Source organism: Burkholderia sp. PvR073 (assembly GCF_054055695.1).
This window is the reverse complement of sequence record NZ_JBSRXO010000008.1, coordinates 285,851-342,366: the sequence shown is the minus strand read 5'-3', so window position 1 is coordinate 342,366 and position 56,516 is coordinate 285,851. Positions and strand designations below refer to the sequence as shown.

53 protein-coding genes (1 of these 53 cut by a window edge) are annotated in these 56,516 nt (G+C 67.7%); 37 read left to right on the top strand and 16 right to left on the bottom strand.

What is annotated here, in order from left to right; genetic code table 11:
- Positions 1–61: 61 nt before the first annotated feature.
- Positions 62–337 carry a hypothetical protein gene (locus tag ACVK00_RS24015; RefSeq protein ID WP_105788335.1) on the bottom strand — a complete coding sequence of 92 codons (276 nt, stop codon included), beginning with the start codon at positions 335–337 and terminating at the stop codon, positions 62–64.
- 96 nt (positions 338–433) lie between these two features.
- A complete protein-coding gene (locus ACVK00_RS24010; protein WP_354123298.1) occupies positions 434–1,780 on the bottom strand; it encodes a cytochrome-c peroxidase in 1,347 nt (448 codons plus the stop codon).
- Between the two features lie 22 nt (positions 1,781–1,802).
- Here ACVK00_RS24010 and ACVK00_RS24005 point away from each other — a divergent pair, with 22 nt between their 5' ends.
- Complete coding sequence (locus ACVK00_RS24005) at positions 1,803–2,054, top strand: hypothetical protein (RefSeq protein WP_284893944.1); 252 nt, start codon at positions 1,803–1,805, stop codon at positions 2,052–2,054.
- Here the strand turns inward: ACVK00_RS24005 and ACVK00_RS24000 are convergent.
- Positions 2,044–3,507 carry a metallophosphoesterase family protein gene (locus ACVK00_RS24000; RefSeq protein ID WP_284893945.1) on the bottom strand — a complete coding sequence of 488 codons (1,464 nt, stop codon included), beginning with the start codon at positions 3,505–3,507 and terminating at the stop codon, positions 2,044–2,046. The genes ACVK00_RS24005 and ACVK00_RS24000 overlap by 11 nt on opposite strands.
- 180 nt (positions 3,508–3,687) lie before the next feature.
- Between ACVK00_RS24000 and ACVK00_RS23995 the strand changes: the two genes are divergently transcribed.
- Positions 3,688–4,536, top strand: coding sequence for a class I SAM-dependent methyltransferase (locus tag ACVK00_RS23995; protein ID WP_284893946.1), 849 nt, complete (start codon positions 3,688–3,690; stop codon positions 4,534–4,536).
- Positions 4,537–4,622: 86 nt separating this feature from the next.
- Here the strand turns inward: ACVK00_RS23995 and ACVK00_RS23990 are convergent, their stop codons facing one another.
- The 4 genes from ACVK00_RS23990 to ACVK00_RS23975 all read right to left on the bottom strand — a co-directional run bounded on the left by ACVK00_RS23990 (position 4,623) and on the right by ACVK00_RS23975 (position 10,326).
- Positions 4,623–4,934, bottom strand: a complete 312-nt coding sequence (locus tag ACVK00_RS23990; RefSeq protein ID WP_284893947.1) for a hypothetical protein — start codon at positions 4,932–4,934, stop codon at positions 4,623–4,625.
- 365 nt (positions 4,935–5,299) lie between these two features.
- A complete protein-coding gene (locus ACVK00_RS23985; RefSeq protein ID WP_228909713.1) occupies positions 5,300–6,487 on the bottom strand; it encodes a porin in 1,188 nt (395 codons plus the stop codon).
- Positions 6,488–6,606: 119 nt separating this feature from the next.
- Entirely contained in the window at positions 6,607–9,027 is a 2,421-nt protein-coding gene (locus ACVK00_RS23980; protein ID WP_284893948.1) for a glycoside hydrolase family 31 protein, read from the bottom strand.
- A 27-nt stretch (positions 9,028–9,054) separates the two neighbouring features.
- On the bottom strand, positions 9,055–10,326 hold the full coding sequence (locus ACVK00_RS23975; RefSeq protein WP_165752936.1) for an MFS transporter: 1,272 nt from the start codon (positions 10,324–10,326) through the stop codon (positions 9,055–9,057).
- A 183-nt stretch (positions 10,327–10,509) separates the two neighbouring features.
- Between ACVK00_RS23975 and ACVK00_RS23970 the strand changes: the two genes are divergently transcribed.
- From ACVK00_RS23970 to ACVK00_RS23925, 10 genes are all read left to right on the top strand, one after another.
- Positions 10,510–10,776 (top strand): hypothetical protein, encoded by a 267-nt coding sequence (locus ACVK00_RS23970; protein WP_284893949.1) that lies wholly within the window; start codon positions 10,510–10,512, stop codon positions 10,774–10,776.
- Positions 10,773–11,723, top strand: a complete 951-nt coding sequence (locus tag ACVK00_RS23965) for a MurR/RpiR family transcriptional regulator (protein WP_284893950.1) — start codon at positions 10,773–10,775, stop codon at positions 11,721–11,723. The genes ACVK00_RS23970 and ACVK00_RS23965 overlap by 4 nt, the downstream gene beginning before the upstream one ends.
- Positions 11,720–12,718, top strand: a complete 999-nt coding sequence (locus ACVK00_RS23960) for an isoaspartyl peptidase/L-asparaginase family protein (protein WP_284893951.1) — start codon at positions 11,720–11,722, stop codon at positions 12,716–12,718. The genes ACVK00_RS23965 and ACVK00_RS23960 overlap by 4 nt, the downstream gene beginning before the upstream one ends.
- 27 nt (positions 12,719–12,745) lie before the next feature.
- Complete coding sequence (locus ACVK00_RS23955) at positions 12,746–14,647, top strand: dipeptide ABC transporter ATP-binding protein (protein ID WP_228909718.1); 1,902 nt, start codon at positions 12,746–12,748, stop codon at positions 14,645–14,647.
- A 129-nt stretch (positions 14,648–14,776) separates the two neighbouring features.
- Positions 14,777–16,339, top strand: a complete 1,563-nt coding sequence (gene gsiB / locus ACVK00_RS23950; RefSeq protein ID WP_228909719.1) for a glutathione ABC transporter substrate-binding protein GsiB — start codon at positions 14,777–14,779, stop codon at positions 16,337–16,339.
- 67 nt (positions 16,340–16,406) lie between these two features.
- Positions 16,407–17,327 carry a glutathione ABC transporter permease GsiC gene (gene gsiC / locus ACVK00_RS23945; protein ID WP_006751203.1) on the top strand — a complete coding sequence of 307 codons (921 nt, stop codon included), beginning with the start codon at positions 16,407–16,409 and terminating at the stop codon, positions 17,325–17,327.
- Positions 17,328–17,334: 7 nt separating this feature from the next.
- Positions 17,335–18,228: a glutathione ABC transporter permease GsiD gene (gene gsiD / locus ACVK00_RS23940; RefSeq protein WP_011658594.1), complete on the top strand. Its 894-nt coding sequence runs from the start codon at positions 17,335–17,337 to the stop codon at positions 18,226–18,228.
- On the top strand, positions 18,228–19,310 hold the full coding sequence (locus tag ACVK00_RS23935) for a DmpA family aminopeptidase (RefSeq protein ID WP_284893952.1): 1,083 nt from the start codon (positions 18,228–18,230) through the stop codon (positions 19,308–19,310). Before gsiD ends, ACVK00_RS23935 begins: the two co-directional genes overlap by 1 nt.
- Entirely contained in the window at positions 19,307–20,134 is an 828-nt protein-coding gene (locus ACVK00_RS23930; RefSeq protein WP_284893953.1) for a M55 family metallopeptidase, read from the top strand. The genes ACVK00_RS23935 and ACVK00_RS23930 overlap by 4 nt, the downstream gene beginning before the upstream one ends.
- 279 nt (positions 20,135–20,413) lie before the next feature.
- Positions 20,414–21,193 carry an AraC family transcriptional regulator gene (locus tag ACVK00_RS23925; protein ID WP_284893954.1) on the top strand — a complete coding sequence of 260 codons (780 nt, stop codon included), beginning with the start codon at positions 20,414–20,416 and terminating at the stop codon, positions 21,191–21,193.
- A gap of 442 nt (positions 21,194–21,635) precedes the next feature.
- On the opposite strand, the gene pcaG is transcribed toward ACVK00_RS23925, so the two are convergent.
- The 3 genes from pcaG to ACVK00_RS23910 all read right to left on the bottom strand — a co-directional run bounded on the left by pcaG (position 21,636) and on the right by ACVK00_RS23910 (position 23,818).
- Positions 21,636–22,229: a protocatechuate 3,4-dioxygenase subunit alpha gene (gene pcaG, locus ACVK00_RS23920; RefSeq protein WP_228909722.1), complete on the bottom strand. Its 594-nt coding sequence runs from the start codon at positions 22,227–22,229 to the stop codon at positions 21,636–21,638.
- Between the two features lie 3 nt (positions 22,230–22,232).
- Positions 22,233–22,940 (bottom strand): protocatechuate 3,4-dioxygenase subunit beta, encoded by a 708-nt coding sequence (gene pcaH / locus ACVK00_RS23915; RefSeq protein WP_284893955.1) that lies wholly within the window; start codon positions 22,938–22,940, stop codon positions 22,233–22,235.
- A gap of 314 nt (positions 22,941–23,254) precedes the next feature.
- The gene (locus ACVK00_RS23910) at positions 23,255–23,818 is read right to left on the bottom strand and encodes a YiiX/YebB-like N1pC/P60 family cysteine hydrolase (RefSeq protein ID WP_284893956.1); all 564 of its coding nucleotides are present in this window, start codon (positions 23,816–23,818) and stop codon (positions 23,255–23,257) included.
- Positions 23,819–23,938: 120 nt separating this feature from the next.
- On the opposite strand from ACVK00_RS23910, the gene ACVK00_RS23905 reads away from it, so the two are divergent.
- From ACVK00_RS23905 to ACVK00_RS23890, 4 genes are all read left to right on the top strand, one after another.
- Entirely contained in the window at positions 23,939–24,676 is a 738-nt protein-coding gene (locus ACVK00_RS23905) for a helix-turn-helix domain-containing protein (RefSeq protein WP_124497961.1), read from the top strand.
- A gap of 77 nt (positions 24,677–24,753) precedes the next feature.
- The gene (pcaQ, locus tag ACVK00_RS23900; protein WP_284893957.1) at positions 24,754–25,740 is read left to right on the top strand and encodes a pca operon transcription factor PcaQ; all 987 of its coding nucleotides are present in this window, start codon (positions 24,754–24,756) and stop codon (positions 25,738–25,740) included.
- A gap of 134 nt (positions 25,741–25,874) precedes the next feature.
- Positions 25,875–26,234: a type II toxin-antitoxin system RelE/ParE family toxin gene (locus ACVK00_RS23895; protein WP_006758576.1), complete on the top strand. Its 360-nt coding sequence runs from the start codon at positions 25,875–25,877 to the stop codon at positions 26,232–26,234.
- 69 nt (positions 26,235–26,303) lie between these two features.
- Positions 26,304–26,600, top strand: a complete 297-nt coding sequence (locus ACVK00_RS23890) for an XRE family transcriptional regulator (RefSeq protein WP_006758577.1) — start codon at positions 26,304–26,306, stop codon at positions 26,598–26,600.
- Positions 26,601–26,696: 96 nt separating this feature from the next.
- Here ACVK00_RS23890 and ACVK00_RS23885 read toward each other — a convergent pair whose 3' ends face one another.
- The 3 genes from ACVK00_RS23885 to ACVK00_RS23875 form a co-directional block, all read right to left on the bottom strand.
- Positions 26,697–27,971, bottom strand: coding sequence for an APC family permease (locus ACVK00_RS23885; protein WP_284893958.1), 1,275 nt, complete (start codon positions 27,969–27,971; stop codon positions 26,697–26,699).
- Positions 27,972–28,102: 131 nt separating this feature from the next.
- Positions 28,103–32,617 carry a DEAD/DEAH box helicase gene (locus ACVK00_RS23880; RefSeq protein WP_284893959.1) on the bottom strand — a complete coding sequence of 1,505 codons (4,515 nt, stop codon included), beginning with the start codon at positions 32,615–32,617 and terminating at the stop codon, positions 28,103–28,105.
- Positions 32,618–32,870: 253 nt separating this feature from the next.
- Positions 32,871–33,395, bottom strand: a complete 525-nt coding sequence (locus tag ACVK00_RS23875; protein ID WP_006758580.1) for a metal-dependent hydrolase — start codon at positions 33,393–33,395, stop codon at positions 32,871–32,873.
- 396 nt (positions 33,396–33,791) lie between these two features.
- Between ACVK00_RS23875 and ggt the strand changes: the two genes are divergently transcribed.
- The gene (ggt, locus tag ACVK00_RS23870) at positions 33,792–35,513 is read left to right on the top strand and encodes a gamma-glutamyltransferase (RefSeq protein WP_166722765.1); all 1,722 of its coding nucleotides are present in this window, start codon (positions 33,792–33,794) and stop codon (positions 35,511–35,513) included.
- Between the two features lie 324 nt (positions 35,514–35,837).
- Complete coding sequence (ppk2, locus tag ACVK00_RS23865) at positions 35,838–36,788, top strand: polyphosphate kinase 2 (protein ID WP_228909729.1); 951 nt, start codon at positions 35,838–35,840, stop codon at positions 36,786–36,788.
- Positions 36,789–36,843: 55 nt separating this feature from the next.
- Here the strand turns inward: ppk2 and ACVK00_RS23860 are convergent, their stop codons facing one another.
- On the bottom strand, positions 36,844–37,131 hold the full coding sequence (locus tag ACVK00_RS23860) for an H-NS histone family protein (protein WP_228909730.1): 288 nt from the start codon (positions 37,129–37,131) through the stop codon (positions 36,844–36,846).
- Between the two features lie 205 nt (positions 37,132–37,336).
- The gene (locus tag ACVK00_RS23855) at positions 37,337–37,924 is read right to left on the bottom strand and encodes an IMPACT family protein (RefSeq protein WP_228909731.1); all 588 of its coding nucleotides are present in this window, start codon (positions 37,922–37,924) and stop codon (positions 37,337–37,339) included.
- Between the two features lie 308 nt (positions 37,925–38,232).
- On the opposite strand from ACVK00_RS23855, the gene ACVK00_RS23850 reads away from it, so the two are divergent.
- Genes ACVK00_RS23850 through ACVK00_RS23765 form a run of 18 tightly spaced genes read left to right on the top strand, consistent with a single transcriptional unit; the run spans position 38,233 to position 55,137 of the window.
- Positions 38,233–38,928, top strand: a complete 696-nt coding sequence (locus tag ACVK00_RS23850; RefSeq protein WP_284893961.1) for a beta-ketoacyl synthase chain length factor — start codon at positions 38,233–38,235, stop codon at positions 38,926–38,928.
- Positions 38,912–39,706, top strand: a complete 795-nt coding sequence (locus tag ACVK00_RS23845; RefSeq protein ID WP_284893962.1) for a lysophospholipid acyltransferase family protein — start codon at positions 38,912–38,914, stop codon at positions 39,704–39,706. The genes ACVK00_RS23850 and ACVK00_RS23845 overlap by 17 nt, the downstream gene beginning before the upstream one ends.
- Positions 39,681–39,986, top strand: coding sequence for a phosphopantetheine-binding protein (locus ACVK00_RS23840; RefSeq protein WP_284893963.1), 306 nt, complete (start codon positions 39,681–39,683; stop codon positions 39,984–39,986). The genes ACVK00_RS23845 and ACVK00_RS23840 overlap by 26 nt, the downstream gene beginning before the upstream one ends.
- Positions 39,983–40,231 (top strand): acyl carrier protein, encoded by a 249-nt coding sequence (locus ACVK00_RS23835; RefSeq protein ID WP_228909734.1) that lies wholly within the window; start codon positions 39,983–39,985, stop codon positions 40,229–40,231. Before ACVK00_RS23840 ends, ACVK00_RS23835 begins: the two co-directional genes overlap by 4 nt.
- Complete coding sequence (locus ACVK00_RS23830; RefSeq protein WP_228909735.1) at positions 40,228–40,869, top strand: COG4648 family protein; 642 nt, start codon at positions 40,228–40,230, stop codon at positions 40,867–40,869. The genes ACVK00_RS23835 and ACVK00_RS23830 overlap by 4 nt, the downstream gene beginning before the upstream one ends.
- Positions 40,866–42,557: an AMP-binding protein gene (locus ACVK00_RS23825; protein ID WP_284893964.1), complete on the top strand. Its 1,692-nt coding sequence runs from the start codon at positions 40,866–40,868 to the stop codon at positions 42,555–42,557. Before ACVK00_RS23830 ends, ACVK00_RS23825 begins: the two co-directional genes overlap by 4 nt.
- The gene (locus ACVK00_RS23820; RefSeq protein WP_284893965.1) at positions 42,554–44,260 is read left to right on the top strand and encodes a glycosyltransferase family 2 protein; all 1,707 of its coding nucleotides are present in this window, start codon (positions 42,554–42,556) and stop codon (positions 44,258–44,260) included. Before ACVK00_RS23825 ends, ACVK00_RS23820 begins: the two co-directional genes overlap by 4 nt.
- A complete protein-coding gene (locus ACVK00_RS23815) occupies positions 44,247–45,857 on the top strand; it encodes an HAL/PAL/TAL family ammonia-lyase (RefSeq protein WP_284893966.1) in 1,611 nt (536 codons plus the stop codon). Before ACVK00_RS23820 ends, ACVK00_RS23815 begins: the two co-directional genes overlap by 14 nt.
- Positions 45,854–46,282, top strand: a complete 429-nt coding sequence (locus ACVK00_RS23810; RefSeq protein WP_228909739.1) for an acyl-CoA thioesterase — start codon at positions 45,854–45,856, stop codon at positions 46,280–46,282. Before ACVK00_RS23815 ends, ACVK00_RS23810 begins: the two co-directional genes overlap by 4 nt.
- Positions 46,273–46,950, top strand: a complete 678-nt coding sequence (locus ACVK00_RS23805) for a LolA family protein (RefSeq protein WP_284893967.1) — start codon at positions 46,273–46,275, stop codon at positions 46,948–46,950. Before ACVK00_RS23810 ends, ACVK00_RS23805 begins: the two co-directional genes overlap by 10 nt.
- Complete coding sequence (locus ACVK00_RS23800; protein WP_284893968.1) at positions 46,947–49,358, top strand: MMPL family transporter; 2,412 nt, start codon at positions 46,947–46,949, stop codon at positions 49,356–49,358. The genes ACVK00_RS23805 and ACVK00_RS23800 overlap by 4 nt, the downstream gene beginning before the upstream one ends.
- Complete coding sequence (locus ACVK00_RS23795) at positions 49,355–50,542, top strand: beta-ketoacyl-[acyl-carrier-protein] synthase family protein (RefSeq protein WP_284893969.1); 1,188 nt, start codon at positions 49,355–49,357, stop codon at positions 50,540–50,542. Before ACVK00_RS23800 ends, ACVK00_RS23795 begins: the two co-directional genes overlap by 4 nt.
- A 1-nt stretch (position 50,543) precedes the next feature.
- On the top strand, positions 50,544–51,047 hold the full coding sequence (locus ACVK00_RS23790) for a hotdog family protein (RefSeq protein WP_284893970.1): 504 nt from the start codon (positions 50,544–50,546) through the stop codon (positions 51,045–51,047).
- Entirely contained in the window at positions 51,044–51,769 is a 726-nt protein-coding gene (locus ACVK00_RS23785) for a 3-ketoacyl-ACP reductase FabG2 (RefSeq protein WP_228909744.1), read from the top strand. Before ACVK00_RS23790 ends, ACVK00_RS23785 begins: the two co-directional genes overlap by 4 nt.
- Positions 51,769–52,998, top strand: coding sequence for a beta-ketoacyl-ACP synthase (locus ACVK00_RS23780; RefSeq protein ID WP_284893971.1), 1,230 nt, complete (start codon positions 51,769–51,771; stop codon positions 52,996–52,998). Before ACVK00_RS23785 ends, ACVK00_RS23780 begins: the two co-directional genes overlap by 1 nt.
- Positions 52,995–54,233 (top strand): beta-ketoacyl synthase N-terminal-like domain-containing protein, encoded by a 1,239-nt coding sequence (locus ACVK00_RS23775; protein WP_284893972.1) that lies wholly within the window; start codon positions 52,995–52,997, stop codon positions 54,231–54,233. Before ACVK00_RS23780 ends, ACVK00_RS23775 begins: the two co-directional genes overlap by 4 nt.
- Positions 54,234–54,265: 32 nt before the next feature.
- Complete coding sequence (locus ACVK00_RS23770; RefSeq protein WP_284893973.1) at positions 54,266–54,691, top strand: signal peptidase; 426 nt, start codon at positions 54,266–54,268, stop codon at positions 54,689–54,691.
- A gap of 11 nt (positions 54,692–54,702) precedes the next feature.
- The gene (locus tag ACVK00_RS23765; RefSeq protein WP_284893974.1) at positions 54,703–55,137 is read left to right on the top strand and encodes an excinuclease ABC subunit A; all 435 of its coding nucleotides are present in this window, start codon (positions 54,703–54,705) and stop codon (positions 55,135–55,137) included.
- Between the two features lie 44 nt (positions 55,138–55,181).
- Here ACVK00_RS23765 and ACVK00_RS23760 read toward each other — a convergent pair whose 3' ends face one another.
- On the bottom strand, positions 55,182–55,901 hold the full coding sequence (locus tag ACVK00_RS23760) for a class I SAM-dependent methyltransferase (protein WP_284894056.1): 720 nt from the start codon (positions 55,899–55,901) through the stop codon (positions 55,182–55,184).
- A gap of 110 nt (positions 55,902–56,011) precedes the next feature.
- Here ACVK00_RS23760 and ACVK00_RS23755 point away from each other — a divergent pair, with 110 nt between their 5' ends.
- Positions 56,012–56,516, top strand: partial view of an NAD(P)/FAD-dependent oxidoreductase gene (locus ACVK00_RS23755; protein WP_284893975.1) — the 5' portion only. 743 nt of this gene lie beyond the right edge of the window; only the first 505 of its 1,248 coding nucleotides appear in the window; its start codon is at positions 56,012–56,014; its stop codon lies beyond the right edge, outside the window.

Here is a 56,516-nt window from a genome sequence, read left to right as displayed (position 1 = left end):
GCAGCGCTCACCGCGGCCGGCCGCCGCGCCATCACGCGCCGACGATACGATTTCGGCGATTTCATCGGCCGACCGTATGCGCGGCGAGGTGCTGACGGATCAGCGACAGGTAGCGATCACCGACCGAGAAGTCGCGCGCGGCACGCGGCCGTTCCGCCTGGCGCAGCGTGGCCGGCGCGCTCATGCCGAGGTATCGGCAGACCGCGGACGGAAAGGGCTTGCGCGTTGCCCCAAGCTGGCGCGCCGCGCGCTCGACGCGGGCGTCGCCGACCTGCGCACGCAGCCATGCCAGCACTTGGCGATCGGTGTCGTTGACGATACGGACCAGATGTTCCATCGCGCACCTCACTGTTCATAAATACAGTACTGTAAATATAACCAGTATATGAGGCGGCCGCAAGCGGCGCGCATGCGCCTGGCCGTTCGGCCAGGGTCAGTGCGCCGGCGCGGCGAGGCGGGCGGCCGGGGATCCGGTGGTCCGGGCGGCAGGCGCCGCGGGCGCGGCGGGCGGGACGGCCGGGGCGAGATTCGCGTAGCGCGCGTCGGTCAGCGTGCCGAGGAACGCGACGATCTCGTCGATTTCCGCGTCGGTCAGCGCGGGCGGCGTGCCCGGACGGCGGTTCATCGGCGTCGAATTGACGTTGATGTTGCCGCGATAGGCGGCCGGCACGTCGTCGAACGTTCTGGCGCCGTGATACCAGTAGCCGGGGTCGGTCGAGCGCGTGTTGTAGAACGCAACCGCATCGCGCAGCGTCGTGAACACGCCGTTGTGCATGAACGTCTGCTTGATCGCGACGTTGCGCAGCCCCGGCGTGCGCAGGTAGCCGCACCATTGCGTCGGCTCGGGCCAGCGCAGCCGCGTGGCCGTGTCGCACAGGCCGTTGTCGAAATGGCGCGGATCGCGGTTCGCGGGCAGCGCGCGATTGCGCGGCACGGCGATCGCGTCGTAGCCGAAATCGGTGAAGAGCGAGCGCTCCGGCCGGCTCGACGTCTCCGACAGCGTGTGGCAGCTCATGCAGTTGCCCTTGTCGGGATTGCGGAACAGCGCCAGCCCGCGCATCTCGGCCGGCGCGAGCGGCTTGCGGGTGCGCAGGAATGCGTCGAAGCGCGACGTGAACGGCGCCATGTCGTCGCTCTGCAGATAGGCCTCGACGGCCGACCCCAGCGCGCGCACCAGCTGCTCGGGATCGCGCCGCACCGACGCGCCGAAGCGCGCGGCCAGATCGCCCGCCAGTTCGGTGCCGTCGACCTTGCGCAGCAGCGCGGCCGGCGACCGATTGTTCATCTCGTTCGGATCGAACAGCGGCCCGCGGATCTGTTCGGCGAGCGTGTCGGCGTGGCCGTCGCTGAAGAGCCCGCCGAATGGCGACGGCGCGGGCGCATCGTCGTCCTGGTAGAAGTGTCGGCGCGGCACGTAGCGTACGTAGAGCAGCGACGGCGCATTGCGCTGGCTGAAACGTCCGTGGCGGCTGCCTTCCGGCACGCCGGGCCCCGCGAGCGAAGCGGCCGACAGCGTCGGCGCGAATGCACGCCCCGGATCGTGGCAGCCCGCGCACGACATGCCGCGCGGCTCGGATAGCCGCGGATCGAAGAAGATCCGGCGGCCGAGCGCGACGAGCGTCGGGTCGGGCGCGAAGCGGGCGGTCGCCGCGTCGACCTTGCCGGTCACCTGCGGCGTGCCGTTGCCGATCGTGTCGACGACGCGCGACGGTGGGGCGCCGGGGAGCAGGACCGTTTCGGACGGCGCGGCATGGGCCGCGAGCGCCGCGCCGGCGAGCACGGCGGCAGCAAGTAGGCGTACCGTGCGGCCGCTGCCGGCCACTGACACCGAAGCGCAAACCGAACGCACGGCGCAGGCGGCCGACGAAACCGAAGCGGAAGCCGAACGCCCGGCGCTGCCGGCCACCGACACCGAAGCGCAAACCGAACGCGCGGCACAGGCGGCCGACGAAACCGGCCGCTTCGGCGATCCGGCCATCCGTCGCCGGCGGCCGCCCGAATCTGTCAAACCCGTCAAACCGTCATGCAATAGAACTTCGTCGGTCACGGCGTGATGAACCCCGTCTTGTCGCAGGCGAGCGTCGTGCCCGACTGGTCGCACGACGCGAGCAGCTTGCCCGCCGCCGAATACGCACGGAACACCCAGCCCGTCGCAGGCGCCGCACGCCGCTCCATGATCAGGAAGCCGAAAGTGTTGTTGTGCGACAGCCGCTCGATCACGGCGCCCGGTGCGGGCGTCAGGCCGGCCGGGAACGGGTCGGGCAGCGCGACGTCGAGGTTGTCGCCGCCGTTGCCGGACACGATCGTCGCCGGATGTCCGGACGAGAAGTTGATCGCCTGGAAGTCGTGCACGTGCCCGTGCAGCGCGACGTGGACGCCGGGCGGGTAGTACGCCTGCGCGTTCAGGCTCGACATCACCGACTGCAGCGCGAGGTTGCCCGGCGCCGGCGTGCTGCCGGCGATCGGCGCGAACGCGAGGATCGGATGGTGGTTCGTGAAGATCGTCGTCGTGATGCCGGCCTTCGACGCGAGCGACGCGACCGTCTGGAACTGCTTCTGGTAGATCCGGAATTGCGCGTCGGTCGTCTTCAGCGGATTGCGGCCGACCTTCGCGGTGTCGAACACGATCACCTGCGTCCCGCCGCCGAGCGACACCGCATAGGGATCCGAGTAGTTCGCGTCGTTGTCGTTGGCCGGATCGTCGCACGAACGGGCCGCCGAATACGGGCGCGGATCGAGGAAGCGGTACCAGCCCTGGCCGGCCCGCGCGCATTCCTCGTGGTTGCCGCGCACGACCACCCACGGCGCCTTCGCGAACAGCGGCGCGGCCGGACGGAACAGGTCGGCCTGCCACGTATCCCAGCCATAGCCCCACGGGCTGTCCTTGCAGCCGGCGATGTCGGGCGGGCACGCGTTCTCGCGATAGTGATAGTCGCCAACATGCAGCACGAGATCCGGCGACAGCTTCGCGACGCTCGCCGCGATCGTGTCGAACGGCCAGACCGTCGCGTCGTTGCACGCCTGCCATGCGTTGTCGGCCTTCTTCATCCGGCAGCCGGTGTCGGCGATGATCGCGATGCGCTGCGGCTGCGCTTTCGGCAGCGGCAGCGCGCGGCCCGCGACGCTGGCCGTCTGCGCATCGGCCGGCAGCGTCGTTTCGCAGACCGACACCGGGAAGCTCGACGGTTTCGAGTCGGCCGGGTCGCTGGCGGTCGGCCGCTGCGCGACGGTCGCGGCACCGGCGCGCAGCGTCATGCGCGACAGCTTGCCGTCGACGGACAGTTGCGGACACAGCGGATCGCTCGCGGAAGCCGGGCTGTAGTTCGTGATCACGCGCGCGATCGCCTGGTTCGCATCGCCGATCTCGACCCAGGCGGCCTGCACGTTGATCGCGGCACTGGCCGGGTCGGCGGGCGTATCGATGTGATTCGAACACGCGGACAGCGCCGCGAGGGCAACAAGCGGAGCGCAACGCACGAACAGTGCGCGAGAGAGGAGTCGTCGCATGGGAGGCACCGTAGGAAAGCCGTCAACGATACGCAACGCGAATGTAAGAAATATGAAACGCGGGGTGCCACAAGCGCCCGGCGCGCGAGTGGTGCCGCGGTCGCGGGCTTGACCTCAAGCCGGCTTGAAGCAGCATAGTGTGCATCACGGTCAACGACGCGGACAAAAGGAGAATCGGCGATGGAAGACAACCGGGCAAACGAAGCGCAGTCTGCGCTGTGGAACGGCCCGTCGGGGCTTGCGTGGGTCGACGCGCAGCGCTCGCTCGACCGGATGTTCGAGCCGTTCGAGACACTGCTCGCGGATGCGGCGGTGGCGGCGTCCGCACGCCGCGTGCTCGACGTCGGCTGCGGCACCGGCGCGGTGACGCTCGCGATGGCACGGCGGCTGGGCGCGCATGCGCACTGTACGGGTGTCGACATCTCGGCGCGGATGATCGCCGCCGCACAGGCACGCGCCGAGCGCGATGGCCTGGGCGCCAGCTTCGTGCCTGCGGATGCGCAGACGCATGCGTTCGCGCCGGATCAGTTCGACCTGATCGTGTCGCGCTTCGGCGTGATGTTCTTCGACGATCCGGTGCGCGCCTTCGCGAACCTGCGCCATGCGGCGCGCGCGAACGCGCAACTGCGATTCGTCGCATGGCGCGGCGCCGCCGACAATCCGTTCATGACGACGGCCGAGCGGGTCGCGGCGCCATTGCTGCCGAACCTGCCGGCGCGGCAGCCGGGTGCGCCGGGACAATTCGCGTTCGGCGACCGGCAGCGGATCGCGTCGGTGTTGTCGGACAGCGGCTGGGCCGATATCGCGATCGAGCCGATCGACGTCGCGTGTGCGTTGCCGGCGCCCGCGCTGGACGACTACGTCGCGCGACTGGGGCCGGTCGGGCTCGCGCTTCGGCAGGTGGATGACGCGACGCGTCGACGGGTGATCGATACGGTTCGCGCCGCGTTCGAGCGCTACGTGCAGGGCGCGGACGTGCGCTTCGACGCGGCGTGCTGGCTCGTCACGGCACGGGCGCCGTCCGCATGACGCTTCAGAAGAAGGGCGGCGGGCCGACGTTGGGCACGCGCGTTGCCGTTCACCCGTGACAAAGCCGGGCCGTGCAACGGCAGGTGTCAGCCGCGCCTTGCGCGCAACATCAGCCATGCGCAGCCGGCCGCGACGAGCGCGAGCCCGAGCAGCACCGCCTCGACGCCGAGCGCGAAACCCGGCGGCATCTCGCCGCTGTTCGGTATCGGTGACAGGTTCGCGGTCATCGCGATGGCGCCGCCGGCCAGCAGTACGATGCAGGCGATCCAGTAGAGCTTGCCGCGCGGCGCGGCGGTGCGAATCCGCCACAACGCGAGACCGACGCCGCCAAAGTAAAGCAGCGCGAGCGTCGCGAGTGCGACGAGGTCGCCGGTGCGATCGTGCACGAGGCCGCTCATCGCGCGGCTCCGTCGATCGTCGCGCACGGGCGTGACGGAGCGAGCGCGGCGTGGCCGACCTTTGGCTTGAGCGGGGCAGGTGTCGGGAGGTGGGATTCCGGCATGGCTGGCATCCAGTTGTGGGCGCAACGAAGCGCGACGCCGTCCGGCCGCGCGTGTCGCGCGCCGGACCCTGGTACGGCGTGCGTCGAGTGTAGCGCGGTGTCAGGGCTGCACGAAGGGTCGTGCAGGGATCAATCTGACGGATTGTAAGTGATCGGGGCGAATGCGAAAACCGCACGGGCTGCGCGGCAGGCGAACACCCGGACGACGCACCGGCATGCGCATTGTCCGGGCCACAAGCGGCGATGCACCGCCGCGAGGGTTCAGAACGTCACGGCGATCCCGGCCATGCCGACGAACTGGCCGTGTGTCGTCGACGGCGTGAGCTGTTGCGAATCGCCGACGATCGGCGCCGCGTCGACGATATGGCCGGCGCCTTGCGCGCCGAGCGTCTGCCCGCTCGCATGCGTATATGCCTGCAGCGCATAGAGCGTCGTGCGCTTCGACAGGCTGTACGACTCCTTCAGCGAATACTGCTGGTAGCGGGCCGCGCCAGATACGCCGTTCGCCTTCGACGCGAGCGTGTACGCGAACGCGCCGGCCACCGAGAAGGTCGGCGTGAAGCGGTACGCGGCGAGCGCGCCGTAGGTATTGAACACGGCGGTATCCGTGAACGCGGAGCCGTTGCCGGGCAGGTACTTCACGTTCGAGTAGTTGAGGCCCATCGTCAGGTTGCCGAGCGTGTAGTTGCCGGCCGCTGCGACCTGCTCGACGGCCTTCGCGCTCAGGTAGCCCTGGTTCAGCACGGACACCGCGAAGCTGCCCGACGCCGCGGTTGCCGGATTCAGGAAGCCGGCCGACGAACCCGAGCTGTTGATGCGCAGGTAGCCGGCCGCGATTCCGACCGGCCCGTTCGCATAGCGGAGCGCCGCGCTGAACGTGTTGCCCTTGCCGGTCGCGCCGGCGATGCCGCCGAACGCGTACATCGCGCTCGCGGTCAGCCCGGAAAGGGTCGGCGACGTATAGGTAACCGAGTTGTTCACGCGGATCGTCGTGTCGAGGCCGTCGATATCGCCCGGATGCGCGCCGGTCGCGCCGGTCAGCCAGCTGCTCGACGCGTACGGTCCGACCAGCAGGAAGTACGGCGTGTACTGGCGGCCGGCCGTCACCGTGCCGTAATGGTCGTTGCGCAGCCCGACGTAGGCCTGGCGGTTGAAGATCGTGCCGGCGGCCGCTTGCGCGCCGGTGTTCAGGTTGAAGCCGGATTGCAGATCGAAGATCGCATGCGTGCCGCCGCCGAGATCCTCGTCGCCGCGCAGCCCGAACTTCGACGCATACAGGTTGCCGTCGCGCATGTACACGTTCGAGTGGCCTTGCTGGTTGTTCACGTACGCGATCGAATCGTCGACCACGCCGTACAGCGTCACGCTGCTCTGCGCATGGGCCGCGCCAGCACCGAACGACGCAGCCGACAAAATAAGGATTGCAAAACGGTGATGCGGTGCATTCATCGTCGATCTCCAAGTCTCTTCAACGGGGCGGGAGGCTGGGTGGCCTCCTCTTTGGTGGGTGGCGGGCCGCGGGTACGGCCCGCCCGATCAGGGTTTCGAGTTCGCGCAGCCTTGCGCGATCAGTCGACGAGCGCCACGACGATGCGACGCCACGCGCCGTCGCGCGCATCGTGCTCGACGCGCGCACCGCGCACCGCAAGCGCGCCTTGCAGTGACACCGGCAGCAGGATCTCGACGCGCTCGGCGGGGCGGCGCATGCGGCCTTCCCAGCGGACCGACACGCCGAGTTCACCCGATGCCTCGCGTCCGGTCTCGATGCGCCACAGCCCGTATTCGCCGTCGCGCCACGCTTCCGTTTCGCCGTCGTCCTCGACGCATTCGCCGTACGCAACACCATCCTCGATGCGCGGCGCGACAATGAAGCCACGCGTGTCGGCGCGTGCGCCGAACCGCTGCGCGGCGACGTTCAGCGGCAGCACGCGGCCTTCGCGCAACAGCATCACCGGCGTGTCGAGCGGCGCGGGCAGCGTCACGCTCGCGCCGCCGTCGAACGACTGCGCGCTCGCACAGCACATCCAGCGTGCGCCGGACGGCAGGTAGACCGTGCGCTCCGTGCGGCCCGCGTCGACGACCGGCGCCACCAGCAGCGCGTCGCCGAGCATCATGTCGTCGCATTCGTCGTAGCAGCGCGGGTCGCCGGGGAAATCGCCGAAGGTCGGCCGCAGCACGGGCTCGTAGCGCGTGGTCGACAGCCACAGCAGGTGGTAGAGATAGGGCAGCAGCCGGTAGCGCTGCTTGATCAGCGACGCGATCTGCGCGGTGATCTCGGGATACATCCACGGTTCGTTGACGGTGCCGTCGTCATTCCACGAATGGATGCTGAAGCGCGGCATGAAGATGCCGAACTGCACCCAGCGCAACAGCAACTCGGGCGACGGCGCGGGACCGGAGAAGCCGCCGATGTCGTGACCGATGTTCGACACGCCGGACAACGCGAGCCCGAGGCCCATCTTCAGGTTGTAGCGCAGCGTTTCCCACGACGTGTAGTTGTCGCCGGACCAGGTCTGCACATAGCGCTGCATGCCTGCGCCGCCCGAGCGCGACACGAGGAACGGCCGCTGCGCCGGCGCATGCGCGCGCTGCGCGTCGCGCGACGCACGCATCATCAGCATCGTCTGGAGCACCTTCGCCTCGCGCGCGGGGAACGGCTGGCCGAAGCCGTGCGCGATCGCGTCGGGCGACCAGATCTCGTATTCGTTGTTGTCGTTCCACGTCGACTCGATCCCGTAGTCGAGCAGCGCCGACGTGACCTGCTCGCGCCACCAGCGGTAGGCGTCCGGCTGTGTGAAGTCGATATACGCACCGACTTCGTCCCAGAACTGCACCCACGCCGGTTCGCCGGACGCCGAGCGGATCAGCAGCCCGCGCCGCGCGGCGTCGTCGAACGCGGGATGATCGCGCAGCAGGCACGGCTTGATGTTCGCGCACAGCCGGATGCCGTGATCGCGGTAGTGCTTCACGAAACCCTTCGCGTCGGGAAACTTCTCGCGGTTCCAGTTGAACACGTAGCGCTTCGCGCCGATCGACGTATAGCCCGACGACAGGTGGAACGAGTCGCACAGGATGTCGTGCGCGTCGCACTGCTCGACGAACTGGTTCATCTGCCGCTGCGCGTCCGGCGCATCGGTGTAGCTCATCGTCGAGCCCGAATAGCCGAGCCCCCATTTCGGCGTGCGCGCCGGGCGCCCGGTGAGCCACGTGAAGCGCCGCGCGGCCGTGAGCGGCGTGTCGGGCGACGCGATGAAGTAGTAGTCGAGATCGCCGTGCTCGGCGACGAAGTAGCGGTACAGCCCGTGGTAGTTGTCGAGCTCGCGACCCATGTCGAACGTGCAATCCGACAGCGTGTCGTAGAACAGCCCGAAGCCCTGGCATGCGTCGGGCGACCACGTGACGTAGAACGGGATGTGCTTGTACAGCGGATCCGTGTGCTTCGCGCTGTAGCCCATCGCGTCGATGTTGCGCATCTCGAAGCGTGCGCCGGTGCGGTCGAGCTCGCCCGCGCGTTCGCCGAGACCGAACACCTTGTCGTCGCGCTCGCGTGCGACGTAGTGGTAGGCGCGGTCGTCCCACCAGCCGAAGTTGTACGCCTGCGTCGCGCGGTCGGCGAGCACGACGCGCCACGCGCCGTCCGCGCCGCGCATCGACCACGTGCAATGGCCGCCTTGCCGGCGCACGGCGAGTCGGACCTGCGCGGTCTCGATGCGCACGTCGCTGTCGTCTTCGACGAAGTCGTAGGCCGGCAGCGCGAAGCCGCTCAGGTCGAGACGGTCGCGCCCGTCGAGCGGCACGTCGTCGAGGCCCGGAGCGATCGTCCACGTGCGCGGATTGCGTGCCGTCGCGTCGGGCAGGACGCGCACGCGCACGATGTCGTCCTCGAGCACGAAGATCTCGAGGGTCGCGCCCGCGTCGGACGCGAGCAGCACGCGGTTCGCCTGGCGGTCGGCGACGCGGAACACGGGCGGATGAAGAAGCGAAGTCATGAAGGCGATTCCTGGTGAGAACGGATGTCAGGCATGCTGCGCGAGCAGGCGTTCCTGCTTCGACTGCCCGCGGATCAGCACCGCGAGCAGCGTGACGCCGATGATGTCGAACAGGCCGAGGCACGCGAACAGCGGTGCGTAGCCGATCTTGTCGGCGAGCGCGCCGACCAGCAGCGAGAAGCCGAGCCCGCCGATCCACGCGGCCATTCCCGCGAAGCCGCTGGCGGTGCCGACTTCCTCGGAATCGAACACATCGGCCGACAGCGTGTTGACGAGCGCGGAGATCATCTGGTGCGCGAAGCCGCCGACGCAGAACAGCGCAATGGCCGTGTACGGCGACGACACGAGCCCGATCGTCGCCGGCCCGAGCATCAGCACCGCGCCGAGCGCTACGCCCGCGACCCGCGACCACACGAGCGGCAGACTGAACCGTTTCGCGAGGTAGGGCGACAGGTAGCCGCCGGCGATGCCGCCGAGGTCTGCGGCGAGGAACGGCATCCACGCGAAGATGGCGATCTCCGTGAGCGCCATGTGGCGTTCGGTCGCGAGATACAGCGGAATCCAGAAGCTGAAGGTCTGCCACGCGGGTTCCGCGAAGAAGCGCGGCAGCGCGATCGCCCAGAAGCGGCGCGCGGTGACGACGTCGCGAATCCGGCGCTTCGACACGGCCGGCATCGTGGCCTGGCCGTCGCGGATCAGCGTGCGCTCCTGCGACGTGAGGCGCGGATGATCGGCCGGCGACCGGTACTGCGTGTACCAGAGCACGGCCCACGCGAAGCCGAGCGCGCCGGTGACCATGAACGCGGATTGCCAGCCGAACCGCATCGACAGGAACACGACGAGGGGCGGCGCGATCGCGGCGCCGAGCGACGTGCCCGCGTTGAAGTAGCCGACCGCGACGGATTTCTCGCGATCGGGAAACCATTCGGCGACGGCCTTCATCCCCGACGGAATCGCCGCGGCCTCGAACAGCCCGAGCAGGCCGCGCAGGATGCCGAGCGACAGCCAGCCCGACGCGAAGCCGTGCGCGACGCCGACCACCGACCACAGCATCGCGAACAGCGCGAACCCGAGCCGCAGCCCGATCAGGTCGACGATGAATCCGCACACCGGCTGCATGATCGTGTAGCCGATCTGGAACGCGCCGACGATGTACGAGTACTGCTGCGTCGAGATCGCGAACACGTGCTTCAGTTCCGGTGCGAGCACCGCGAGGGAATTTCGTGCGAGATAGTTGAGGATCGTGCCCAGACAAACCAGCACGATGATCCACCAGCGCAACGCCTTGACTGTCTTCACTGCTGTCTCCTGATCCATGCAAGCCCGCCCGGCTGGGGCGCCTTGCTCAGTCTTATTCATACGATGTCAGATCTTGGCGGACGTCGAATCGCCTGATTCCTTGGCGAAATGCCGTGTTCACTCGAACATTCAGCGGGAATCGAAAGTTACGTTATCTGACGACTGATCATTTTCGAACATCCTATGTTCGAATTCGAATCCGGTCAACGTGAATCTGCATTCGAACGAACGTGCTCGGGGTTTTCCCGAGAGGCATGTGGATACGGCGTCCGTCACGATGCGCACGACCGCGTGCCGAACGCCCGCGCGACGGGACCGAGCGCCGATCGCACGACTCACCAACCAGACAGGCGCGACGAGGGCATGACAACCCTGATGAAAATTTATTTTTTTCCGGACAACGGATTGTGTAAATTGATTTTCATCTACCTTGCAAAACCATTCGCATGACGCCTCTCGCTCCGCACGATGCCAGCCAGGATGAATCCGCGATCGCGGAGCGCATCGCGTCGGCCATGCCGCGGATGACGCCGATCCACCGCCGGATGGGCGAGTTCGTGCTCGCGAATCCCTTTCGCGCGGCGACGATGCGGATCGACGAGCTCGCGCAGGCAGTCAATGCATCGATCGCGACCGCGAACCGCTTCGCGAAGGCGCTCGGCTTCGACGGCTATCCGGCGATGCGTGCGGCGCTCGTGCGCGGCTTCGAGGCGACGCTCGGCCCCGTCGAGCGGCTGCGGTCCGCGCAGGAGCAGGAACAGGAGCAGGGCGTTCGCGGCGCCGCATGGATCGATGCGGTATTCGACCAGGCCATCGAGAATATCGAGAACACGCGTGCGCAGCTGGATGCGACCGACGTCGAGGCGGCCGTCGAGGCGATCGTCGGCGCGCGGCGCGTGCTGATCCTCGGCGCCGGTTCGAGCGCGTTTCTGACGGGCTTGATGGAGCACGGATTGTCGGTGTGTCACGACAACGTGCAGTCGCTCGCGCTGCTCGGCGGCCCTTCGCATGCGGCGCGGCGCTTGTATACGGCCGACTCGCGCGATCTCGTGATCGCGCTCGCGTTTCCGCGCTACGTGAAGGACACGATCGAGCTTGCCCGCCGCGCGGCCGCGCGTGGCGCACGCGTGCTCGGTATTTCCGACGGGCCCGGTTCGCCGCTCGCGCCGGTCGCGTCGCTGAACCTGTACGTGAAGGCCGAACGGCGTTTCGCGGCCACGTCGGAAGCGGCCGTGCTGACGATGATCGAGGCGCTGATCGATGCGGTCGCGCTGCGCACGCACCGCTCCGCGAAGTCCGCCGCCGAAATGACCGAATTCCTGTTGCCGTGGCTGAGCCAGCCGCAAGCGGCGATGCCGGCCGCCAACCCTTCTTCCTCCGGTCCGAAAAAATCATGACTTCACCCGCGATCATCGCGATTCATGGCGGAGCAGGCACGATCCTGCGCGATGCGATGGATACCGACACCGAACACCGGTACCGCGCCGAGCTCACCGCGATCCTGCAGGCCGCGCAACAGGTGCTCGCCGACGGCGGCGGCGCGCTCGACGCCGTCACCGTCGCCGTCCGGATGCTCGAGGACTGTCCGCTCTTCAACGCCGGGCGCGGCGCCGTCTATACGGCCGAAGGCAAGCACGAACTCGACGCGGCGGTGATGGACGGCGCGACGCTCGCGGCCGGCGCGGTCTGCAGCGCGACGCGCGTGCGCAATCCGGTGCTCGCCGCGCGGCGCGTGATGGAGGCGAGCGAGCACGTGCTGTTCGCCGGCGCGGGCGCCGACGCGTTCGCGGCCGAGCAGGGTCTCGAACTCGCCGAGCCCGGCTACTTCGACACCGAAGCGCGCCATGCGCAGTGGGTCAAGGCACGCGCGGCGGCGGCCGGCACGATGCTCGATCATGACGCCGCGAGCTTCGCGTTCGGTGCGGGACAACCGGCTGAGCCGGCCGAGCCGCTCGATCCCGATCGTAAGCACGGCACGGTCGGTGCAGTGGCGTGCGACCTCAACGGGCATGTCGCGGCGGCGACGTCGACCGGCGGCATCACGAACAAGCAGCCCGGACGCGTCGGCGATTCGCCGATCATCGGCGCCGGCTGCTACGCGGACGACGCGACCTGCGCGGTATCCGCGACGGGCACCGGCGAGATGTTCATCCGGCTTGCGACCGCGCACGACGTGGCCGCGCAGATGGCGTATCGCGGCGCATCGCTTGCCGACGCCGCGCACGACGCCGTGATGAACAAGCTGCCGCGCCTGGCCGGGCGCGGCGGGATCATCGCGGTCGATGCGCAGGGCAACGTCGCGATGCCGTTTAATACGGAAGGGATGTATCGCGGCTATGCGCGCGTCGGCGAGACGCCCGTGGTCGGCATCTATCGCGACGATGCGGCCTGATTCCGGATCGCACCAGGAGACTTTCGCATGACTTCGAGCCGAACCCCGTCCGCGCTGGTGCTACCGGATCAGCGCGTCGTCGCCGTCGATGACCTGTCTGTCATGTTCCGTCGCGGCGCCGCGACGTTCGATGCGGTGCGCAACGTATCGTTTCACGTCGACCGCGGCGAGACGCTCGCGATCGTCGGCGAATCGGGCTCCGGCAAGTCGGTCACGTCGCTCGCGCTGATGCGGCTCGTCGAGCACGGCGGCGGCGAGATCACGAGCGGCCGGATCGCGTTGCGGCGTCGCGGCGGCGCGCTCGTCGACCTCGCTCAGGCGAGCGCGGCGACGATGCGCGGGATCCGCGGCGCGGACATCGCGATGATCTTCCAGGAACCGATGACGTCGCTGAACCCGGTGTTTACGGTCGGCGACCAGATCAGCGAGGCGATCGCGCTGCACCAGTCGAAAAGCGCGACCGAAGCGCGCGCGGAAGCGTTGCGGCTGCTCGATCTCGTGCGCATCCCGGAGGCGCGCCGCGTGTTCGCGCGGTATCCGCACCAGTTGTCCGGCGGGATGCGGCAGCGCGTGATGATCGCGATGGCGCTGTCGTGCCGGCCCGCGCTTTTGATCGCCGATGAGCCGACGACCGCGCTCGACGTGACGATCCAGGCGCAGATCCTGCAGCTGATTCGCGGCCTGCAGGACGAAATGAACATGGGCGTGATCTTCATCACGCACGACATGGGCGTGGTCGCCGAAGTGGCCGACCGCGTGCTCGTGATGTATCGGGGCGAGAAGGTCGAGGAGGGCGAGTCCGAGCGCATTTTCGCGACGCCCGCGCATCGCTACACGCGTGCGCTGCTCGCGGCCGTGCCGCGGCTCGGCTCGATGCAGGGCACCGATATCCCCGAGAAATTCCCGCTGCTGAAGGTGGACGCGACGGGCGCGGCCGCGCCGGCGTCCGCCGCGCACGACGCCGCCGACGCGCAGCCGGCGGTCGATCCGGCCGCGCCGCCGATTCTGCGCGTGCGCGATCTCGTCACGCGGTTTCCGGTGAAGAGCGGCGTGTTCAGCCGCGTGTCGCAGTACGTGCACGCGGTCGAGCGCGTGAGCTTCGAGCTGCGCGCGGGCGAGACGCTCGCGCTCGTCGGCGAATCGGGCTGCGGCAAGTCGACCACCGGCCGCTCGCTGCTGCGCCTCGTCGAATCGCAGAGCGGCTCGATCGAATTCGACGGCCGCGACATCAGCGCGATGAAGGGCGCGGACCTGCAGGCGCTGCGCCGGAACATCCAGTTCATCTTCCAGGATCCGTTCGCGTCGCTGAACCCGCGCCTGACGGTCGGCTTCTCGATCATGGAGCCGCTGCTCGTGCACGGTGTCGCGAGCGGCCGTGAAGCGCAGGCGCGCGTCGACTGGCTGCTCGACAAGGTCGGCCTGCCGCCGGAGGCCGCGCGCCGCTATCCGCACGAATTCTCGGGCGGCCAGCGTCAGCGGATCGCCATCGCACGCGCGCTCGCGCTGAACCCGAAGGTCGTGATCGCCGATGAATCGGTGTCCGCGCTCGACGTGTCGGTGCAGGCGCAGATCGTCAACCTGATGCTCGACCTGCAGCGTGAGCTCGGCGTCGCGTATCTGTTCATTTCGCACGACATGGCGGTGGTCGAGCGCATCAGCCATCGCGTCGCGGTGATGTACCTCGGCCAGATCGTCGAGATCGGCCCGCGCCGCGCGGTGTTCGAGGCGCCGCAGCATCCCTATACGAGGAAGTTGATGAGCGCGGTGCCGGTGGCCGACCCCGCGCGCCGGCATGCGCCGCGCCAGCTTGCGGCGGACGAGATTCCGAGCCCGATCCGCGCGATCGGCGACGAGCCGACGGTCGCGCCGCTCGTCGCGGTCGGCCCCGATCATTTCGTCGCGACGCATCGCGTCGGCGGCGCGTACTGATTGCACGGCGAGGCGCATATGGACCGCAGCTGCGCACGTGCCAGGCAACGGCGTCATTTTCCCGAGCGGATGCAGTCACGCCGCGATTTCCACCACGCGTTACCGAATCATCCACAGGAGCCAGACAAAATGAACAAGCCGCATTCGTTCCCGGTGTTCCGTCCGCGCGCGCTCTTCGCTGCGGGGGCAGGCGCGCTCGCGCTGTCGGTCGCGGCACCCGCGTTCGCGCAACAGAACGTCGTGGTCGCCGTGTACTCGACGTTCACGACGATGGACCCGTACGACGCGAACGACACGGTGTCGCAAGCGGTCGTCAAGTCGTTCTACGAAGGGCTGTTCGGCTTCGACAAGGACATGAAGCTCGTCAACGTGCTCGCGACGGGCTACCAGGCGTCGCCCGATGCGAAGACCTATACGGTCAAGCTGCGCGACGGCGTGAAGTTCCAGGACGGCACTGACTTCAACGCCGCCGCGGTGAAGGCGAACTTCGACCGCGTGACCGATCCGGCGAACAAGCTGAAGCGTTACGGGCTGTTCCGCGTGATCGAGAAGACCGAGGTCGTCGATCCGATGACGGTGAAGTTCACGCTGCGCGAGCCGTTCTCCGCGTTCATCAACACGCTCGCGCACCCGTCGGCGGTGATGATTTCGCCGGCCGCGCTGAAGAAGTGGGGGCGCGACGTGTCGCTGCATCCGGTCGGCACGGGCCCGTTCGAGTTCGTCGAATGGAAGCAGACCGACGACATGAAGGTGAAGAAGTTTGCCGGTTACTGGAAGAAGGGTTATCCGAAGGTCGATTCGATCGACTGGAAGCCGGTGGTCGACAACAACACGCGCGCCGCGCTGCTCAAGACCGGCGAGGCGGATTTCGCGTTCACGATTCCGTTCGAGCAGGCCGCCGACCTGAAGAGCAACCCGAAGGTCGAGCTGATCGAGCGGCCGTCGATCATCCAGCGCTACATCTCGCTGAACACGCAGAAGAAGCCGTTCGACAATCCGAAGGTGCGTGAGGCGCTGAACTACGCGGTCAACAAGGAAGCGCTCGCGAAGGTCGTGTTCGCCGGCTATGCGACCCCGCAGACGGGCGTCGCACCGGTCGGCGTCGAATACGCGACCAAGCTCGGGCCGTGGCCGTACGATCCGGCGAAGGCGCGCGCGCTGCTGAAGGAGGCCGGCTATCCGAACGGCTTCGAATCGACGCTCTGGTCCGCGTACAACCATTCGACGGCGCAGAAGCTGATCCAGTTCGTGCAGCAGCAGCTCGCACAGGTCGGCGTGAAGGTGCAGGTACAGGCGCTGGAAGCCGGCGAGCGGGTCGCGAAGGTCGAGAGCGCGCAGGATCCGGCGACGGCGCCGGTGCGGATGTACTACAGCGGCTGGTCGGCCTCGACGGGCGAGGCGAACTGGGCGCTGTCGCCGCTGCTCGGGTCCACGTCGGCGCCGCCGAAGCTCTACAACACCGCGTACTACAAGAACGGTGCGGTCGACGACGATCTCGCGAAGGCGCTCGAGACCACCGACCGTGCGAAGAAGGCCGCCCTGTACGCCGACGCGCAGAAGCAGGTGTGGGCCGACGCGCCGTGGATTTTCCTGGTGCAGGAGAAGATCGTTTATGCGCGCAACAAGCGCCTGCACGGCATGTACGTGATGCCGGACGGTTCGTTCAACTTCGACGAAATCTCGGTGAAATGACGGCGGTTCGTCCGCTGCGCAGTGCCGGCGGCATAAGCTGCCGGCGCGCTGATTCGATCGGTGCCCCATGCTGAATTTTCTCGTCAAACGCCTGTTCGGCCTGCTGCCCACGCTCGCGATCGTCGCGGTGCTGGTGTTCCTGTTCGTGCACCTGCTGCCGGGCGACCCGGCGCGGCTCGCGGCGGGCCCCGAAGCCGACGACGCGACGGTCGCGCTGGTGCGCACCGATCTCGGCCTCGACCGGCCGCTGCCCGCGCAGTTCGCGAACTTCTTCGTGAAGATCGCGCACGGCGATTTCGGCACATCGACGCGCAGCAAGCGGCCGGTGTCGACCGAGATCGGCGAGCGCTTCATGCCGACGCTGCTGCTGACGCTCGTCAGCATGGTGTGGGCGACGGCGTTCGGAATGGCGATCGGGATCGCGTCGGCGGTGTGGCGCAACCGCTGGCCCGACCGCCTCGGGATGACGATCGCGGTGTCGGGTATCTCGTTTCCGGCGTTCGCGCTCGGCATGCTGCTGATGGAAATCTTCTCGGTGAAGCTCGGCTGGCTGCCGGTCGTGCCGGACGGCACGTGGAAAAGCTACGTGCTGCCGTCGCTGACGCTCGGCGCGGCGGTGGCGGCCGTGATGGCGCGCTTCACGCGCGCGTCGTTCGTCGAGGTGCTCAACGAGGACTTCGTGCGCACCGCGCGCGCGAAGGGCGTGCACGAGCCGATGGTCGTGCTCAAGCACTGCCTGCGCAACGCGATGATCCCGGTCGTCACGATGATGGGGCTGCAGTTCGGCTTCCTGCTCGGCGGCTCGATCGTCGTCGAGGCCGTGTTCAACTGGCCGGGGCTCGGGCGCCTGCTGGTCGACGCGGTGACGATGCGCGACTACCCGGTGATCCAGGCGATCGTGCTGCTGTTCTCGCTGGAATTCATCCTGATCAACCTGACCGTCGACGTCTTGTACGCGGTCATCAACCCGACCATCCGGTTCAAGTGAGGCGCGCATGAACGCGACTGTCCAGCCCGCGGCGCCGGCCGCATCGAACGCGGTCCGCACGCCGTGGCACGAATTCTGGCGGAAGTTCCGCAAGCAGACCGTCGCGCTCGTCGCGGGCGGTTTCGTGCTCGCGCTCGTCGTGCTGGCGTTCGTCGGCCCGCACATCGCGCCGTTCGATCCGGAAAACTATTTCGACTACGACGCGCTGAACGCGGGGCCGTCGGCCGTGCACTGGTTCGGCGTCGACTCGCTCGGCCGCGACATCTTCAGCCGGATCATCACCGGCACGCGCATCTCGCTCGCGGCCGGCTTCTTCTCGGTCGCGCTCGGCGCGCTCATCGGCACGTTCTTCGGGCTGCTCGCCGGCTACTACGAAGGCTGGTGGGACCGCATCACGATGCGCGTGGCCGACGTGCTGTTCGCGTTCCCGGGGATCCTGCTCGCGATCGGCGTGGTCGCGATCCTCGGCAACGGGATGATCAACGTGATCTGCGCGGTCGCGATCTTCAGCATTCCGGCGTTCGCGCGGCTCGTACGCGGCAACACGCTGATGCTCAAGCACATGACCTACGTGGAAGCCGCGCGCAGCATCGGCGCGTCCGACTGGACGATCATCATGCGGCATATCCTGCCGGGCACCGTGTCGTCCGTCGTCGTCTACTTCACGATGCGGATCGGCACGTCGATCATCACGGCCGCCAGCCTGTCGTTCCTCGGGCTCGGCGCGCAGCCGCCGACGCCGGAGTGGGGCGCGATGCTCAACGAGGCGCGCGCGGACATGGTGAGCGCACCGCACGTCGCGATCTTCCCGAGCCTGGCGATCTTCCTGACCGTGCTCGCGTTCAACCTGCTCGGCGACGGGCTGCGCGACGCACTCGATCCGAAGCTGGAGCGCCGCTGATGCGCGCAGTGCCGATGTGGGCCGCGACACTGCCGGCCGGGCCGCGCGGCACGATCGCCGACGTGCCGGGCGTGACGGTCGGCCATGCGACGCTCGATGCCGGCGACGTGCAAACGGGCGTCACCGTCGTGAAGCCGCACCCGGGCGACCTGTACCGCAGCAAGGTGCCGGCCGGCGCGGCCGTGATCAACGGCTTCGGCAAGAGCGTCGGGCTCGTGCAGGTCGACGAACTCGGCACGCTCGATACGCCGATCGCGCTGACCAACACGTTCGGCGTCGGCGCGATCGCGCAGGCGCAGATCCGCGCGGCGATCGCGAACAATCCGCAAATCGGCCGCGACTGGTCGACCGTCAATCCGCTCGTGTTCGAGTGCAACGACGGCTATCTGAACGATATCCAGGCGTTCGCGGTGACGGCCGCGCATTACGACGACGCGTGCCGCACGGCGGCGCGCGACTTCGCGCGCGGCGCGGTGGGCGCCGGGCGCGGGATGTCGTGTTTCGACCTGAAGGGCGGCATCGGCTCCGCGTCGCGCGTGGCGGTCGCGGCCGGCCGGCCGTATACGGTCGGCGCGCTCGTGCTCGCGAATTTCGGTCGGCTGCCGATGCTGACGCTCGGCGGCGTGCCGCTCGGGCGCATCGTCGCGCAGCGGCGCGCCGCCGCGGCCGCGCAGGCGGCGGCGCCCGAGCAAGGCTCGATCATCCTGCTGCTCGCGACCGATGCGCCGCTCGACGCACGGCAACTGTCGCGGCTCGCACGCCGTGCGGGTGTGGGCCTGGCCCGTACCGGTTCGGTCTACGGGCACGGCAGCGGCGATATCGCGCTCGCATTTTCCACCGCATACACGATCGCGCACGACGCGTCGCGCGTCGCGCTGCCGGCCCTCGTCGCCGATGCGGCGCTCGATCCGCTGTTCATGGCCGCGGCCGAAAGCGTCGAGCATGCGATCGCCGACGCGCTGCTGCAGGCCGTGACCGTGGTCGGGCGCGATGGCCACGTGCGGCAATCGCTGCGCGACGCGGTGCCCGATCTCGAGCGCCTGTTCAACGACGACTACGAAGGACGTCATATTCCGTCATGAAAATCCTGATCTCGACCGACATCGAAGGCGTCGCCGGTGTGTTCGCCGTCGAACAGACGCGGGCCGGTAATCCGGAGTACGAACGTGCGCGCCGCTGGATGACCGCCGAGGCGAACGCGGCGATCGAAGGTGCATTCGCGGGCGGCGCGCAGGCCGTCTGGGTCAACGACTCGCATGGCGGCTTTCGCAATCTGCTGCCCGACGGGCTCGATGCGCGTGCGCGCGTCGTGCTCGGCAAGCCGCGTACGCTCGGGATGATGGCTGGCGTCGAACAGCAGCCCGATCTCGTGTTCATGATCGGCTTTCACGCGAAATCGCAGACGCGCGGCGTGCTCGCGCACACGATCAACAGCTTTGCGTTCACGCAGGTGTGGCTGAACGGCGTCGAACTCGGCGAAGCCGGGCTGTACGGCGCGCTGGCGCGCGAATACGGCGCGCACGTCGCGCTGGCGTCGGGCGACGACGTGTTCGCGGAGGAAACCCGGCCGCTGTTTCCGGACGCGCGTTTCGAGACGGTCAAGACGGCCCGCGGCGCATCGAGCGGCGACACGCTCACGCCGGCCGCGTCCTGCGCACGCATCGCGACCGCCGCACGCGAAACGGTCGCGCATGCGCTGTCGTCCGGCTGGCGCGCGACCGCGCATCGGCCTGCGCCGGCCGCTTGCACGCTGCGCGTGCAGACGGCCGCGCTCGCCGATCTGTTCGGCATGCTGCCGACGCTCGAGCGGGTCGATGCGGTGACGTTGCGCTTCGACGGGCCGTCGGTCGAGCACGTGGTGCGCACGCTGAACAGCCTGTCGGCCATGTCGTTCATGCTGCGGTGATGCGCGCCGACCGGATGCCGCCCACGCGCGGCGCGTCGCGCAGGCCCGGTGGGCGTTTCGAGCAGGAGCGCTTCCGTCGCGGCGACCAGGGCAACCGGGTGGGGGCTGTCCTCCACACGATGAAACGTAGTGGGCATCTCCGCTCCGATGAAGTCGCAATCCGGCCGATTGGGCCGGCGGGTCGTGCGGCCGTCCGGTCGCACAAGCGTGGAGCGGATCTCGGACCGATCGAAGGTGACCCGCCTTCGATACCAAATCATTCATGATGGAATTCCGGCCTTGAGCAATACGCTGCCAGATCCCTACGACCATATTCCCCGTAGCGTGGTCGTGACCGCCAACGACTATGCGGCGGGCACGACGTTTCCGGAGCACGCGCACGGGCGCGGGCAGTTTGCGTTCGCGTCGCGCGGCACGATCAGCGTGTCGACGCCGCACGGCCGCTGGCTGGTGCCGCCGCAGCGCGCATGCTGGGTGCCGCCCGGCGTGCGGCACGAGATGACGATGACGGGGCCCGTCACGATGCTCAACACGTTCGTGTCCGATGACGCGGCCCGGGCCGCGGGGCTGCCGGACCAGTGCGGCGTGTACGGCGTGTCGCCGCTGTTGCGGCAACTGATCGACGATGCGATCGACCTGCCGGCGATGTACGACGTCGACGGCCGGGCGGGCAAGCTGATGGCGCTGCTGGTCGCGGAAATCGCGACGATGCCGCGGCTGTCGCTGCACGCGCCGCTGCCCGCCGACGCGCGCCTCGCGAGTATCTGCCGGCATCTGTTCGCGTCGCCGTCGATCGCGGCCGATCTCGACCAGGTGGCGACCCATGCGGGCGTGAGCCGGCGCACGTTTACGCGGTTGTTCCGCGCGCAGACCGGCGTGAGTTTTGCCGCGTGGCGTCAGCAGGTCTGCATGCTCGCGGCGATTACCCGCCTGAGCGACGGGCAGCCGGTGACGCGGGTCGCGTTCGAGCTCGGCTATGCGAGCGCGAGCGCCTTTACGTCGGCGTTTCGCCGCATCCTCGGCGATACGCCGAGCCGGTATCTGGAGGTTCGCCGCTAGTCGCGGCGGACGCGACGGCCGCGCACGAAAAAAACGCGCCTGCCAGGATTCGGTCAGGCGCGCTTAAAGGCACTCGGTCAGAAAAAATGCGCGTCCCGCCGGCGGGGCGGCGTTCGCGCATTGATTCATGAAAATTGTTGCCTATCCCGATTCAATTCCATCGGTGTATCGCGGATAGCAAAGCATACGCTGCATAACGCGCGAACGATATCGCGCGCCTCCAACGATTCATGTGCCGCCGCAGCATGCGTTTCAATCGCGCGTTCGACGCCGACGTCGGAAGCCGCCAACCGAGGACATCGGCCATGGCCAGCGCGCGTGCTGCGCCACAACATCGAATGTTGACGCTCGAAAACGAAAAACCGCCGCATGACGCGATGCCTGTCGGTATCGCGCCATACGGCGGTTCGGTGCGAGCAGCCGGCCTGCGCCGGCTCGCGCGTCACACGTCGAAGAACACGGTTTCGTCCGGCCCCTGCATGCGGATGTCGAAGCGGTACACGACGGGGCGGCCCGGCTGCGCATCGCGCTTCGCGACGAGCGTCGCACGGCGCTCGGCCGGCACCAGGTTCAGCACCGGATCGGCCGCGTTCGCCGCGACTTCGTCGTCGAAATACACGCGGGTGAACGCGTGGGTCAGGATCCCGCGCATCATCACGGTCACGTTGATGTGCGGTGCTTCGTCGGCGGCGATGCGGCCCGGCTTCACCGTGGGGACCACGAAGCGGTACTGCGCATCGGTGCCCGTGCCGACGCGTGCGAAGCCCGTGAAGCCGGACTTCGCGATGTCGTCACGCGACGCGGGATAACGGCCCGCGCCATCCACCTGCGTGAACTCGAGCACCGCGTCGCCGACGACGTTGCCGTCGCCGTCGAACACCTGACCGACCAGCAGCACGTGCTCGCCTTCGGCGTCCGGCGTGGCGATCGTCGGCGTGAACAGGCTCTTCAGGTCGTAATCGTATTGCTGCGGGCACAGGCCGTATGCGAAGTACGGGCCGACCGTCTGCGAAGGGGTTTGCTTCAGCGTCGTCATGGTTCAGCGCTCCATCGGGGTAGCGTCGCGGCCGCGCAGCACGATGTCGAATTCGTAGCCGAGCGCATAGCCTTCTTCGGTGATGTCCATCGAGAAGCGCGAGATCAGGCGATCGCGCGCGGCTTCCGGCGTGCCCTGGAAGATCGGGTCGTACGCGAGCAGCGGATCGCCGGGGAAATACATCTGCGTGACGAGGCGCGAGCCGAAGTAGTCGCCGAACAGCGAGAAGTGAATGTGATTCGGGCGCCACGCGTTCGGATGGTTGCCCCACGGATAGGCGCCGGGCTTGATCGTCAGGAAGCGGTAGCGGCCTTCGTTATCGGTCAGGCAGCGGCCCGCGCCGAGGAAGTTCGGATCGAGCGGCGCGTCGTGCTGGTCGACCTTGTGCACGTAGCGGCCGGCGGCGTTCGCCTGCCATACCTCGACGAGCGTGTTGCGCACGGGCTTGCCGCCTTCGTCGAGCACGCGGCCGGTGACGACGATGCGCTCGCCGAGCGGCTCGCCGTTCTTCACCGAGTTCTTCGTCAGGTCGTGGTCGAGCGCGCCGAGATCCTCGGCGCCGTAGACGGGCGCGTACTGGTCGCGCAGCTTTTCCTTCAACGGGATCATCGGGCGCGTCGGGCCGCGCTTCACCGACGAACGGTACTCGGGGTGGACATACGCGGGATGCGACGGCCAGTCGCGCGGCGTGAGGATCGTGAGGGAATCCATCGGGTGTCTCCTGATAGGTTTTTCGCGAAGGGGATGGCAAGACTTTAACCAATCCGGAAAGTTATGCAAAATGACCTTTTTTAGCGAATCGCATAACCGTTAGTTATGTTCGGCGACCCCAATGAAAATCCGCCGGACAGGCGGCCTGTCCGGCGGAAAAAGCGATCGGGCTTCGCGTCGTCGGTGACGACTCCGTGCACGGCCCTCCAGCCAGCCCGTCGCTACATTTTTTGTGTTTCGTTGTTGTTGTTATCCGGTCTCCCCGAGCGTGCCCGTCGTTCGTTTTTCGTCCTTCGTCCTTCGTCTTTCGTTCGTTACGGTCGGGCGGGATCGAAGACGATCCCGTCGAATTCGAGCGACAGCGTGCCGCTGCGCAGCAGCGCGGCCGGGGTCGCGGTGCGCTCGGCGCCGAGCACGTCGCCCACGTAGTTCGCGCAGAACCCGCGGTGCGCGAGCAGGCTGAAACGGCTGCCGAGCAGCGCGTCGATCCGCTGTTCGGCCAGCGCGTGCACGTTGCGCTGCGCGTCGGCGGTCGGTGCCGCGACGCGGCGCGCCAGCGCGACGCGTCCGCCGTCGGCGCGGGCGATGAAGCGCGACAGCGGCGTGAGCTTCGTCCGCGCAAACGCGGGCTCGGCGACCAACGGTTCGTCGCCCGACGTATCGACGACGATGCCGAAGCGATCGGCCCACGCGCCTGCGTTGCCTGCCGCGTCGCGCGACGCGCCGGCCGGTACGCGAATGAACACGAGATCCCCGACGTGCGCGCCGGCGGCCAGCGTGCGCACCGTGGCGAGCGGCAGCGTGCGGTCCGTGTCGCGAGCGTCGCGCGGCGCGGTGGGATGCGGTTCGAAGGCGGTGGTGTCGGTTCGGGTGCTCATCGCGGCTCCGTGGGGCAGTGACAGGACGGAGCGGATTATGCGGACAAGTATCCAAAAGTGCTTGTCTGGATGCTTGAGTAGCCTAATATCCGACCTTGAGCACCATTTTTCGATACCAACATGACCGAGACCGCCCAACTCATCGAAACGCTGAAGCGCCAGCTGAAGGCGCAGGGAATGACCTATCGCGACGTCGCGCGCGCGCTCGACGTGTCCGAGACGAGCGTGAAGCGGCTGTTCGCGAGCGGCCGCTTCACGCTGGAGCGCGTCGCGGAGATCGCGCAACTGCTTGGCTATACGCTCGCCGAACTCGTGCAGGAGGCGTCGGCATCCGCGCCGCGGTTGCGCGTGCTGACCGAGCAGCAGGAGGCGCTGCTCGTGTCGGACGAGAAACTGCTGCTCGTCGCCGTTTGCGCGGTCAACTACTGGACCGTGCAGGACATCGTGTCGGCCTATTGCCTGACCCAGGCCGAGTGCGTGAAATACCTGCTGATGCTCGACCGGATGAACGTGATCGCGCTGCTGCCGGGCGACCGGATTCGCGTGCGCGTCGCCCGCGATTTCGACTGGCTGCCGGGCGGCCCGATCCGCCGTTATTTCCATGCGCACGTGCTCGACGACTTTCTCGGCAGCCGTTTCGACGGCCCGGGCGAGACGATGACGTTCTCACAAGGGATGCTGACCGACGCGGCCGCGGCGGAACTCGAGCAGGAACTGCGGCGGCTCAGCAGCAAGGCGGCGGCGTTGCATGCGGAGTCGTCGTCCGCGCCGCTCGGGCAGAAGCGCGGCACGGGCCTGCTGATCGCCAAGCGGATCTGGGAGCCGACCGGATTCCACGCGCTGCGGCGCCATGCGTGACGCCGCGCCGAATGCTTGGGCCTTTCCGGAAAGTTATGCAAAATGGCACAACGTCATCCCTCGCATAACCGCCCGTTATGAATAACCGTATCGCCGACGGCCGCGTCAAATTCCGGCACCTGCAGTGTTTTCTCGCGGTCGCGCAGCTGGGCGGCGTGCAGAAGGCGGCCGAAAGCCTGTCGATCACGCAGCCGGCCGTGTCGAAGACGATCGCCGAACTGGAGTCGATCCTCGGCGTGAAGCTGTTCGAGCGCGGGCGGCACGGCGCGCAGCCGACCCGCGAGGCGCAGCTGTTCCTCCCGCATGCGAACGCGTGCGTGCTGGCGCTGCGGCAGGGTGTCGGGCTGCTCGCGCGCGAGGGCGGAGCGGCCGCGGCGACGCTCGAGATCGGCATGCTGCCGACCGTTGCGGCCTCGCTCGCACCGGCGCTGATGAAGGCGCTGGCCGCACGCTGGCCGCGCATCGTCGTGCGGATCGCGACGGCCGCGAACGCCGAGTTGCTGGAGCGGCTGAAGGCGGGCGCGATCGAATGCGCGATCGGGCGCCTGTCGGAGCCGGAGCGAATGATCGGGCTCGCGTTCGAGCAGTTGTACAACGAGCCGCTCGTCGCGGTCGTGCGCGCGGGCCATCCGTTGCTGGCCAGCGCCGCACCGGCCGCCGAACTCGCGCGCTATCCGGTCGTGCTGCCGCCGTTCGGCACGCTGATCCGCCAGTCGGCCGAGCAACTGCTCGGCGCCTGCGGTGCGCCGCCGCTGGATTCGTTCATCGAGGTGCTGTCGGTGTCGGTCGCACGCGCACTCACGCTCGAGAACGACGCGGTCTGGTTCGTGCCGCTCTATGCAGCCGAATACGACCTGTCGGCCGGTGCGCTCGCGCGCCTGCCGCTGCCGTCCGCGGGCACCGACGAGCCGGTCGGGCTCGTGCTGCGCACCGATGCGCAACCGTCGCCCGTCGCGCGGACGCTGATCGACGCCGTGCGCGAAATCGCACGGGCGCGGTTCGGCGATGCGCGAGCGCATCGCGCGCCGCGCGGCGTACGCAAGCCGGCTCGCCGCGAACGTTGAGACGCCGCGCAGGGCCGGGCCACGTGGCGCTCGGCTGCCGTTCCTTCACCCTCATTCGTTAGCCGTTCGGTCAGTAGCGGATCTCGTCGTGCTTGGCATATCGTATCGTTTTTGATACGCTTGATGGCACGACGATGGCGAGACAGCAGATTCAGATCACGCTCGGCGTGCGGTTCTTCCGCACGGCGCGTGGCAACGAGCCGGTGCGCGAATGGCTCAAGGCGCTTGGGCAGATCGAGCGCCGGATGATCGGCGAAGAGATCAAGACCGTTCAACTAGGCTGGCCGCTCGGCATGCCGCTGGTCCGGAAGATGTCGAAGGATCTGTGGGAAATCCGCGTGATGTTGCCGAGGCGAAGCGCGCGCGTGCTGTTCACGGTCGTCGGCGACACGATGGTGCTGCTGCACGCGTTCTTCAAGCAGTCGCAGGCTACGCCGTCCGACGACCTCGACGTGACCGTCGCGCGGCTGAAAGCGCTCACGCACGCCATCTGAATTTCCCGGTTGCGCCGGCACGTGCGAGCGCCGCTGTGCCGCCCGGCAACGCCATGCATTGGAGTATCCATGACGACCACGAACAATCCGCATATCGGCAGCGATTTCGATACCTTCCTCGAGGAGGACGGCCATCTCGAAGCGGCCACCGCCACCGCGATCAAGCGCGTGATCGCGTGGCAGATCGGGCAGGAGATGAAGGCGCAGCACATCACGAAAACCGCGATGGCCGCACGGATGAAGACCAGCCGCGCCGCGCTCAACCGGCTGCTCGACGAAACCGACACGAGCCTCACGCTGGCGACGCTCGCGAGCGCGGCCACAGCACTCGGCAAGCGGCTCAGCTTCGAGCTGGTGCCGGCCTGACGGGCATGACGAAACGGTGCGCGGCCGGTTCGCGGTGGGCCGGCGCATCGCGGCGAACGAGCGCAGGTTCGTCCGCTCGCGGGCATCGGCACACGATCATGTGCGCGGCCCAGCCATCCACAGATACAGCAACGCACCGCCCGCGAGCACCAGCGGGCACAAGATATACCATCCCGTCGTCAGAAACAGCCCGGCGACGGCGACCAGCGAAATCCACGCGCAGCGGTACGCGATGCCGCCACGCGGCAACAATTTCAACGCCGCGGCCGCGCCGAGCCCGTACACCATCACGAAGCAACCGGACGTGACGAGCACGAGTGGTTTCGGCCCGACGTCCGAGATCGTCGTTGCCGCGAGCGCAACGGCCGCCAGCCCGGCGATCACGCCGAGACTGCGGCGCGGCACGCCGCCGACCTGGCTGCCTTTCGCGAGCCACGCGGGCAGCGCGCCGTCGCGCCCGAGCGCCGCGCCGAGTTTGGCCGCACCCGCGAAATAGGCGTTCATCGTGCCGAGCGTGAGCAGCACCGCGGCCGCGGCCGCCAGCACCTGCGCATGACCGCCGATGCCGCCCGCGATCAGTTCCGCGAGCGGCGCACCCGATGCGCCGGCCGACGGCCCGAGCACCGTCACGCTCGCGGCCGCGACCGACAGATACAGGAACCCGACGACCACGACCGCGATGGCGGCCGAGCGCGGCATGTCGTGCGCGGGCCGGCGGAATTCGGCGGCGAGGTGCGTGATGGCTTCCCAGCCCGCGAAGCTCCACACGAGCAGCGCCGCAGCCTGGCCGACCGCCAGCCAGCCGTGCGGCGCGAACGGATGCAGGTTCGCGGTGCGCGCATGCGGCGCGGACGCGAGCACGGCAGCCAGCAGCAGCGTGACGAGCAGCGCCGACAACACGAGCTGCATGCGACCCGACACCGTCACGCCGAACGCATTCGCGGCCGACACCGTGGCGATCAATGCGGCGGCCGTGACGATGACCGTGGCATGCCCGCCGCCGGTGACGGCCGCGACATACGCGCCGCCGAACATCGCGGCGGCCGGCGCGCCGGCCGGCACCGCGAAATAGAAACACCAGCCGACGATCGCCGCGGCCTTCGGCCCGAATGCGCGTCGCGCGTAGGTCGATACGCCGCCCGCGTCCGGATAGCGCGCACCGAGCGCGGCGAAGGTGGCCGCGAGCGGTCCCGACAGCACGACGAGCGCGGCCCAGGCGAGCAGCGATGCCGGGCCCGCGACCTCGGCGGCGAGCGCGGGCAACGCAATGACGCCAGTGCCGAGCACCGCGCCGATATACAGCGCGGCGCCCTGGAAAATCGTCAGCGAGCCCGCGTGATGAACGGCGGGCGAATCGGCATGCGAAGGCATGAAAGGCAGTCTCCGGGAGGCTTGTTCTGGGTGCGGTCGTTCGCGCGGTGAATCGTGGAATGCTACCCGAACGGGCGCGGCGATGCGGCGCGGCGTTCAGTAGTCCGCGACGTGCCGCATGTCAGCCGATGTCAGTAGCGGCGGGCGAGACGCAGGCGCGCGTCCTCGCGCGCGGCAGGCGGCAGCTCGGGCGCATAGTGGAACGCGCCCGACACGAGCGACGCGACGGGCACGCCGTCGCGGAACAGCACGCGATTGCCGGCCAGCGCGGGCACCTTGTCGCCGGGCAGCAGCGTGCCGGCAAGGTTCAGCGGGTCAGCGCCCGTCACGCACACATACTGGCCGTCGCCCGGTTGGCGACGCAGTTCGCGCAGGATCGGAATCGCCTCCGGCAGCGCGAACTGCTCGCCCGCGAGCCCGGCAACGAAGCGTCCGCCGCGAATCTCGCCGCGCGCTTCGAGCCGCTGCAGCACGCGCACGAGTTCGCGCCAGCTCGGCAGCCAGTCGGCTTCGCGTTCGAGCAGCCGCCAGAACACGACACCGTAGCGGCGCAGCAGCGTCCAGACGATGTGTTCGAGCGCGTCGGGATCGGTCGCGGGCGCACCGCGCTTCGGTGCCGGGGTTGGCGCGTCGTTCGGTGGTGAAACGCGTTGCACGAGCGCCCAGCGGCCCGCATCGTCCATCCCGCCGATCAGTGCGCCGCCGCGCCGCGTGCGCGGCGCATACGTCGCGCTGCGCTTGACCGCCGGCTTCAGCAATGCGCGCAGTCCGGCGAAGCTGTCCGCATTCACGAGGCCGGCCGACACGAGTTCGCCAAGTGCCTGTTCGAGTTCGACGGGCAGCATGTGCAGTTCGTCGAGCAGTGCATCGAAGAACATCGCGCCATGTGCGGCGAGCGCGTCTCGCACCTGCGTCGCGCGCGCGGACAGCGCCGGTTGCGCGTCCGGGTCGCGCAGCGCCTGCCATGCGCCGAGGTGGCGGCGGGGCAGCAGCACGACCGGCGTTGTCTTCACGGGCGTGCCGGCCGCGCGGGCCGGTGCGCCGATTCGGGTCCACACGAGCTTGCCCGCGCGGCACAGCTCGTCGAGGCCGCCGGCCGTATAGTCGGTCAGCCGTGCGGGCAGGAGCGCGTCTTCCCATGCGCTCGCCGCGGCTTCGTAGCCTTCGAGCTGCTCGACGACGGCCGCGAGCGCGTCGCGGCCGGTTCCGCGCGTATCGGGCGTCATGCGCTGCCAGTGGAACAGGAAGCGCATGAAATCGGCGCGCTCGACGGGCTCGATCTCGCGGCGCAGTCGTTTCACCGTATAGCGATGAATGCGCGCGAGCAGGTGGCGTTCGCACCATTCGTCGGTCGTTGCCCCGGGCGTGAAGCGGCCGCGCATCACGTAGCCTTCGCGCTCCAGTGCGGCGAGCGCCGTCGCGATCGTCGCGGGCGGCAGGCCGAGCGGCTGTGCGATGGCGTCGAGCGTCAGCGGCCCGAATCCGGTGAGCCGCGCGCGAATCACGTCGACGAGCGCGGCGTCGGCGTCCCATGGCTGCGCGCACGTGGCGGGCACCTTCAGCGCGGGTGCAACACGTGCGGCGGGATGCAGCGCGCGGATGCAGACCAGCCGTTCGACCGGCACCCACAGCGCGACGCCATCCGGTGTGACGAGGTTCGTCGCGCGACGGCGTTCGGCCAATTCCGCGAGCCGCTCGGGCCAGCCGTCGTGCGCCTGCGCTTCGCTGTCGGCGACGCATGCGAGCGTGAGCAGCGCGTCGTGCATTTCGTCGGCATCGCGCACGAGCGGCCACGCTTCGTCGCGCACCGCATCGATCGCGTCGGCGTCGAGCGCGCCGAGATCGTCGGCCGACTCGGGGTCGCTCCAGCGACGCGACTGCACGGCCTGCGTGCGGCGCTCTTCGAGCGGCGCATCGTCGAGGAATGCATAGGGCTTCGCGTTCAGGATCTCGGCCGCGAGCGGCGACGGCGCGGGCAGGTCGCGCGCGATCAGTTCGATCGCGCCGCTCTCGATCCGGCGCAGCAGCGCGAGCCAGCCGTCGGTATCCATCGCGTCGTGCAGGCAATCGTCGAGCGTCTGGTCGACGAGCGGGTGGTGCGGGATCTCGCGTTCGCCGACGATATTCTCGAGGCACGCGACCTGTTCGGGAAACACGGTCGCGAGCAGGTCGTCGCTCTTCATCCGCTGCAGTTGCGGCGCAGTGCGCCGGCCGCCGGTGAAGCGCGGCAGCGCGAGCGAGGTCGTCGCGTTCCAGCGCCAGCGCACGCCGAACATCGGCGCGTCGAGCAGCGCCTGGACCAGCACGTGTTCGGCGCTGGCCGAGCGCAGGTAGCGCCACACTTCGTCGAGCGCGAAGCTGTGCGCGAGCGACAGCGAAAGCACGATCGCGTCGTCGGTCGCGGCAGCCTGCAGCTCGAAGTCGAACGTGCGGCAAAAGCGCTTGCGCAGCGCGAGTCCCCAGGCGCGGTTGATGCGGCTGCCGAACGGCGAATGGATCACCAGCTGCGTGCCGCCCGACTCGTCGAAGAAGCGCTCCATCACGAGCGTGTCCTGCGTGGGCAGCGCGCCGAGCGCCGCGCGCGTGCGGGCGAGGTAGTCGACGATCTGGCGGGCCGCGTCGGGAGACAGATGCAGATCGTCGGCGAGCCAGCGCAGCGCCGGCGCGAGGCGGCTTTCGGCCGGGACGATCGCATGGCCGTCGGCATCACTTCGCGAATCGGTTACGACTGGGACTTCGGCGGCTCGTTTGGCCTTGCCGCGCGTGGCCGTCTTGCCGGCCGTATCGACGCTCGCGCCGCTCGCACCGCGCTTGCGCCCACCGGCATCCGTGTTTCGATCGCCTTCGGCCAACAGCCCGTCGAGCCGCGCGCGCAGCCGGCCGACAGCGGCCGACAGTTCGTCGCTGCGCCCGGGCGCCTCGCCGAGCCAGAACGGAATGCTCGGCGACTGGCCTTGTGCATCCTCGACGCGCACGCGGCCCGTTTCCACGCGAATGATCCGGTACGACTGGTTGCCGAGCTGGAACACGTCGCCGGCCAGGCTCTCGACCGCGAAATCCTCGTTGACGGTGCCGACCTGGATGCCCTGCGGTTCGAGCAATACCGCGTAGTCGGCCATGTCGGGAATCGTGCCGCCCGACGTCGTCGCGGTCATCATCGCGTTGCGGCGTCCGCGCACCGTGCCGCCGACCACGTCGCGATGCAGATACGCGCCGCGCACGCCGCGGCGGCTCGTGAAGCCTTCGGCGAGCATCTTCATGACCTCGTCGAAGCGTTCGCGTGACAGGCGCGCGTACGGCGCCGCGCGCGTAAAGCTCGCGTACAGCGCATCCTCCTGCCATTCCGCGCAGGCGACTTCGGCGACGATCTGCTGCGCGAGCACGTCGAGCGGCGCCTCGGGAATCCGCAATGCGTCGAGCTCGCCGCGTTGCACGCAGTCGAGCAGCGCCGCGCATTCGACCAGCTCGTCGCGCGACAACGGGAACAGGCGGCCCTTCGGCACGCCGCCGACATGGTGCCCGGAGCGGCCGACGCGCTGCAGGAACGGTGCGATCCCGCGCGGCGAACCGATCTGGCACACCAGATCGACGTCGCCGATGTCGATGCCGAGTTCGAGCGACGCGGTCGCGACGAGCAGCTTCAGCTCGCCGCGCTTGAGCCGCTGTTCCGCGTCGAAGCGATGTTCCTTCGCGAGACTGCCGTGGTGCGCGGCGATCGCGTCCTTGCCGAGGCGCTCGGCGAGATGGCGCGCCATGCGCTCCGCGGTGCGCCGCGTGTTCACGAACACGAGCGTCGTGCGATGCGCGGCCGCGAGCGCGGCGATGCGGTCGTACACCTGTTCCCACACGTCGGTCGCCATCACCGGTTCGAGCGGCACGTTCGGCAGTTCGAGCGCAAGGTCGCGTTCACGCGTATGACCGGTGTCGACGATCGTGCAGTCGCGCGGCGCATCGGCCGGGCCGCCGACCAGGAAGCGCGCGACCGCGTCGATCGGTTTCTGCGTGGCCGATAATCCGATGCGCGGCAACGCGCGGCCCGTCAACGCATCGAGGCGTTCGAGCGACAGCGCGAGATGGCTGCCGCGCTTGGACGACGCGAGCGCGTGGATCTCGTCGACGATCACCGAACGCACGCTCGACAGCATCTGCCGTCCCGACGTCGACGACAGCAGCACGTACAGCGACTCGGGCGTCGTCACGAGGATGTGCGGCGCGCGTTTGCGCAGCGCCGCGCGTTCGGCCTGCGGGGTGTCGCCGGTGCGCACGGCGGTGCGGATCGCGGGCACCGGCAGACCGAGCTGCGCGAGCGATTCGGCGATACCGGCGAGCGGCGCGTCGAGGTTCACGTGGATGTCGTTCGACAGCGCCTTCAGCGGCGACACATAGACGACGAGCGTCGCGTCGGGCAGTGCGCCGTCGTGCGCGAGCGCATCGCGCACGAGATCGTCGAGCGCGCACAGGAACGCGGTGAGCGTCTTGCCGGACCCGGTCGGCGCGGCCACGAGCGTTGACCGGCCGGCCTTGATGTGCGGCCACGCGAGCGCCTGCACGCCGGTCGGGGCGGCGAACGTGCGGCGGAACCATGCGGCGACGGCCGGGTGGAACACGTCGAGCGCGTGGGCGGGGCGGGTGGCGGTGACGTCCATCGGAGCGGTGAAATAGGGTGCGAGCGCACGGGCGGCCGCGCGCGAATCGTCAGTGTGCCAGACGTCGCCTATGCGCGCCGGGCAACGCGGGCAGGGAGAATGCGCGCGCCTCGAAGAGGCAGATGAGGCGCGGTGCCGGCGTTTCAATAGGCGTGCGTGCGCAACGCCACCCGTTCGGTCACGGGTGCCGGATCAGCGAGCGGGAGCGCTTGCGTTCGGCGTGCGCGGGGTGGGTGCGCGGCCCAGTCCGTGATTACACGCGATGCAGCCAGCCGAGCCAGTGTTCGAGGAACGGTGCGCGCGTCCACAGCGACTGCGCGAGCCACAGCGTGCCGCCCCATGCGGCGGCCACGATGATCAGGTCGCAGTGCCCGCTGTTCCACAGATTCAGCGAGTGGCGCCGCCAGATCCACGGCACGCCGAGCGGATTCGGCCAGTCCGCGAGCAGGTGCATCACGCCGCCGCATGCGAAGCCGAACAGCGGCGCGGCCCACAGCGGATGCGGATGATGCGTGAGCCCGTGCCAGCCGAGCGCGAGCAGCGCGATCCAGCCGATGCCCCAGTGGGTGACGGTGCGGTGCGTGATCCACAGGCGGCGTTTGCGGGTCCACCATGCGACTTCGAGCCAGTCGGGCGCGGTGCCGCCCGCGACGCCGGCCGCGAACGCGGCGAGCAGGCCAGTGTGCCAGGGGCCGGTCGCGCCGGTTTGCGCGACGAGGACGGCGGCGGCGACGCCGGCCGCGAAGCCGGACGCGTGATGCGCATTGTGTGATGCCATAGGGAACGAGACGAAGAAACGTGAAGCGGCGTGCGAGCAAAAGCCATGACGCAGCGCGAAAGCGGGGCGCTATCTTCTCAGATCGGCCTGCACAGCGGGTGGTTCGGGCGCCGTTTTTTTGCATGTACGGCGTGACGGCGAGGTGGTTTGCAACTTTCGGTTTTGTGCATTGCACGAGGACCGGCGGCGCAGGCAATTTCGACCGATGCGCGTGCCCGTTTCTACCGGGTGAGCGACCGGCCGCCCACAATTTGCACGCGTTGGTCGCGCGTCGCGTGTTCGACCCTTTTTGTCCCCCTATACTACGAAGCCGCAGGTGTCCGCCGGCGAGCCAGCGGATACGCGCGGATCGGGCGCCTTTCCCGCCTGAAAGAAGATCCACATGGGGGACATGCAATGACTACGCTGAATCGCTTCAAAACATCCGCCGTCGTGCTCGCGACGGTGGCCGGCGTCGGTTTCCTGCCGAACGCGCCTGCCTATGCGAAGGGTCCGCAGCCGGCGGTCCTGACGAGTTCGGCGGTCGCGGTGGCCGACAAGTACAGCGCGGATGCCGCGGAGCGAATCTTCAAGGAAGGCGGCAACGCGATCGACGCGGCTGTCGCGATCGCGTTCACGCTTGCCGTCACGTATCCGGAGGCCGGCAACATCGGTGGCGGCGGCTTCATGACGATCTACAAGGACGGCAAGCCGTACTTCATCGACTACCGCGAGCGCGCGCCGCTCGCCGCGACGAAGGACATGTACCTCGACAAGGAGGGCAACGTCGTCAAGGGCATGAGCCTGTACGGCCCGCGCGCGGCCGGCGTGCCGGGCACGGTCGCGGGCATGTGGGAAGCGCAGAAGCGCTTCGGCAAGCTGAAGTGGAAGCAGGTGCTCGCGCCGGCGATCCACTATGCGCGCGACGGCTTCATGGTCGACGAGCAACTGGCGCAACGCGGCGTCGACGCGTCGAAGGAGTTCGGCGGCAAGACCAACTTCGACAAGTACTTCTCCGGGTTGAAGGCGGGCACGAATTTCAAGCAGCCCGATCTCGCCGACGTGCTCACGCGGATCGCGAACGGCGGCGCGGAAGGTTTCTACAAGGGCAAGACGGCCGAGCTGATCGCGGCTTCGATGAAGACCGGCGACGGCAACGGGTTGATCACGACCGAGGATCTCGCGCAATACCGCGCGGTGTGGCGCCAGCCGGTGCAGGCGAAGTGGAACGGCTATGACGTGATCACCGCGCCGCCTCCGAGTTCGGGCGGCATCGGCCTCGTGCAGTTGCTGAAGATGAAGGCCGATCTCAAGAAGGACTTCGACGGCGTAACGCTCAACTCGCCGCAGTACATCCACCTGGTCGCGGAAATCGAGAAACGCGTGTTCGCCGACCGCGCGCAATACCTCGGCGATCCCGATTTCTACAAGGTGCCGATCGCGCAGCTCACCGCCGACTCGTACATCGCGAAGCGTGCGGCCGAGGTCAATCCGAAGGAGCCGTCGGACACGAAGAGCGTGCAGCCGGGACTCGGCACGTCGATGCCGGAGAAGGCCGAAACGACGCACTTCTCGGTCGTCGACAAGTGGGGCAACGCGGTATCGAACACGTACACGATCAACGGCTATTTCGGTTCGGGCGTGATCGCCGACGGCACCGGCATCGTGCTGAACGACGAGATGGACGACTTCTCCGCGAAGCCGGGCGTCGCGAACATGTTCGGCGTGGTCGGCAGCGATGCGAACGCGATCGAGCCGAAGAAGCGTCCGCTGTCGTCGATGTCGCCGACGATCATGACGAAGGACGGCAAGGTATCGCTCGTGATCGGCACGCCGGGCGGCTCGCGGATCTTCACGTCGATCTTCCAGGTGATCAACAACATCTACGACTTCAAGATGCCGTTGAAGGAGGCGGTCGGGGCGATGCGTTTCCACCACCAGCTGCTGCCGCCGAACACGATCTTCTGGGAGCCGTACCATCCGATCGAAGGCGAGCTCGCGAAGCAGATCGAGGCGCGCGGCTACACGCTGAAGGGGCAGGACTTCAGCGGCGACATCCAGGTGATCAAGATCGACGGCAAGACGCCGGAGGCGATGGCCGATCCGCGCGGGCGCGGCGTCACGCGGATCATTCACTGACGGCGCAGGCCGTGGGCGCGACCGTCGTGACGGTCGTGCCCGCGCAATCGATGCCGGGCCAGTGTGCCCGGCATTTTTCATGATGCGGCGGCTTGGCGGGCGCGCGACGCTCGTACGGGGACACGGATCGCGTGGGGGGCGGCGCGTGTCGTCTGACGCGCGACGCCAGCCGGTCGCCCCTGCGGGTCGCCCCCAGCGGGTCGCCCCCAGCCGGTCGCCCCCAGCCGGTCGCCCCCAGCCGGTCGCCCCCTTTTTCATCAATTTGACGCGCGACGCTGGGATAATGGTGGAGTATGGCTGCGTCAATTGAAGGAAGGAGGCCCCATGGACGATAACGATACCCGCACCGAGACCGACGACCTCACCGATATGGCATCGGGCGAGTCGCGCCGGCACCATTTCGAGGAAGACCTCGTCGATGCGTACGACGAAGAACTCGAAATGGAGCTTGACGACCGCCGTTTCGATAACGGCGAGGATCTGCTGTTCTCGCCGGAGCGCCGCGAAGCGCGCAAGCAGTATTTCCGCGAGCTGTTCCGGCTGCAGGGCGAGCTCGTGAAGCTGCAGGACTGGGTCGTGAGCACGGGGCACCGCCTCGTCGTGATTTTCGAGGGGCGCGACGCGGCAGGCAAGGGCGGCGCGATCAAGCGCATCACGCAGCGCCTGAACCCGCGCGTGTGCCGCGTGGCGGCGCTGCCCGCGCCGAACAACCGCGAGCGCACGCAATGGTATTTCCAGCGCTATGTCGCGCATCTGCCGGCCGGCGGCGAAATCGTGCTGTTCGATCGCAGCTGGTACAACCGCGCGGGCGTCGAGCGCGTGATGAATTTCTGTACCGATGATGAGTACGAGGAGTTTTTCCGTTCCGTACCCGAATTCGAGAAGATGCTGGTGCGTAGCGGGATCCAGATCGTCAAGTACTGGTTCTCGATCACCGATCACGAGCAGGAAGTGCGCTTCCAGAGCCGGATCGCGGATCCGCTGAAGCAGTGGAAGCTGAGCCCGATGGATCTGGAAAGCCGCCGCCGCTGGGAAGCCTATACGGCCGCCAAGGAAGAAATGCTGCAGCGCACGCATATCCCCGACGCGCCGTGGTGGGTCGTGCAGGCGGTCGACAAGAAGCGCGCGCGCCTGAACTGCATCAGCCATCTGCTGACCCAGGTGCCGTATCACGAGGTGCCGCGCCCGACGATCGATCTGCCGCAGCGCGAGCATCACGAGGACTACATTCGGCGTCCGGTGCCGGACAGCATGATCGTCCCGGACGTTTATTGAGCGGTTCAGCTCGGCTGGATCGAGCGCCGGGTCGCGCCGTGCAACCCGGCGCGCGTTATTCCCGGATCAGGAACGCGGCACGGTCGCGGCCGGCGATCCAGGCGGGCGCGCGACCGCGTCCGCTCCACGTGGCGCCCGTCGCCGGATCGCGATATTTCGCGCCGATCGTGAACAGCTTCGCGCGATCGCTGTAGCCTTGCCCGAAGATTTCCCGCGCGGTCAGCGCGTAGTCCTTCACGAGCTGGCGCGCCTGCGTCAGTGCCGCATCGCGTTCGCGGCGACGTGCCATCTGGATGCGTCGATCGAGTTCCGCGAGCTGGGCTTGCAGTTCTTGCAGTTGCATGCGTCCGATATCCCCTGGCTGAATTCTGATTGTCGGCGACGCGCGATGTGCGGCGTGCCCCATGCCCGGCCAGCCGTTTGCGAAACGCCGTACCGGGAATGCAGGGAGATTAAGTTTCGGTGCGCGGTTTTTCTATGGGACTTATCTGAATTTTCGCCGGGATCGTGGTGATTCCGGGAACCGAGGCCGCGCGGCCGGCAACGCGTCACAGGTCAGGGAAGCCCGAGCGCCCCTGCGTCAGGTCGAACAGCTCGATTTTCGCCGCCGCTTCGGCCTTTTCCGGCAGCTTGATCACGAGCTTCACCGTCATCCCGTACGCACTGTCCGCCAGTTCATAACCCGCCTGCTCGATCCAGCGGCGCACGCGCGCTTCGTCCGGATAGCCGATTTCGATCGCGAACCGCGTGTGGCGAATGCGTTCGACGCGCTCGGCGTCGAGCAGCGCGGAGGCGATCGCATCCGTATAGGCGCGCACCAGGCCGCCCGCGCCGAGCTTTACACCGCCGTAATAACGAACGACCGCGCCGAGCACGCCGTCGAGATCGTGATGACGCAGCACTTCGAGGATCGGCCGGCCGGCGGTGCCCGACGGCTCGCCGTCGTCCGACATGCCGGACTGGCCGCCCGCGAGCAGCGCCCAGCAGACGTGGGTGGCCGCCGGGTGCGCGTCACGCAGGCGCTGCAGCGCCTGCATCGCGGCGTCGCGGTCGTCGACGGGGATCGCGTGTGCGATGAAGCGGCTCTTGCGGATTTCGAGCTCGCGGGTGTATTCGGTGGCGAGCGAATAACTCATTGAACGGGAGGGAAAAGGAGATTCGGAATCGAGCACATTATGAGCCATTCGGGTGCAGGATCGGTACAAAGTACGTCGGACGGCGGATTGTCGGGATAACCGACGATGGACGAATTTCCGGGAAATTGATAAATGGTTAAATATCGAAGAAGTCTCACGCCGTAACGTTGATCTTTTGTAACGGTCCTGTTACAGTTCCGCCGCACCGAGATGCCGGTCACTCGGCATGGAAAGCGGAGCGCAACAGCCGAATACGCGGCGGCGCTATATAAAAACACTCAAGAGAAGTCACCTCAACGAGAACAACAATGGCCGATTTGCATTGGACCATGCCAATCGCCAGATGGACGTCGATTTCGACCGCGGGGGTGCCGGGCGTCGAAGCCCTCGATCCGATGGTGCGTCGCCGCTTGAGCCGGCTGTCGCGTCTCGCGCTTCAGGCTGCCTATGACTGCGCCGGAGCGGAAAATACGTTACGGATGGTATTCGCGTCGCGTCATGGCGAACTGACGCGTACCACCGGCATTCTCTCCGACATCGGCGCCGCGGAACCCGTCTCACCGACGGCCTTCAGTCTCTCCGTTCTCAATGCGGTCACGGGCATATTCGGAATCGCACGGCGCGACCGATCGCCCGCGACCGCGATCGCGGCCGGCCATGAAACCCTCGGCTACGCGCTGCTCGAAGCATTTTCCCAATACGACACGTCGCCGGCATCGCCGGTGTTGCTCGTCTATGCGCACGAACCGGCCGACCCTGTATACAGCGATGTCGATGACGACCCGGAGAGCGTCGGGCTTGCCGTGCTGCTTGGCACCGATGAGCCGGTCGGCTATCTGACCTGCGAAATGGAAGTTGACGGCGCGAGCGACACACACGTTGCCGACGATACGGCCAGTACGCAAAGCGCGGCAGTGCTGCGCTGCCTGTCGGCGCGCACGACGGTGTCGTGGCGTGGCCAACACGCATTCTGGCGATGGAGCTGGCATGATCGCGCGGCTTGACTACGGCTGGCGCCTGTTCGCGACCGGCATGAGCCTGGCCTTTTTTGCGTGTTGCGGATCGGTGTTCTCGGTGCTGGCGATCGTCGTCGGCGCGCTATGGCCGCATCGGCGCTCGCGCCAGCGTTGCGTGACGCTCGTCATCCATTATTTCTTCCGCGTACTGGTCGCGCTGCTGCAGCGCATTGGCGTGATGAAGCTCGAACTGAGCGGCGTCGAGCGCCTTGCCAAGGATGGCCCCGCAATCGTTGTCGCCAATCATCCGACCTGGCTCGACGTCATGGTGCTGCTGTCGCTGACGCCGAAGGCCTGCTGCGTCGTCAAGCGCGGCCACTGGGGCAACCCGTGTTTCTGGGGCATCGTCCGTGCAGCCGAGTACGTGAGCAATGCCGATGCCGTCGGTCTCGTCGAGGCTGGCGCACGGCAACTGGCGGCCGGCTACACGATGATCGTCTTCCCGGAAGGGACGCGCAGCCCGGGTGGCAATCGTCTGCATGCGTTCTCACGCGGCTTCGCGCATATGGCGCTGCAGTCACGCAGCCGAATCCAGCCGGTGCTGATCGATTGCGATCCGCCGGTATTCACCAAGACCCTGCAGTGGTATCACGTGCCGTCTCGTGCGTTTCGCATGCGCATAGACGTGCTTGAACCGATGGATCTGAACCGGCTGGCGTCGGATGTGACGTCGCCGTCGATTGCCGCTCGCAGTATTGCCCGCGAGGTGGAAGTGCATATTACTCAAAGCCTGTTTCAGTATGGATACTTTAAAACTGCAAATTAAGCAGCTTCTGATCGAGATGCTCGATCTCAGCGACATGACGGTGGACGATATCGATGACGATGCGCCGCTGTTCTCGACCGACGGAATCGGCCTCGATTCCGTCGATGCGCTCGAAGTCGGCATCATGCTGCGCAAGAAGTTTCAATTGACGATCGCCGCGAACGACGAGCGCACGAAAGCGCATTTTCGGTCGATCAACACACTGGCGGCGTTCATTGCCGAACAGCAGTCGCATCCGGCATCGCAAGAAGCCGTGCTGGAAAAGGGGAGTCACTCGTGACCGATGCAGAAATCCTGGAGCGCATCCGCGCCATTTTTCACGAGAATTTCGCGATCGAGCCGGAGCGCGTGACACCCGACACGCACCTGTTCGAAGAGCTCGACCTGGACAGCATCGACGCGGTCGATCTGGCCATCAAGCTTCAGGAGATGACGGGCAAGCGCATCAAGCCCGAAGAATTCAAGTCGGTGCGCACCGTCGGCGATGTCATCGCCGCGGTTCACGCGTTGCTTATGCGCGCATGACGATGGCGATGACGGGCACGCGGACGACTACCGGCACCGGCTTGCCACGTTGGGCAGGCGTGGCGGCCAGGGCGGTGCTGTTTGTCGCCTATCCGCTCGTCATCCTGTTTGCCTGGCAAAGCATGTCGCCGCGCTACGTCGGTTGCCTGCTCGTCGCATTGCTGTGGCTGCAACGCACGGTCGGCAAGGGCACCCTCGCGAAGGCGCTGCGACGGCTCACGACGCTCGACTGGTGCGTGGCGGGTGCATTGACCGCATTGTCCGTCGCGATTGCCGTGACGGACAGCGAACGTCTTCTTCATCTCTATCCTGCATGTGTGAGTGCCGGCTTGCTGGTCGCGTTCGGCGCGACGCTGCGGCGCGGTCCGACCATGATCGAAAAATTCGCACGATCGACCTATCCCGAGCCGAGTCCGGAAATCGTCCGCTACACGCGGCGCGTCACACAGGTGTGGTGCGCATTCTTCATCGTGAACGGCGGCTTTTCGGTCTACACGGCGTTGTACTGGAGCCGTGCATCATGGGCCCTTTACAACGGCTTCGTCGCGTACCTGCTGATCGGTGCGTTGCTTGCGGGCGAGTGGCTGTGGCGCAGCGTTGTCATTGCCGCCAGACGAAAGCGCACGGGTGTCGCATGATCGCGCTGCACGAGATGCTGTGTGCCGCGGCGGATAGCGACACGACGGTCTGCCGCGACGGCGCCGAGGTGCTGACGCTGGGCGATTGGCGTGCGCGCGTGGACGTCATCGCCCGGACGCTCGACGCGAGCGGCGCGCGACGGGTCGCGATCTGCACGGACGATCCGTACGACTTCGCGTGCGCATTCTTCGCGGTGGCGGCGGTGCAGGGCGAAGTCGTGATTCCGGCCAGCAACGCGCCCGGCTATCTCGGCGATCTGGCCCATGCATACGACCTGGTACTGGATGCGCCGGCATTGGCCGCGTGCGTGCACGATACGGAGTGCGAACCTGCCATCGTCGTCCGCCGGATCGACGCGACGGCCGCGGTGACGCTTTATACGTCCGGCAGCAGCGGCGTCGCGAAGCCGGTGCGGAAGTCGCTCGCGCAGCTCGATGCCGAAGTGCGCACGCTGCAGCGCGAATGGGCCGACCGGATCGGTGCGGCAGTGACGCTGTCGAGCGTGCCGCATCACCACATCTACGGACTGCTGTTCAGGATCCTGTGGCCGCTGGCGGCGGGCCGCGCGTTCGACCGGACACCGGTGCTCGAGCCGTTGCAACTGCAGCAGCGGCTTGCCGAATACGGCGGCGGTGTCGTTGTCTCGACGCCGTCGCAACTGATGCGCTGGCCGGCGTTGTCCGGTTTTCCGATGCAGGCACCCGCGCCGTGCGCGTTCTTCTCGTCGGGCGGCCCGCTGCCGGCCGATGCGGCAGCGGCCTATTCGAACGCCTTCGGCGCGGCGCCGCTCGAGATCTTCGGCAGCACCGAAACCGGCGGCATCGCATGGCGGCGTCAGGACGTCTCGCACGCATGGCAGCCGTTGCAGGGCGTTGACGTGCGCTGCGACGACGACGGCGTACTGTGCGTTCGCTCCGCACATCTCGGTCACGATCGCTGGCACCGCACCGACGACACCGCGCGATTCGACCCGCAGGGGCGCTTCGCGCTCGCGGGACGGCGCGATCGCGTGATCAAGCTCGACGGCAAGCGCGTTTCGTTGCCGGAGCTTGAGACGCGGATACTCGCGCATGAGTACGTCGAGCAGGCGGCCGCGGTGGTCGTCGACGGTGCGACGCGGCCACACGTTGGCGTCGTCGCGGTGTTGAGCGCGGCGGGGCGAGACGCGCTGGCGGAGCACGGGCGGATTGCCGTTGCCACGACGTTGCGGCATGCGCTCGGTGCCTATTTCGATGCGGCCGCATTGCCGCGCTACTGGCGTTTCCGGCACGCGATGCCGTTCGATGTACGCGGGAAGCTGCCGGCCGCCGCGCTGGCGGCGGCCTTTACGGCAACGCCGGAAGGGTTCGAGCTGCTCGCGTCGTGGCGCAGCGACGACGCGTTGCATTACGAACTGCGCGTGCCGCCCACGCTCGCGCATTTCGACGGGCATTTTCCAGGGCTGCCCATCCTGCCCGGGGTCGTGCAGATCGACTGGGCCGCGCGCCTTGCCGGCCGCGAGATGCCGGCCGTACGGGAAATCCGTTCGATCGAACACCTGAAGTTCAAGGCACCCGTGCCGCCCGGCGCTGTGCTGGCGCTGCGTATCGCGCATGATCCGGTACGCGGCTGCGCGCGCTTCGCGTTTCGGTGCGGCGGCCGGGAATGCACGTCGGGCGTACTGGTATACGGCGCGGCGGCGGCATGAGCGGCACCTGCATCGTCATTCCGATCTACAACCATCGCGATGCGATCGGCGGCACGCTCGCGCGGCTGGTCGTGCACGGCCTGCCGATTCTGGTGGTCGACGATGGCAGCGACGAGCCCACCCAGCGGGTGCTGGCCGCGCTGGCCGCGCAGTATGCCGGCTCCGTGACGCTGCTGCGGTTGCCCGTCAACGGGGGGAAGGGTGCGGCCGTCATGGCCGGCATGCGTGCGGCGCGCACCCAGGGATACCGGCACGCGATCCAGATCGATGCCGATGGTCAGCACGATGCCGACGACGTGCCGAAGTTCGTCGCGGCCGCCGAGGCCGAGCCGGATGCCGTGATTCTCGGGCGGCCACGTTTCGACGACAGCGTGCCGAAGGCGCGCCTGTACGGCCGCTATCTCACGCACGCGTGGGTGTGGATCGAAACGCTGTCGCTGGACATTCCCGATGCGATGTGCGGGTTTCGTCTTTATCCAGTCGACGCCGTCGGCGAACTGATCGACACGGTATCGATGCCGACGCGGATGGCTTTCGACAGCGAAATCCTGGTCAGGCTGCACTGGCGAGGCCTCGCATTCAGGACGATCGCGACGCGCGTCGTCTACCCGGTCGACGGCGTGTCGCATTTCGACGTCTGGCGCGACAACGTGCGCATCAGCGCGAGCCACACACGGCTCGTCGCCGGGATGCTCGTGCGCGCGCCGATGCTGCTGACGCGCCGGCTCATCGGTTGGCGCGGCGCGCCGCCGACGGAGCGCACGCGCGCATGGTGGCGCATGCCGGAACGCGGCAGCCGGATCGGCATGGCGTTGCTGGCCCTGAGCTGCCGCTGGTTCGGCAAGGATTTCACGTCGCTCTGGCTGCATCCGATCGTCGGCTATTTCGTGCTGACGAACCGCACGGCGCGCACCGCTTCGCATGCGTACATCACGCGCCTGCGCGACGCGCAAGCGGCGGCCGTGCCGAAGCCGGGATGGCGCAGTGCGTATCGGCACATGCTTGCCTTTGCGCAGGCGGGATTCGACAAGTTCGTCGCATGGTCCGGCCGTCTCGACGAACTCGACGTGCGCTTCGACGATTCGTCTGCGTTCGATGCGCTTGCCGCAAGCGGGCGCGGTGCGCTCGTGATCGGCGCGCATCTGGGCAACCTCGAGATGACACGGGCGCTTGCGCTGCGCGATGCGCACACGAAGGTGACGGCGATCGTCTATACCGAGCACGCGAAGCGCTTTACCGGTGTGCTGGCCGGTGCGAACCAGGCATTCGGCAAGCAACTGGTCGAGGTATCGGACTTCGGGCCGGATACGGCGATGATGATGCAGTCGCGGATCGATGCGGGCGAGCTGCTCGTGATCGTCGGCGACCGCGTGCCGCCGCATGATTCGGGGAAAACGGTCGACGCTCGTTTTCTCGACGCGAAGGCCCCGTTCGCGCAGGGCCCGTACATCCTCGCGCATGCGCTCGGCTGTCCGGTCTACCTGTTCTTCTGCCTGAAGGAGCAGCGCGGCTACCGGCTCTATTTCGAACCGTTCGCAGACCGAATCGAGCTGCCGCGCCGCGAGCGCGCGAGTCACGTCGCCGAATGGGCACAGCGCTATGCCGCGCGGCTCGAACACTATTGCCGCAAGGCTCCCTATCAATGGTTCAACTTCTTCGATTTCTGGGCGCGGCCCGATGGAGGTCCGCGTGGCCGAGCATGACATGAAGGACGTCCCGGCAACCGCCGCGGCGGACGCGAGCCGGCCGGCCGTCGTGATCGGCGACCGGCATCTGACGATCGAGGACGTCGTCGCGATCGCCCGCGATGGTGCGCCGGTCGCGCTGAATGCGGCGCCCGCGTGGCGCTCGCGGATCGAGCGCGGCGCAACCTGGCTGCGCGACTATCTCGCGAACGGCGGCACCCTGTACGGTGTAACGACCGGATATGGCGACGCCTGCGTGGTCGAGGTGCCGCCGTCGCTCGTCGAAGCGTTGCCGCTGCAGCTGACCCGTTATCACGGCTGCGGAATGGGCGACTGGTTCGACGCGACGCAGACGTTGTCCGTCATCGTCGCACGGCTCAATTCGCTCGCGTTCGGTTACTCGGGCGTGCGGTTCACATTGCTGGAGCGGCTGGCCGATCTGGTGAATCACCGCATCCTGCCGCGCATTCCGTCGGAAGGCTCGGTCGGGGCAAGCGGCGACCTGACACCGCTGTCCTACGTCGCCGCGGCGCTGGTCGGCGAGCGCACCGTATCGTTCGGCGGCGACGAGCGCGACGCGCGGGACGTATGGCGCGCGATCGATCGCGCGCCGCTCACGCTTGCGCCGAAGGAAGGGCTCGCGCTGATGAACGGCACGGCGGTCATGACGGGGCTGGCCTGCCTCGCGTTTGCGCGTGCCGAGCACCTGACGTCGATAGCTGCCCGCCTGACGGCATTGACGACGGTCGCGCTCGACGGACGGGCGGGGCACTTCGATGCGCGATTGTTCGACGCGAAGCCGCATGCGGGGCAGGCAGAGGCGGCCGCATGGATACGCGCCGACCTGGCCGGGCGCGACGAATTGCCGGGCCGGCGCCTGCAGGATCGCTATTCGGTCCGGTGCGCGCCGCACGTGATCGGCGTGGTGCGCGACGCGTTGTCGTGGATGCGTCGCGATATCGAGAACGAACTGAATAGTGCGAACGACAATCCGCTGATCGATCCGGACGAAGGGTGCGTGCTGCACGGCGGCAATTTCTACGGCGGCCATATCGCGTTCGCGATGGATGCGCTGAAGACCGCGGTGGCCAACCTCGCGGACCTGATGGATCGCCAGCTCGCGCTGCTGGTCGACGACAAGTTCAGCAACGGACTGCCGCGCAACCTGACGGGGGCGACCGCGGAACGTGCCGCGATCAACCACGGGTTCAAGGCGGTGCAGATCTCGTCTTCCGCATGGACCGCGGAGGCGCTGAAGCACACGATGCCGGCGAGCGTGTTCTCGCGATCGACGGAGTCGCACAACCAGGACAAGGTCAGCATGGGAACGATCGCCGCGCGCGATTGCCTGCGCGTGCTGGCCCTGACTGAACAGGTCGCCGCGGCGCACGTGCTTGCGACCGTGCAGGCCGTCCGTCTGCGGCTGCGCGACGACCCGCGCACGCAGCTTTCGCCCGCGCTGCGCGCGTTCATCGACGATGTGGGTCGCCAATCGCCGCTGGTGGTCGAGGACCGGCCGCTCGAAGCGGAGCTGCGCGCGTTGACCGCGCGCCTGGCCGCCTGCGAGTCGATTGGCGGATCGTCCGACGCATGCCGGCGCGGGGAGGCGGCATGAACGAGAACCGCGCGCCGCTCACCGCGACCGCACGCGTCGAGGTGCTGTTCCACGATGTCGACGCAATGAATGTCTGCTGGCACGGGCATTACCTGAAGTACTTCGAAAGCAGCCGCGCCGCACTGCTGCGCATGATCGACTACGACTATCCGGCGATGCTGGCGTCGGGCTACGTGTGGCCGGTGGTGGAGGCGCATCTGAAATACGTCCGTCCCGCCCATTACAGCCAGCAGCTCGACGTGCGCGCGACGCTCCTCGAATTCGAGAACCGGCTGAAGATCGGTTACGACATCCTCGACGCAGCCTCCGGCGAGCGTTTGACGAAGGGTTATACGGTGCAACTGGCGATCGATGCGACGACGCGCGAACTGCAGTTCGTGTCGCCGCCGGCCTTGATCGAAAGGGTGCGTGCGCAATGGGCCTGACGCTGCGCTCCAGACGGTTTGCGGCGACGATGCTCGGCGCATGCATGATGCTCGCCGGCGGCGAGCTGGCGGCCGCTCCGGCGCCGACCGCGGCCACAGCGGTGGCCCGGCCGGCGAACGCCGCGCTCGTTGCCGATGTCGCGACGCGGCTGGCACGAGTCGGCGCGATTCGCGCGGATTTTCGGCAGACACAGACGCTGTCGGCGATGAAGCAGCCGCTCGTCAGCACAGGATCGATGTTGTTCGATCGCAGGTCGGGCGTCGTCTGGCGCATCGAGACACCCTACAAGGCCACTTATGTGATCACCGACGGCGGCATGCGTGAGGTCGGGGCGGACGGACGCCTCGTCGCGCCGGGCGGCGGTGGCCGCGGCGTCGCGCAAGTGTCGCGCATGATGCGCGACATGCTCGGCGGTGACCTGTCGGCACTGTATGCGCAATTCGACGTCGAAGCGAGCGGCACGCCGGAACGGTGGCGGATGGTGTTGCGGCCGAACCAGCCGCAGCTGGCACAGGCGATCCGCGTGCTCGAAATGAGCGGCGGTGCCTATCTCGGCAAGCTCGACATGACGTTTGCGAACGGCAATGTGACCGTGCTCGAGTTCGTGCGGCCGACGCCGGTCGACGCGCCCGCGCCGGTCGAGCGCGGTTGGCTGGAGGCACGATGATGAATACGGCGCGGGACGCGATCGACGCATCGGGCGAGCGCGGCCGGCGGCGCGTGCTGTGCACCGCATGGCTGCTCGTCGCGCTGGTTGCGATCGCGTTCATCGTGTGGCGCTTCAGCGGGCCCGCACCGTTGCAGACGAACCTGCTTGCGTTGCTGCCGGCCACCGAAGCGAATCCGGTTGCCGAACGAGCCGTCGACGTGCTCGGCGATGTGCTCGGCAATCGCACCGTCTATCTGGTGACCGATCGGGACGCCGACCGTGCGAAGGCTGCCGCGAAGCAGTTTGGCGCGCGGCTTGGTGCGAGCGGGGCATTTCGTTCGGTGACGGTCGAAGTGCCGCCGTTCGACCTGTCACAGATCGCGGCGACCTATATGCCCGCCCGTTTCGGTCTGCTGACGGACGCGGATCGCCGGTCGCTCGAACAAGGCGACGCCGCGCTCGGCGAACGGCTCGTCCGGCGGCTCTACGCGCCGCCCGTCGACGGTCTGCAGACTGCCGTGGCGGACGATCCGTTTGGCTGGCTGCAGCACCGGCTCGGCGAGCTGCCGCTCGCGGCATCGAACCTGTCGCTCGAAGACGGCATGCTGGTGTCGCATCGCGCTGGCGCAACGGGCGTGCTCGTGATGACGTCGCTGGCGGGGTCGGCCTATGAATCCCAGGTCCAGCACGCGGTACGTGTCGCGACTGCCGACGCGGAACGCGCACTCGCGGCCGACTTCCGCGGCGTTCGCGTCGAACGGGCCGGCGCGGTGTTCTATGCGGAAGCGGCGCGCGCCAGTGCCGAGCGCGACGTGCACGTGATCGGCGCGGTGTCGCTGGCCGGCATTGCGCTGCTGCTGATGAGCGTATTCCGGTCGCCGCGCCTGCTGGTGCTCGCGTTTGCGTCGACGGCATTCGGCATCGTGTGTGCGCTGGCCGCGACGCTGTTGATATTCGGCAAGCTGCACCTGCTGACGCTGGTGTTCGGCGTGAGCCTGATCGGCGAGGCTGTCGACTATTCGATCCAGTATTTCGTCGCCTACCTTTCAGCCGGGCGGCAATGGGATGCGCGGCGCGGCGCGGCGGCGGTCAGGCCGGCACTCGCGGTGGCGCTGGCGACCAGCCTGCTGGGTTACGCGATTCTGATGTGGGTGCCGTTCCCGGCACTCAAGCAGATCGCATGCTTTGCGATCGTCGGGATCCTCAGCGCGTTCGCGGCGGTCACCGGCTTTTTGCCGCTCATGCTTACTCAGCCGCCCCGAAGCGCGCCGTCCCGCGTGTTCTCGTGCGCGGCTCGCCTGCTGAACGGCTGGCAGTCGCTGCTGGCAGGGCGGCGCGCCGTGGCCGCCGCCGTGCTGGTGGCGCTGGTTGCGATTCCGGGGTGGGTCGTCCTGAAGAGCGACGACGACATTCATCTGCTGATCCAGCGCGATGCGGGCCTCGCACGACAGGAAAGCAATATCCGCGCGGCGGTCGGGCTGGCGAACACCGCACAGTTCTTCGTCGTCCAGGGCGCGTCTCCGGAAGAGGTGCTCGAGCGTTCCGAGGTGCTGCTCGGGGCGCTCGATCAACAGCGGGTCGGCCGCGTCCAGTCGATCGCGACGTTCGTGCCGTCGGCGAAGCAGCAGGCACACAATCGCGCCGTGCTGGGCACGCACGTGTTTGCCGATGCCGCTGCACTGCGCGCGACGCTGGCGCACGCAGGCTTCCGCGACGAGGTCACCGACGCGTGGATTCGCGCGTATTCCGTCGATGCCCCGGCGACGCTGTCCGTCGATACGTGGCTGGCGGCACGCTGGTCGGCCCCGTTCCGGCACCTGTGGCTCGGGCGGGTCGACGGCGGCACCGGCCCCGTCGATGCGGCACTGGCGATTCCGGAACGGGTCGACGCGGCGAACGTGGCGACTTTCGCGGCGCTGGCGCGCACGCTGCCGGGCGTGTCGTGGGTCGACAAGGCCGCGAGCGTGTCGAGCCTGTTCGGCGCCTATCGGGTCGACAGCGGCCTGTGGCTGGCCGGGGCGCTGGTCGTGGTCGCCGCGCTGCTGATGTGGCGATACGGCATGCGGGGCGGTATTGCGACGACGTTGCCGGTCGTGTTCGCCATCGCGTTGACGCTCGCCGCGTTCGGTTATGCGGGCGTGCCGCTCACGCTTTTCAATTGGCTCGCGCTGATGCTGGTGCTCGGCGTGGGCGCCAACTACGCGGTGTTCCTCCGGGAAGGCTGCATGCGGGACGCGGCTGGTCTCGGCGCCGTATGGACCGGCGTGCTGCTGTCGGCGGCCACGACGTTGCTGTCGTTCGGGATGCTCGGCGCGAGCGCGATGCCCGCGTTGCGCAGCTTTGGCACGACCCTCGCGATGGGGATCGTTTTCTCGGTGCTGTTCGCGCCGCTCGCCACGCCGTCCGCGAAGGAGGGGCGCGCATGAATTCCAGACTGACGCCGGTCTATCTGTCCGCGCCCGGCATGATCAACGCGCTCGGCGCAACCACCGACGAAATCGTCGACGCATTGCCCGCCGGCGTCGCGCCGGGCATGGCGCCGCGTACCGATGGCGTTGCCGGCGGCTGGATCGGGAGCGTGCGGGCCGCGCTCGACGTCGAGCCGCCAACCCCGCTCGTGCATTTCGATTGCAGGAACAATCGACTGTTGCTTGCTGCGCTGGCGCAGATCGGATCCTTCGTCGACGCGGCGATCGCACGTTACGGTCCGCGCCGGATCGGTGTCGTGATCGGCACGAGTACGTCCGGCATCCAGGCGGCGGAGCAGGCGCTTGCGCAGCGTGCCGCGACGGGCACGATGCCTGCCGGATTCGATTATCGACAGATGGAAATCGGCACGGCGGCGCCGTTCGTGCGCGCGGTGCTGGGTGTGGCCGGGCCAGCCTATACGCTGTCGACCGCGTGCACATCGAGTGCCAAGGCATTCGCGGCCGCGCGCCGCCTGCTGCGGCTGAAGCTGTGCGACGCGGTCGTCGTCGGCGGCGCGGATTCGCTGTGCGAGCTGACGCTGCAGGGCTTCGCGTCGCTCGAATCGGTCAGCCCGGGTCGGACCAATCCGATGAGCCGAAACCGGAACGGCATCAATATCGGCGAAGGCGCCGCGCTGTTCGTGATGAGTCGCGATGAAGCGGCGGTCCGGCTGGCCGGCGTCGGCGAGTCGAGCGATGCGCACCACATCTCGGCGCCGGATCCGGCGGGCTGCGGCGCGGAGGACGCGCTGCGCGCCGCGCTCGCGGACGCCGGCGTGGCATCGTCCGCGATCGGCTACGTGAACCTGCACGCGACGGCGACGCGTCTGAACGACGAGATGGAAGCGAACATGATGGCACGGGTGTTTCCGCACGGCGTACCGGCGAGCGGCACCAAGCCGCTGACAGGACACATGCTCGGCGCGGCGGGCGCGACCGAGCTTGGATTCGGCTGGCTGACGCTGGCGCGCGGGATCGCGCTGCCGACGCACGTCTGGGACGGCGAGCGCGACCCGGCGCTGCCGGGACTCGACCTGGTCGACCGCGAGCAGCGTCTGGCCGGCGCTGCAACAGGACGCTACGTGATGAGCAATTCGTTCGCATTCGGCGGCAGCAATGCCAGCCTGATTCTGGGGGGCTGACATGAATGCCGGACCATTGATCGACGCGCTGCATGGCGGCGCGGATATTCCCGTCGGCGACGTGCGGGACGTGTTGCCGCATCGCGGCACGATGCTGCTGCTCGACGCGATCGAGCGCTGCTCGGAAACCGGCATCGAGGTCAGCGCGCTCGCGCGCCGCGATGCGTGGTATGTCGACGGCAATGGCGCCATGCCGGCGTGGATCGGCATCGAGCTGATGGCGCAGGCGATTGCCGCGCATGTCGGCCTGCTCGCCGCGCACGCGGGCGGCCGCGCGAAACCGGGCGTGTTGCTCGGGGCCAACCGCTATCTCGCGCATCGCACGGCGTTCGGCGCCGACACGACGCTGCGCATCGTCGCGCGGGAACTGCTGCGCGGCGACGAGGGGCATGGCGCGTACGAATGCGCGATTCATGCCGACGGCCAGTGTTGCGCGGAAGCCGTCGTCAAGGTGTACCAACCAAACGATTTTCAATCCTTTATCGAGGGGAGCTTCAATTCATGACTCGGCGAGTTCTCGTGACAGGGGCGAGTCGCGGCATCGGCCGCGCCGTGGCGCTGCGCGCGGCGTCCGACGGTTTCGCCGTGACCGTGCATTGCCGCACCGGCCGCGACGACGCGGAAGCCGTGGCCGCGACGATTCGCGCGCAGGGCGGCACGGCAAGCGTGCTGCAGTTCGACGTGCGCGACCGTGCGGCGTGCCGGCGCGAACTGGAGGCCGATGTCGAAACGAACGGCGCGTACTACGGGATCGTCTGTTGCGCGGGCGTGACGCGGGATGGCGCGTTTCCAGCGCTGTCCGAAGAGGACTGGGACATCGTGATCGAAACCGGGCTGGACGCCTTCTACAACGTCGTTCATCCGCTGACCATGCCGATGGTGCGCCTGCGCGGCGGCGGCCGCATCGTGACGATCGCGTCCGTGTCGGGCGTGATGGGCAATCGCGGCCAAGTCAATTACAGCGCCGCGAAGGCCGGCCTGATCGGCGCGACCAAGGCGCTGGCGGTCGAGCTGGCGTCGCGCAAGATCACGGTCAATTGCGTGGCGCCCGGGCTGGTCGACACCGGCATGCTCGACGATGTGCCGCTGGAACACGCATTGAAGACCGTGCCGATGGGCCGCGTCGGCCAGCCCGACGAAGTCGCCGCGGTGGTCGGTTTCCTGATGTCGGATGCGGCGAGCTACGTCACCCGGCAAGTGATCGGCGTCAACGGCGGGATGGTGTGATGAAGCGAGTGGTCGTGACGGGAATGGGCGGTGTGACCGCGTTTGGTCAACGCTGGGCGGAAATCGAAGCGCGCTTGCGCGCCGGGCGCAACGCGGTGCGGTGCATGCCGGAATGGGATTGCTTCGAGGCGCTGCATACGCGGCTTGCGTGTCCGTTGCCGGCGTTCGAGCTGCCGCCCACGTATCCGCGCAAGAAGACGCGTTCGATGGGGCCGGTGTCGATGTACGCGGTGCGAGCGAGCGAACTGGCGCTGGAGGATGCGGGGTTGTCCGACGATGCATCGATCCGTGACGGCCGGATGGGCGTCGCGTACGGATCGTCGTCGGGATCGGTCGAACCGATCCGGGCATTCGGCACGATGCTCGAAACGGGCTCGATGCGGGACGTCACGTCGAACAGCTACGTGCAGATGATGCCCCATACCACGGCTGTCAACGTCAGCCTGTTCTGGGATTTGAAAGGCCGGATCGTGCCGACATCGTCCGCATGCGCGTCCGGCAGCCAGGCGATCGGCTATGCGTACGAAGCGATCGCGGCGGGCAAACAAGTGCTGATGCTGGCGGGCGGCGCGGAAGAATTGTCCGGCCCGGCGGTGGCCGTGTTCGATACCCTGTATGCGACCAGTACGCGCAATGATGCCGCGCACCTGACGCCACGGCCGTTCGATGCCGATCGCGACGGTCTGGTGGTGGGCGAGGGCGCGGCGACGCTGGTGCTCGAGGAGTACGAGCACGCGGTCGCGCGCGGCGCGACGATCCATGCGGAGATCGTCGGCTTCGGCTGCAATTCCGACGGTGCGCACATTACCCAGCCGACCGCCGAGACGATGGCGGTCGCCATGCGTCTTGCGCTGAGCGATGCGACGCTCGACGCCGACGCGATCGGCTACGTGAACGCGCACGGTACGTCGACCGATCGGGGCGACGTGGCGGAGAGTCATGCGACGGCGTCCGTGTTCGGCGAACGCATGCCGATCAGTTCGCTGAAAAGCTATGTCGGTCACACGCTCGGCGCGTGCGGCGCACTCGAGGCATGGTGGACGATTGAAATGATGAAGCGCAACTGGTATGCGCCGACGCTCAATCTCACCACGGTCGATCCGGCTTGCGCGCCGCTCGACTACATCATCGGTGACGCACGCCGGATCGATGCGGAATTCGTGATGAGCAACAACTTCGCGTTCGGCGGGATCAACACGTCGTTGATCTTCCGCCGGATCGGCGCATGACGGCGGTCGGCAGCGCGGCGACGCGCGTCGTGGTCACGGGGCTCGGCATCGTGTCGTGCCTCGGCAATTCGCTGGCCGAAGTATCGGACGCGCTGCGCACCGGCCGCTCGGGGGTGAGCCGCGTCGACGCGTGGCGCGAGCGCGGTTTTCGCAGTCAGGTCGCCGGGGTGGCAAGCGTGGCCTCGGCGGCGCGATTCGCGCGCAAGCACGAGCGCTTCATGGGCGATACGGCGCGGTTCGCCGCGCATGCGGCCGCGTCGGCACTCGACGATGCAGGGCTCGACGCCGGGATGCTGCGTTCGCCGCGCGCGGGCACGATCGTGGGGTCGGGCATCGGATCGATAGCCGACTACGACGACGCGATGGAGATCGCACGGCATCGCGGTATCGAGAAAACGCCGCCATATGTCGTGCCGAAAGCGATGAGCAGCACGGCGTCGGCATGCGTTGCGCAATTGTTCGGCATCGAAGGCGTGTCGTACTCGCCGTCGTCCGCCTGCACGAGCGCGGCGCTGGCGATCGGGCAGGCGGCGCACTGGATTCGCTCCGGGTACCAGGACATCGTGCTGGCCGGCGGGAGCGAGGCACTGCACGACAACATGACGCTGATGTTCGACGCGATGGGCGCGTTGTCGAGCAGTTTCAACGATACGCCGGAGTGCGCATCGCGCCCGTATGTGCTCGGCCGCGACGGCTTCGTGATCGCGTCGGGTGCGGGCATTCTCGTGCTCGAATCGCTCGAGCATGCGCGTGCGCGCGGCGCGCGAATTTACGCGGAAATCAGCGGGTTCGGCCAAGCCACGGACAACGCCGGCATGGCGGCGCCTCATGCGCGGGGGATCGCGCGCGCGATGCGTGGCGCGCTCGACGGCAGCGGGCGGCGTCCGGACTACGTCAACACGCATGCGCCGTCGACGCTGCTCGGCGACGTCGAGGAACTTGAGGCGCTCCGCGACGTATTCGGTGGCGACGTGCCGGCATTCTCGTCGACGAAAGGAATGACGGGGCATCCGCTCGGCGCGAGCGGTGCGCATGAAGCGATCTACACGATGCTGATGATGCGCGACGGTTTTGTCGCGGGTACCGCGGTCGGTCTCGAGCCCGATCCGGCGATCGCCGGCATGCCGCTCGTGCGTACCGCGCGCGAATGCTCGATCGAGCGCGCGCTGTCGGTGTCGTTCGGATTCGGCGGCAGCTGCGCCAGTGTGTTGTTGGACGCCTGGAAGGGCGATTGAAGTGAACTTACTGAGCTGAGAGGACGATAACAATGAAGCACAAAGGACATCTGGCCAGCATGTTGGTGGCCGCGTCGTTGCTGACGGGGTGCGGTACCGTGGTGCGTTCGCTGCCGCTGCCGGCGGCGGCAACGGCGCCGGACACGAACGGCGTCGCGATCTATTTCGGCACGCAGCCGCATCCGGACGTGAAGACCAGCATCGGTCCGCGTTCGGAATCGGTACGTGTGTCGCGTGGGACTCAAGCCGAACAGCCGACGTGCGACCAGGCGCTGGCCGAAGCGTTGAACCGTCTTCGCATCTACGCGAAGAATCATGGCGGGAATGCGGTCGTCAATGTGACGACGCGCTTTCATGAAAAGCGTTCGGATTCGACGACCGAATATACGTGCGGCGTGAGCGGCAGCGCCGGCGCGATTGCCGTGTCGGGCGACGTCGTGCAGCTGAACGCGCAATAACGGGAGCACACGTGAGATACCGCATCGCACTGGCGCTGCTCGGCGCGACGTTCATCGCGTCGGCCGCGCACGCACGAGACACGATCAACGACTATCCGATCGAGAACGCGTTGAAGAGCGAGCAAGGAAAGCTCGACGACGGCATCGCGCTCTATTTCGGTGATCAGTCGCATCCTCGCGTGCTCAAGTCGTACGGCACGTTCGCGACGAACAAGAAGACCAACGCGTTCGGCAAGAGCGACGAGGCGGCGTGCCAGCATGTGTTCCTGTCCGCAGTAATCGAACTGCAGGCGCGCGCGCGAAAAGAGGGCGGCAATGCCGTCGTCGGCATCAAGAGCAATTACCGCAACGTGTTGCGTTCGAGTACGACCGAGTTCACGTGCGGGGCCGGCGCGATCGTGGCGGGCGCGGCGCTCACCGGCGAGGTCGTCACACTGAAGCCTTAGCCGGCGCGTGTCGGACGGGGCCGCCGAACGGGGGCCTCCGTCACTCAGGCGGGCTTGCGCGCGGCGACGTTTACGAGCGTCTCGCGGCGCTTGCCCGGCTTCGGTGCGTACAGGCCGATCCGCTCGAGGAGTCCGAAGTCTTTCGCGCGGCTCCACCACAGGTACGGGAACGACACATTGCGGGCGTCGAACGTGAACCCGCCATCGCGCAGCATGGCAAGATAGCCGTCGGCACTTTTCTGAACCTCCATCGGATGACGGAACAGCAGCCGGATCACCCACGACTTGATGTACGCGTCGGTCGATTCCGCGAACAGCAGCAGCCCGCCGGGTTTCAGCACGCGGCGAAAGTCGGCCAGCGCATGCTCCTGGTCGACGAGATGGTGAAAGGTCTGATGGCAGAACACGATGTCGACGCTCGAATCGGCGAGCGGGATCTGCGTGCAGTCCGCATGATGCAGTTCGACGGGCGTGGCGCAGCGCCGCGCCGCTTCCGACGCATGCGTGAGTGAGTCGTCGTGACAATCGATGCCGATGATTTTGCCGGGCGCGAACGCTTCGCTGAGCAGGCGGAACGACTTGCCCTGACCGCATCCCGCATCGAGGATGACGGGGGCCTTCGGCAGGGGCGCGCCGATGAGCTGCTTGAGGTCGTCGATGGCCACCCTAAGCACGTGATGCTCCCAGGTATGCGTGCGAAGAAACCAGATGCCGAAGCGGGTTTCGGGAACATAGGCGGGGGCGTGCGTGCGGCAGGACGTCATGGGCCTCTCGTCGGAATGTTGGATTTGTTGATCGCCTATTGTAATTTGCAACGCCAGATCGTGGCGTGAGAAACGTAAGATATCCAATCCATCGAAATGGAACGGCAAGCATGAGTGAAATGAAATCGAATTCCGTCGACGTCGCGATCATCGGGGCGGGGCCGTCCGGCGCGGTCGCGGCCGCGTTGTTGCGCAGGGCGGGCCGTTCCGTGCTGGTGCTCGAGCGCCAGCATTTTCCGCGCTTTTCGATCGGCGAGAGTCTGTTGCCTCAAAGCATGCAGTATCTCGAAGAGGCGGGTATGTTGCAGGCCGTCGTCGAAGCCGGCTTCCAGTTCAAGAACGGCGCCTATTTCGTTTATCGCGACAGGATGTCGTCGTTCGATTTCCGGGAAAAGTTTTCCGACGGTTGGGGGACAGCCTATCAGGTCGAACGCGCCGCATTCGACGATCTGCTGATCCGTTGTGCGGCGGAACAGGGCGCGGACGTGCGATTCGGCCATACCGTGCATGCTTTCCATCCGGGTGAGACGCAACGGCTCGATGTCGTCGACGAAGCGGGGAGCGAATACGCCGTTCAAGCGTCGTTCGTACTCGACGCCAGCGGATTCGGCCGCG

What these genes read in the sequence shown, in the direction of transcription:
- ACVK00_RS23775 (WP_284893972.1), top strand. Translation starts at nt 52,995, where the DNA reads ATGACGGCGGTCGGCAGCGCGGCGACGCGCGTCGTGGTCACGGGGCTC.
- ACVK00_RS23795 (WP_284893969.1), top strand. Translation starts at nt 49,355, where the DNA reads ATGAATTCCAGACTGACGCCGGTCTATCTGTCCGCGCCCGGCATGATC.
- gsiD (WP_011658594.1), top strand. Translation starts at nt 17,335, where the DNA reads ATGAACGCGACTGTCCAGCCCGCGGCGCCGGCCGCATCGAACGCGGTC.
- ACVK00_RS23980 (WP_284893948.1), bottom strand. Translation starts at nt 9,027, where the DNA reads ATGACTTCGCTTCTTCATCCGCCCGTGTTCCGCGTCGCCGACCGCCAG.
- ACVK00_RS23855 (WP_228909731.1), bottom strand. Translation starts at nt 37,924, where the DNA reads ATGAGTTATTCGCTCGCCACCGAATACACCCGCGAGCTCGAAATCCGC.
- ACVK00_RS23965 (WP_284893950.1), top strand. Translation starts at nt 10,773, where the DNA reads ATGACGCCTCTCGCTCCGCACGATGCCAGCCAGGATGAATCCGCGATC.
- ACVK00_RS23910 (WP_284893956.1), bottom strand. Translation starts at nt 23,818, where the DNA reads ATGAGCACCCGAACCGACACCACCGCCTTCGAACCGCATCCCACCGCG.
- ACVK00_RS23880 (WP_284893959.1), bottom strand. Translation starts at nt 32,617, where the DNA reads ATGGACGTCACCGCCACCCGCCCCGCCCACGCGCTCGACGTGTTCCAC.
- ACVK00_RS23960 (WP_284893951.1), top strand. Translation starts at nt 11,720, where the DNA reads ATGACTTCACCCGCGATCATCGCGATTCATGGCGGAGCAGGCACGATC.
- ACVK00_RS23825 (WP_284893964.1), top strand. Translation starts at nt 40,866, where the DNA reads ATGATCGCGCTGCACGAGATGCTGTGTGCCGCGGCGGATAGCGACACG.
- gsiB (WP_228909719.1), top strand. Translation starts at nt 14,777, where the DNA reads ATGAACAAGCCGCATTCGTTCCCGGTGTTCCGTCCGCGCGCGCTCTTC.
- ACVK00_RS23930 (WP_284893953.1), top strand. Translation starts at nt 19,307, where the DNA reads ATGAAAATCCTGATCTCGACCGACATCGAAGGCGTCGCCGGTGTGTTC.
- ACVK00_RS23995 (WP_284893946.1), top strand. Translation starts at nt 3,688, where the DNA reads ATGGAAGACAACCGGGCAAACGAAGCGCAGTCTGCGCTGTGGAACGGC.
- ACVK00_RS24000 (WP_284893945.1), bottom strand. Translation starts at nt 3,507, where the DNA reads ATGCGACGACTCCTCTCTCGCGCACTGTTCGTGCGTTGCGCTCCGCTT.
- ACVK00_RS23955 (WP_228909718.1), top strand. Translation starts at nt 12,746, where the DNA reads ATGACTTCGAGCCGAACCCCGTCCGCGCTGGTGCTACCGGATCAGCGC.
- ACVK00_RS23845 (WP_284893962.1), top strand. Translation starts at nt 38,912, where the DNA reads ATGATCGCGCGGCTTGACTACGGCTGGCGCCTGTTCGCGACCGGCATG.
- ACVK00_RS23840 (WP_284893963.1), top strand. Translation starts at nt 39,681, where the DNA reads ATGGATACTTTAAAACTGCAAATTAAGCAGCTTCTGATCGAGATGCTC.
- ACVK00_RS23780 (WP_284893971.1), top strand. Translation starts at nt 51,769, where the DNA reads ATGAAGCGAGTGGTCGTGACGGGAATGGGCGGTGTGACCGCGTTTGGT.
- pcaQ (WP_284893957.1), top strand. Translation starts at nt 24,754, where the DNA reads ATGAATAACCGTATCGCCGACGGCCGCGTCAAATTCCGGCACCTGCAG.
- ACVK00_RS23875 (WP_006758580.1), bottom strand. Translation starts at nt 33,395, where the DNA reads ATGGCATCACACAATGCGCATCACGCGTCCGGCTTCGCGGCCGGCGTC.
- ACVK00_RS23770 (WP_284893973.1), top strand. Translation starts at nt 54,266, where the DNA reads ATGAAGCACAAAGGACATCTGGCCAGCATGTTGGTGGCCGCGTCGTTG.
- ACVK00_RS23895 (WP_006758576.1), top strand. Translation starts at nt 25,875, where the DNA reads ATGGCGAGACAGCAGATTCAGATCACGCTCGGCGTGCGGTTCTTCCGC.
- ACVK00_RS23890 (WP_006758577.1), top strand. Translation starts at nt 26,304, where the DNA reads ATGACGACCACGAACAATCCGCATATCGGCAGCGATTTCGATACCTTC.
- gsiC (WP_006751203.1), top strand. Translation starts at nt 16,407, where the DNA reads ATGCTGAATTTTCTCGTCAAACGCCTGTTCGGCCTGCTGCCCACGCTC.
- ACVK00_RS24015 (WP_105788335.1), bottom strand. Translation starts at nt 337, where the DNA reads ATGGAACATCTGGTCCGTATCGTCAACGACACCGATCGCCAAGTGCTG.
- ACVK00_RS23820 (WP_284893965.1), top strand. Translation starts at nt 42,554, where the DNA reads ATGAGCGGCACCTGCATCGTCATTCCGATCTACAACCATCGCGATGCG.
- ACVK00_RS23970 (WP_284893949.1), top strand. Translation starts at nt 10,510, where the DNA reads ATGTTCGAATTCGAATCCGGTCAACGTGAATCTGCATTCGAACGAACG.
- ggt (WP_166722765.1), top strand. Translation starts at nt 33,792, where the DNA reads ATGACTACGCTGAATCGCTTCAAAACATCCGCCGTCGTGCTCGCGACG.
- pcaG (WP_228909722.1), bottom strand. Translation starts at nt 22,229, where the DNA reads ATGACGACGCTGAAGCAAACCCCTTCGCAGACGGTCGGCCCGTACTTC.
- ACVK00_RS23905 (WP_124497961.1), top strand. Translation starts at nt 23,939, where the DNA reads ATGACCGAGACCGCCCAACTCATCGAAACGCTGAAGCGCCAGCTGAAG.
- ACVK00_RS23800 (WP_284893968.1), top strand. Translation starts at nt 46,947, where the DNA reads ATGATGAATACGGCGCGGGACGCGATCGACGCATCGGGCGAGCGCGGC.
- ACVK00_RS23885 (WP_284893958.1), bottom strand. Translation starts at nt 27,971, where the DNA reads ATGCCTTCGCATGCCGATTCGCCCGCCGTTCATCACGCGGGCTCGCTG.
- ACVK00_RS23830 (WP_228909735.1), top strand. Translation starts at nt 40,228, where the DNA reads ATGACGATGGCGATGACGGGCACGCGGACGACTACCGGCACCGGCTTG.
- ppk2 (WP_228909729.1), top strand. Translation starts at nt 35,838, where the DNA reads ATGGACGATAACGATACCCGCACCGAGACCGACGACCTCACCGATATG.
- ACVK00_RS23985 (WP_228909713.1), bottom strand. Translation starts at nt 6,487, where the DNA reads ATGAATGCACCGCATCACCGTTTTGCAATCCTTATTTTGTCGGCTGCG.
- ACVK00_RS23860 (WP_228909730.1), bottom strand. Translation starts at nt 37,131, where the DNA reads ATGCAACTGCAAGAACTGCAAGCCCAGCTCGCGGAACTCGATCGACGC.
- ACVK00_RS23760 (WP_284894056.1), bottom strand. Translation starts at nt 55,901, where the DNA reads ATGACGTCCTGCCGCACGCACGCCCCCGCCTATGTTCCCGAAACCCGC.
- pcaH (WP_284893955.1), bottom strand. Translation starts at nt 22,940, where the DNA reads ATGGATTCCCTCACGATCCTCACGCCGCGCGACTGGCCGTCGCATCCC.
- ACVK00_RS23850 (WP_284893961.1), top strand. Translation starts at nt 38,233, where the DNA reads ATGGCCGATTTGCATTGGACCATGCCAATCGCCAGATGGACGTCGATT.
- ACVK00_RS23790 (WP_284893970.1), top strand. Translation starts at nt 50,544, where the DNA reads ATGAATGCCGGACCATTGATCGACGCGCTGCATGGCGGCGCGGATATT.
- ACVK00_RS23805 (WP_284893967.1), top strand. Translation starts at nt 46,273, where the DNA reads ATGGGCCTGACGCTGCGCTCCAGACGGTTTGCGGCGACGATGCTCGGC.
- ACVK00_RS23810 (WP_228909739.1), top strand. Translation starts at nt 45,854, where the DNA reads ATGAACGAGAACCGCGCGCCGCTCACCGCGACCGCACGCGTCGAGGTG.
- ACVK00_RS23935 (WP_284893952.1), top strand. Translation starts at nt 18,228, where the DNA reads ATGCGCGCAGTGCCGATGTGGGCCGCGACACTGCCGGCCGGGCCGCGC.
- ACVK00_RS23990 (WP_284893947.1), bottom strand. Translation starts at nt 4,934, where the DNA reads ATGAGCGGCCTCGTGCACGATCGCACCGGCGACCTCGTCGCACTCGCG.
- ACVK00_RS23785 (WP_228909744.1), top strand. Translation starts at nt 51,044, where the DNA reads ATGACTCGGCGAGTTCTCGTGACAGGGGCGAGTCGCGGCATCGGCCGC.